This is a genomic window from Serratia sp. SA088 (genome assembly GCF_049065515.1).
GTDB lineage: Bacteria > Pseudomonadota > Gammaproteobacteria > Enterobacterales > Enterobacteriaceae > Serratia > Serratia nematodiphila.
This window is the reverse complement of sequence record NZ_JBAKGW010000004.1, coordinates 53,340-107,959: the sequence shown is the minus strand read 5'-3', so window position 1 is coordinate 107,959 and position 54,620 is coordinate 53,340. Positions and strand designations below refer to the sequence as shown.

Annotated in this window: 58 protein-coding genes, 6 tRNA genes, 3 other RNA genes and 3 pseudogenes (2 of these 70 cut by a window edge); 40 read left to right on the top strand and 30 right to left on the bottom strand. The window is 58.8% G+C overall.

Annotation, left to right across the window (positions count from 1 at the left end; translation table 11 throughout):
* On the top strand, positions 1-373 hold the end of the coding sequence (gene sucC / locus ACOWVD_RS12155) for an ADP-forming succinate--CoA ligase subunit beta (RefSeq protein ID WP_015376978.1). It extends 794 nt beyond the left edge of the window; the window shows 373 of its 1,167 coding nt (coding positions 795-1,167); its start codon lies off the left edge, out of view; it ends in the stop codon at positions 371-373.
* On the top strand, positions 373-1,245 hold the full coding sequence (gene sucD / locus ACOWVD_RS12150; protein ID WP_004939878.1) for a succinate--CoA ligase subunit alpha: 873 nt from the start codon (positions 373-375) through the stop codon (positions 1,243-1,245). The genes sucC and sucD overlap by 1 nt, the downstream gene beginning before the upstream one ends.
* 72 nt (positions 1,246-1,317) lie before the next feature.
* Here sucD and ACOWVD_RS12145 read toward each other — a convergent pair whose 3' ends face one another.
* A complete protein-coding gene (locus ACOWVD_RS12145) occupies positions 1,318-3,216 on the bottom strand; it encodes a bifunctional metallophosphatase/5'-nucleotidase (RefSeq protein WP_088381329.1) in 1,899 nt (632 codons plus the stop codon).
* Between the two features lie 683 nt (positions 3,217-3,899).
* On the opposite strand from ACOWVD_RS12145, the gene cydA reads away from it, so the two are divergent.
* The 22 genes from cydA to pnuC all read left to right on the top strand — a co-directional run bounded on the left by cydA (position 3,900) and on the right by pnuC (position 16,282).
* Entirely contained in the window at positions 3,900-5,468 is a 1,569-nt protein-coding gene (gene cydA, locus ACOWVD_RS12140; protein ID WP_004939873.1) for a cytochrome ubiquinol oxidase subunit I, read from the top strand.
* Between the two features lie 14 nt (positions 5,469-5,482).
* Complete coding sequence (gene cydB, locus ACOWVD_RS12135; RefSeq protein ID WP_015376980.1) at positions 5,483-6,622, top strand: cytochrome d ubiquinol oxidase subunit II; 1,140 nt, start codon at positions 5,483-5,485, stop codon at positions 6,620-6,622.
* Positions 6,623-6,639: 17 nt separating this feature from the next.
* Entirely contained in the window at positions 6,640-6,753 is a 114-nt protein-coding gene (gene cydX, locus ACOWVD_RS12130; protein ID WP_004939868.1) for a cytochrome bd-I oxidase subunit CydX, read from the top strand.
* Complete coding sequence (gene ybgE, locus ACOWVD_RS12125; RefSeq protein WP_004939866.1) at positions 6,753-7,049, top strand: cyd operon protein YbgE; 297 nt, start codon at positions 6,753-6,755, stop codon at positions 7,047-7,049. Before cydX ends, ybgE begins: the two co-directional genes overlap by 1 nt.
* Before the next feature lie 130 nt (positions 7,050-7,179).
* Entirely contained in the window at positions 7,180-7,584 is a 405-nt protein-coding gene (gene ybgC / locus ACOWVD_RS12120) for a tol-pal system-associated acyl-CoA thioesterase (protein ID WP_004939863.1), read from the top strand.
* The gene (gene tolQ, locus ACOWVD_RS12115) at positions 7,581-8,264 is read left to right on the top strand and encodes a Tol-Pal system protein TolQ (protein WP_004939862.1); all 684 of its coding nucleotides are present in this window, start codon (positions 7,581-7,583) and stop codon (positions 8,262-8,264) included. Before ybgC ends, tolQ begins: the two co-directional genes overlap by 4 nt.
* Before the next feature lie 12 nt (positions 8,265-8,276).
* Positions 8,277-8,705, top strand: a complete 429-nt coding sequence (tolR, locus tag ACOWVD_RS12110) for a colicin uptake protein TolR (RefSeq protein ID WP_004939859.1) — start codon at positions 8,277-8,279, stop codon at positions 8,703-8,705.
* Positions 8,706-8,786: 81 nt separating this feature from the next.
* On the top strand, positions 8,787-10,013 hold the full coding sequence (gene tolA / locus ACOWVD_RS12105) for a cell envelope integrity protein TolA (RefSeq protein ID WP_049240189.1): 1,227 nt from the start codon (positions 8,787-8,789) through the stop codon (positions 10,011-10,013).
* A 132-nt stretch (positions 10,014-10,145) separates the two neighbouring features.
* Positions 10,146-11,438 (top strand): Tol-Pal system beta propeller repeat protein TolB, encoded by a 1,293-nt coding sequence (gene tolB, locus ACOWVD_RS12100; RefSeq protein WP_004939856.1) that lies wholly within the window; start codon positions 10,146-10,148, stop codon positions 11,436-11,438.
* Between the two features lie 44 nt (positions 11,439-11,482).
* The gene (gene pal, locus ACOWVD_RS12095) at positions 11,483-11,998 is read left to right on the top strand and encodes a peptidoglycan-associated lipoprotein Pal (RefSeq protein WP_004939853.1); all 516 of its coding nucleotides are present in this window, start codon (positions 11,483-11,485) and stop codon (positions 11,996-11,998) included.
* A 9-nt stretch (positions 11,999-12,007) separates the two neighbouring features.
* Positions 12,008-12,802, top strand: coding sequence for a cell division protein CpoB (cpoB, locus tag ACOWVD_RS12090; RefSeq protein ID WP_004939852.1), 795 nt, complete (start codon positions 12,008-12,010; stop codon positions 12,800-12,802).
* Positions 12,803-12,980: 178 nt separating this feature from the next.
* A tRNA-Lys gene (locus ACOWVD_RS12085) sits at positions 12,981-13,056 on the top strand.
* Positions 13,057-13,085: 29 nt separating this feature from the next.
* Positions 13,086-13,161: transfer RNA gene (locus ACOWVD_RS12080), tRNA-Val, on the top strand.
* A gap of 7 nt (positions 13,162-13,168) precedes the next feature.
* A tRNA-Lys gene (locus ACOWVD_RS12075) sits at positions 13,169-13,244 on the top strand.
* Between the two features lie 15 nt (positions 13,245-13,259).
* A non-coding RNA gene (locus ACOWVD_RS12070) (RtT sRNA) lies at positions 13,260-13,384 on the top strand.
* A 153-nt stretch (positions 13,385-13,537) separates the two neighbouring features.
* Positions 13,538-13,613 (top strand) — tRNA-Lys (locus tag ACOWVD_RS12065).
* Positions 13,614-13,626: 13 nt separating this feature from the next.
* Positions 13,627-13,750, top strand: a non-coding RNA gene (locus ACOWVD_RS12060) — RtT sRNA.
* A gap of 45 nt (positions 13,751-13,795) precedes the next feature.
* Positions 13,796-13,871 (top strand) — tRNA-Val (locus ACOWVD_RS12055).
* A gap of 6 nt (positions 13,872-13,877) precedes the next feature.
* Positions 13,878-13,953, top strand: a tRNA-Lys gene (locus ACOWVD_RS12050).
* Between the two features lie 75 nt (positions 13,954-14,028).
* Positions 14,029-14,153, top strand: a non-coding RNA gene (locus ACOWVD_RS12045) — RtT sRNA.
* Positions 14,154-14,474: 321 nt separating this feature from the next.
* The gene (nadA, locus tag ACOWVD_RS12040; RefSeq protein ID WP_164095980.1) at positions 14,475-15,536 is read left to right on the top strand and encodes a quinolinate synthase NadA; all 1,062 of its coding nucleotides are present in this window, start codon (positions 14,475-14,477) and stop codon (positions 15,534-15,536) included.
* Positions 15,537-15,556: 20 nt separating this feature from the next.
* On the top strand, positions 15,557-16,282 hold the full coding sequence (gene pnuC, locus ACOWVD_RS12035; RefSeq protein ID WP_021504601.1) for a nicotinamide riboside transporter PnuC: 726 nt from the start codon (positions 15,557-15,559) through the stop codon (positions 16,280-16,282).
* A gap of 35 nt (positions 16,283-16,317) precedes the next feature.
* Here pnuC and zitB read toward each other — a convergent pair whose 3' ends face one another.
* From zitB to ACOWVD_RS12020, 3 genes are read right to left on the bottom strand one after another with little or no spacing between them, the layout of a single operon-like run.
* Positions 16,318-17,280, bottom strand: a complete 963-nt coding sequence (zitB, locus tag ACOWVD_RS12030) for a CDF family zinc transporter ZitB (RefSeq protein WP_004939843.1) — start codon at positions 17,278-17,280, stop codon at positions 16,318-16,320.
* Positions 17,280-20,480, bottom strand: coding sequence for an ATP-binding protein (locus ACOWVD_RS12025; protein WP_420286342.1), 3,201 nt, complete (start codon positions 20,478-20,480; stop codon positions 17,280-17,282). The genes zitB and ACOWVD_RS12025 overlap by 1 nt, the downstream gene beginning before the upstream one ends.
* The gene (locus tag ACOWVD_RS12020) at positions 20,477-21,082 is read right to left on the bottom strand and encodes a response regulator transcription factor (RefSeq protein WP_197798639.1); all 606 of its coding nucleotides are present in this window, start codon (positions 21,080-21,082) and stop codon (positions 20,477-20,479) included. Before ACOWVD_RS12020 ends, ACOWVD_RS12025 begins: the two co-directional genes overlap by 4 nt.
* A 212-nt stretch (positions 21,083-21,294) precedes the next feature.
* Here ACOWVD_RS12020 and aroG point away from each other — a divergent pair, with 212 nt between their 5' ends.
* From aroG to ACOWVD_RS12005, 3 genes are all read left to right on the top strand, one after another.
* Entirely contained in the window at positions 21,295-22,347 is a 1,053-nt protein-coding gene (gene aroG / locus ACOWVD_RS12015) for a 3-deoxy-7-phosphoheptulonate synthase AroG (RefSeq protein ID WP_004939837.1), read from the top strand.
* Between the two features lie 267 nt (positions 22,348-22,614).
* Entirely contained in the window at positions 22,615-23,805 is a 1,191-nt protein-coding gene (locus tag ACOWVD_RS12010) for a YjgN family protein (RefSeq protein ID WP_033633900.1), read from the top strand.
* Positions 23,806-23,812: 7 nt separating this feature from the next.
* Positions 23,813-24,850, top strand: coding sequence for a M48 family metallopeptidase (locus tag ACOWVD_RS12005; RefSeq protein ID WP_004939835.1), 1,038 nt, complete (start codon positions 23,813-23,815; stop codon positions 24,848-24,850).
* A 46-nt stretch (positions 24,851-24,896) separates the two neighbouring features.
* On the opposite strand, the gene gpmA is transcribed toward ACOWVD_RS12005, so the two are convergent.
* The 9 genes from gpmA to modE all read right to left on the bottom strand — a co-directional run bounded on the left by gpmA (position 24,897) and on the right by modE (position 33,956).
* Complete coding sequence (gpmA, locus tag ACOWVD_RS12000) at positions 24,897-25,649, bottom strand: 2,3-diphosphoglycerate-dependent phosphoglycerate mutase (protein ID WP_004939834.1); 753 nt, start codon at positions 25,647-25,649, stop codon at positions 24,897-24,899.
* 216 nt (positions 25,650-25,865) lie between these two features.
* Positions 25,866-26,213, bottom strand: coding sequence for a PsiF family protein (locus ACOWVD_RS11995; RefSeq protein WP_033633898.1), 348 nt, complete (start codon positions 26,211-26,213; stop codon positions 25,866-25,868).
* Between the two features lie 197 nt (positions 26,214-26,410).
* Complete coding sequence (gene galM, locus ACOWVD_RS11990) at positions 26,411-27,454, bottom strand: galactose-1-epimerase (protein ID WP_421105804.1); 1,044 nt, start codon at positions 27,452-27,454, stop codon at positions 26,411-26,413.
* Complete coding sequence (gene galK / locus ACOWVD_RS11985; RefSeq protein ID WP_021504595.1) at positions 27,448-28,599, bottom strand: galactokinase; 1,152 nt, start codon at positions 28,597-28,599, stop codon at positions 27,448-27,450. Before galK ends, galM begins: the two co-directional genes overlap by 7 nt.
* A complete protein-coding gene (gene galT, locus ACOWVD_RS11980; protein ID WP_197798636.1) occupies positions 28,596-29,648 on the bottom strand; it encodes a galactose-1-phosphate uridylyltransferase in 1,053 nt (350 codons plus the stop codon). Before galT ends, galK begins: the two co-directional genes overlap by 4 nt.
* A 286-nt stretch (positions 29,649-29,934) precedes the next feature.
* Positions 29,935-30,753, bottom strand: coding sequence for a CPBP family intramembrane glutamic endopeptidase (locus ACOWVD_RS11975; protein WP_049242100.1), 819 nt, complete (start codon positions 30,751-30,753; stop codon positions 29,935-29,937).
* 166 nt (positions 30,754-30,919) lie between these two features.
* Positions 30,920-31,492 carry a cysteine hydrolase family protein gene (locus ACOWVD_RS11970; protein WP_049242102.1) on the bottom strand — a complete coding sequence of 191 codons (573 nt, stop codon included), beginning with the start codon at positions 31,490-31,492 and terminating at the stop codon, positions 30,920-30,922.
* A gap of 94 nt (positions 31,493-31,586) precedes the next feature.
* On the bottom strand, positions 31,587-33,074 hold the full coding sequence (modF, locus tag ACOWVD_RS11965) for a molybdate ABC transporter ATP-binding protein ModF (RefSeq protein WP_049242134.1): 1,488 nt from the start codon (positions 33,072-33,074) through the stop codon (positions 31,587-31,589).
* A gap of 90 nt (positions 33,075-33,164) precedes the next feature.
* On the bottom strand, positions 33,165-33,956 hold the full coding sequence (gene modE, locus ACOWVD_RS11960; RefSeq protein WP_015376996.1) for a molybdenum-dependent transcriptional regulator: 792 nt from the start codon (positions 33,954-33,956) through the stop codon (positions 33,165-33,167).
* A gap of 188 nt (positions 33,957-34,144) precedes the next feature.
* Between modE and ACOWVD_RS11955 the strand changes: the two genes are divergently transcribed.
* The 9 genes from ACOWVD_RS11955 to modC all read left to right on the top strand — a co-directional run bounded on the left by ACOWVD_RS11955 (position 34,145) and on the right by modC (position 42,857).
* Entirely contained in the window at positions 34,145-36,307 is a 2,163-nt protein-coding gene (locus ACOWVD_RS11955; protein ID WP_421105805.1) for a TonB-dependent siderophore receptor, read from the top strand.
* 4 nt (positions 36,308-36,311) lie between these two features.
* Entirely contained in the window at positions 36,312-37,307 is a 996-nt protein-coding gene (locus tag ACOWVD_RS11950) for an ABC transporter substrate-binding protein (RefSeq protein WP_197800173.1), read from the top strand.
* A gap of 1 nt (position 37,308) precedes the next feature.
* A complete protein-coding gene (locus ACOWVD_RS11945; RefSeq protein WP_049242107.1) occupies positions 37,309-38,064 on the top strand; it encodes a class I SAM-dependent methyltransferase in 756 nt (251 codons plus the stop codon).
* A gap of 1 nt (position 38,065) precedes the next feature.
* Positions 38,066-39,091, top strand: a complete 1,026-nt coding sequence (locus tag ACOWVD_RS11940; protein WP_049242108.1) for a FecCD family ABC transporter permease — start codon at positions 38,066-38,068, stop codon at positions 39,089-39,091.
* Complete coding sequence (locus ACOWVD_RS11935) at positions 39,088-39,876, top strand: ABC transporter ATP-binding protein (protein ID WP_049242111.1); 789 nt, start codon at positions 39,088-39,090, stop codon at positions 39,874-39,876. The genes ACOWVD_RS11940 and ACOWVD_RS11935 overlap by 4 nt, the downstream gene beginning before the upstream one ends.
* A 145-nt stretch (positions 39,877-40,021) precedes the next feature.
* Positions 40,022-40,171, top strand: coding sequence for an AcrZ family multidrug efflux pump-associated protein (locus ACOWVD_RS11930; RefSeq protein ID WP_004939813.1), 150 nt, complete (start codon positions 40,022-40,024; stop codon positions 40,169-40,171).
* 158 nt (positions 40,172-40,329) lie between these two features.
* Positions 40,330-41,103: a molybdate ABC transporter substrate-binding protein gene (gene modA / locus ACOWVD_RS11925; RefSeq protein ID WP_049242112.1), complete on the top strand. Its 774-nt coding sequence runs from the start codon at positions 40,330-40,332 to the stop codon at positions 41,101-41,103.
* Positions 41,100-41,789 carry a molybdate ABC transporter permease subunit gene (gene modB, locus ACOWVD_RS11920; RefSeq protein ID WP_015377003.1) on the top strand — a complete coding sequence of 230 codons (690 nt, stop codon included), beginning with the start codon at positions 41,100-41,102 and terminating at the stop codon, positions 41,787-41,789. The genes modA and modB overlap by 4 nt, the downstream gene beginning before the upstream one ends.
* Positions 41,790-42,857, top strand: coding sequence for a molybdenum ABC transporter ATP-binding protein ModC (gene modC, locus ACOWVD_RS11915; protein WP_004939810.1), 1,068 nt, complete (start codon positions 41,790-41,792; stop codon positions 42,855-42,857). It begins immediately after the preceding gene.
* 31 nt (positions 42,858-42,888) lie between these two features.
* Here the strand turns inward: modC and ACOWVD_RS11910 are convergent, their stop codons facing one another.
* The 16 genes and pseudogenes from ACOWVD_RS11910 to ACOWVD_RS11835 all read right to left on the bottom strand — a co-directional run bounded on the left by ACOWVD_RS11910 (position 42,889) and on the right by ACOWVD_RS11835 (position 51,562).
* Positions 42,889-43,707: a pyridoxal phosphatase gene (locus tag ACOWVD_RS11910; protein ID WP_033633884.1), complete on the bottom strand. Its 819-nt coding sequence runs from the start codon at positions 43,705-43,707 to the stop codon at positions 42,889-42,891.
* Positions 43,708-43,835: 128 nt separating this feature from the next.
* The gene (locus ACOWVD_RS11905; protein ID WP_060420263.1) at positions 43,836-44,087 is read right to left on the bottom strand and encodes a pyocin activator PrtN family protein; all 252 of its coding nucleotides are present in this window, start codon (positions 44,085-44,087) and stop codon (positions 43,836-43,838) included.
* Positions 44,088-44,144: 57 nt separating this feature from the next.
* Complete coding sequence (locus tag ACOWVD_RS11900; RefSeq protein ID WP_120027006.1) at positions 44,145-44,483, bottom strand: hypothetical protein; 339 nt, start codon at positions 44,481-44,483, stop codon at positions 44,145-44,147.
* Positions 44,476-45,138 (bottom strand): annotated as a pseudogene (locus tag ACOWVD_RS11895) (DUF550 domain-containing protein); the annotation flags it as partial. The pseudogene ACOWVD_RS11895 and the gene ACOWVD_RS11900, both read right to left, overlap by 8 nt.
* Positions 45,139-45,452: 314 nt before the next feature.
* Positions 45,453-45,686: a hypothetical protein gene (locus ACOWVD_RS11890; protein WP_421105806.1), complete on the bottom strand. Its 234-nt coding sequence runs from the start codon at positions 45,684-45,686 to the stop codon at positions 45,453-45,455.
* Between the two features lie 4 nt (positions 45,687-45,690).
* Positions 45,691-46,386, bottom strand: coding sequence for a hypothetical protein (locus tag ACOWVD_RS11885; RefSeq protein WP_421114509.1), 696 nt, complete (start codon positions 46,384-46,386; stop codon positions 45,691-45,693).
* Complete coding sequence (locus ACOWVD_RS11880; protein ID WP_421105808.1) at positions 46,376-46,711, bottom strand: hypothetical protein; 336 nt, start codon at positions 46,709-46,711, stop codon at positions 46,376-46,378. The genes ACOWVD_RS11885 and ACOWVD_RS11880 overlap by 11 nt, the downstream gene beginning before the upstream one ends.
* A 420-nt stretch (positions 46,712-47,131) precedes the next feature.
* Positions 47,132-47,263, bottom strand: coding sequence for a hypothetical protein (locus tag ACOWVD_RS11875; RefSeq protein ID WP_421105809.1), 132 nt, complete (start codon positions 47,261-47,263; stop codon positions 47,132-47,134).
* Positions 47,256-47,435: a hypothetical protein gene (locus ACOWVD_RS11870; RefSeq protein ID WP_421105810.1), complete on the bottom strand. Its 180-nt coding sequence runs from the start codon at positions 47,433-47,435 to the stop codon at positions 47,256-47,258. The genes ACOWVD_RS11875 and ACOWVD_RS11870 overlap by 8 nt, the downstream gene beginning before the upstream one ends.
* A complete protein-coding gene (locus tag ACOWVD_RS11865) occupies positions 47,428-47,640 on the bottom strand; it encodes a Lar family restriction alleviation protein (RefSeq protein WP_421114508.1) in 213 nt (70 codons plus the stop codon). The genes ACOWVD_RS11870 and ACOWVD_RS11865 overlap by 8 nt, the downstream gene beginning before the upstream one ends.
* Positions 47,627-47,848, bottom strand: a complete 222-nt coding sequence (locus ACOWVD_RS11860; protein ID WP_421105812.1) for a DNA translocase FtsK — start codon at positions 47,846-47,848, stop codon at positions 47,627-47,629. Before ACOWVD_RS11860 ends, ACOWVD_RS11865 begins: the two co-directional genes overlap by 14 nt.
* Positions 47,845-48,087: pseudogene (locus ACOWVD_RS11855) on the bottom strand (hypothetical protein); the annotation flags it as partial. The gene ACOWVD_RS11860 and the pseudogene ACOWVD_RS11855, both read right to left, overlap by 4 nt.
* A 213-nt stretch (positions 48,088-48,300) precedes the next feature.
* Positions 48,301-48,579 (bottom strand): annotated as a pseudogene (locus ACOWVD_RS11850) (HNH endonuclease signature motif containing protein); the annotation flags it as partial.
* A 212-nt stretch (positions 48,580-48,791) separates the two neighbouring features.
* Positions 48,792-49,595: a hypothetical protein gene (locus ACOWVD_RS11845; RefSeq protein WP_421105813.1), complete on the bottom strand. Its 804-nt coding sequence runs from the start codon at positions 49,593-49,595 to the stop codon at positions 48,792-48,794.
* Positions 49,592-50,377: a ParB/RepB/Spo0J family partition protein gene (locus ACOWVD_RS11840; protein ID WP_421105814.1), complete on the bottom strand. Its 786-nt coding sequence runs from the start codon at positions 50,375-50,377 to the stop codon at positions 49,592-49,594. The genes ACOWVD_RS11845 and ACOWVD_RS11840 overlap by 4 nt, the downstream gene beginning before the upstream one ends.
* A 603-nt stretch (positions 50,378-50,980) precedes the next feature.
* Positions 50,981-51,562 carry a hypothetical protein gene (locus ACOWVD_RS11835; protein ID WP_421105815.1) on the bottom strand — a complete coding sequence of 194 codons (582 nt, stop codon included), beginning with the start codon at positions 51,560-51,562 and terminating at the stop codon, positions 50,981-50,983.
* Between the two features lie 207 nt (positions 51,563-51,769).
* On the opposite strand from ACOWVD_RS11835, the gene ACOWVD_RS11830 reads away from it, so the two are divergent.
* Positions 51,770-52,651 carry a BRCT domain-containing protein gene (locus tag ACOWVD_RS11830; protein WP_197817841.1) on the top strand — a complete coding sequence of 294 codons (882 nt, stop codon included), beginning with the start codon at positions 51,770-51,772 and terminating at the stop codon, positions 52,649-52,651.
* Here ACOWVD_RS11830 and ACOWVD_RS11825 read toward each other — a convergent pair.
* Positions 52,643-53,329 carry an XRE family transcriptional regulator gene (locus tag ACOWVD_RS11825; protein WP_421105816.1) on the bottom strand — a complete coding sequence of 229 codons (687 nt, stop codon included), beginning with the start codon at positions 53,327-53,329 and terminating at the stop codon, positions 52,643-52,645. The genes ACOWVD_RS11830 and ACOWVD_RS11825 overlap by 9 nt on opposite strands.
* 137 nt (positions 53,330-53,466) lie before the next feature.
* On the opposite strand from ACOWVD_RS11825, the gene ACOWVD_RS11820 reads away from it, so the two are divergent.
* From ACOWVD_RS11820 to ACOWVD_RS11810, 3 genes are all read left to right on the top strand, one after another.
* Positions 53,467-53,709 carry a transcriptional regulator gene (locus tag ACOWVD_RS11820; protein WP_421105817.1) on the top strand — a complete coding sequence of 81 codons (243 nt, stop codon included), beginning with the start codon at positions 53,467-53,469 and terminating at the stop codon, positions 53,707-53,709.
* 27 nt (positions 53,710-53,736) lie between these two features.
* Entirely contained in the window at positions 53,737-54,270 is a 534-nt protein-coding gene (locus tag ACOWVD_RS11815) for a YmfL family putative regulatory protein (protein ID WP_321154133.1), read from the top strand.
* A 198-nt stretch (positions 54,271-54,468) separates the two neighbouring features.
* Positions 54,469-54,620, top strand: the 5' end (the start) of a protein-coding gene (locus ACOWVD_RS11810; protein WP_421105818.1) for a helix-turn-helix domain-containing protein. It continues 763 nt past the right edge of the window; 152 of the gene's 915 nt are visible here — the first part of the coding sequence; it begins with the start codon at positions 54,469-54,471; its stop codon lies beyond the right edge, outside the window.

The window sequence follows — 54,620 nt, the reverse complement described above, 5'->3', positions numbered from 1 at the left end:
CGCCGGTCTGGCGATGGGCACCATGGACATCGTTAAACTGCACGGCGGCGAACCGGCCAACTTCCTGGACGTAGGCGGCGGCGCGACCAAAGAGCGCGTGACCGAAGCGTTCAAAATCATCCTGTCCGACGACAAGGTGAAAGCGGTTCTGGTTAACATCTTCGGTGGTATCGTACGTTGCGATCTGATCGCCGACGGCATCATTGGCGCAGTGGCTGAAGTGGGCGTTAACGTCCCGGTCGTGGTGCGCCTGGAAGGGAACAACGCCGAACTGGGCGCCAAGAAACTGGCGGACAGCGGCCTGAATATCATTGCTGCGACCAGCCTGACTGATGCGGCTCAGCAAGTTGTTGCAGCAGTGGAGGGTAAATAATGTCCATCTTAATCGATAAAAACACCAAAGTAATTTGCCAGGGCTTCACCGGTAGCCAGGGGACTTTCCACTCCGAACAAGCTATCGCTTACGGCACCAAAATGGTTGGCGGCGTCACCCCAGGCAAAGGCGGCACTCAGCACCTGGGTCTGCCGGTGTTCAACACCGTGCGCGAAGCGGTTGAAGCGACCGGCGCGACGGCCTCGGTCATCTACGTTCCAGCGCCGTTCTGCAAAGACTCCATTCTGGAAGCGATCGATGCCGGCATCAAATTGATCATCACCATCACCGAAGGCATCCCGACCCTGGACATGCTGACCGTGAAAGTGAAGCTGGACGAAGCCGGCGTGCGCATGATCGGGCCGAACTGCCCAGGCGTGATCACCCCGGGCGAGTGCAAAATCGGCATCATGCCTGGCCACATCCACCTGCCGGGCAAAGTGGGCATCGTTTCCCGCTCCGGCACCCTGACCTATGAAGCGGTGAAACAAACCACCGATGCCGGTCTGGGCCAGTCCACCTGTGTGGGCATCGGCGGCGACCCGATCCCGGGCTCCAACTTCATCGATATCCTGAAGATGTTCCAACAGGATCCGCAGACCGAAGCGATCGTGATGATCGGTGAGATCGGCGGCAGCGCTGAAGAAGAAGCGGCGGCTTACATCAAAGAACACGTCACCAAACCGGTTGTCGGCTACATCGCCGGCGTGACCGCGCCGAAAGGCAAGCGTATGGGCCACGCAGGCGCCATCATCGCCGGCGGCAAAGGCACGGCGGACGAGAAGTTTGCTGCGCTGGAAGCGGCGGGCGTGAAAACCGTCCGCAGCCTGGCGGACATCGGCGATGCGGTAAAAGCGGTGCTGAAGCGCTAAGAACCTAGTACGAAATAACAATATCTCGACATGTTTGGCCACCCATTGGGTGGCCTTTTTTATGGGCGAAACTCAGAAAACGTTGAGCGCCTTGATCAGCGCGATCCGATCCTGCAGGCGGCGCTGCTGCACCGGATCCGCGGCGGCTTGCCGCTGCTGCTCCAGCGAGGCGAGGGCGGCGCGGTAATCGTCGGCGTTGCGGAACAGCGCGTCTTTGACGTTGATCGAGGCGACGTTGGTGTAGCGGCCATCGTCGGTGGTCGGCACCTGAATAACGCCTTCATTCAGCAGCCGTTTAACGATCGCCCGCTGCGGTTCGTATCCCTCCATGCCGATCAGTTTCCAGCGCTGCGGCGGCACGCCCTGGTATTGGCCGTGTTTCACTTCCGTCAGGTAGCGCAGGGCCAGGTGGCGAATGGTGCCTTCTTCTTCACCGTACTGCGCTTTGCTGTCGAACAGCACCGGGAAGGATTGCCCTTCCAGCGCGCCGCCCTTTTGCGTCAGGTGGCCCATGCGGTAACTGTTCATGCCCAGACGGATCGGCATGTCGTCCGTGACCGGCGTGCCGTCCGCCAGATGCAGATCGACGATGCGTGAACCGGCGGGTTGGCGCAGATCAATGGTATAGGTGACGCCATCGAAGAAATCGTTGGTGGAATATTTGGACGAACGCCGCGCCGGGTTAAAGCTGTAGGTGACGTCGCCCGGCTGCAGCTGATTGAAGTAGCCGGCGGACCACTCCATGTAGCGTTTAAGCGCTTTACCGTTAAGCTGATAAACGGTGATCTCGCCACCGGCGTATTGGTAGTTAAAGGCGATATCCTTGGCCTTGATGTCGCCGACGTCCAGTTTGGCGCGATCGTTGTCGATCTGCAGGGCGATCACCTGCGCCAGCGGCGCATAGTGCCGGGCGGCCTGCTGGAACAGCGCGCTGATGCCGGTGTCCTGCACGTGCACCTGAGGAATGCCGCGGAACTCGTCGGCAGGCACCAGATCGCTGCCGCTCAGCTTCGCTACCACCCGGTTGGCGTTGGCGCGCAAAATGTCATGATACGGCTGGTAGAGAGCCTGCATGGCGCTGTCCGGCGTCAGCCCTTTGATCGGGTAGGTGTAGCTGTTTTTGTCGATCAGCGTGAATTTGCCGTCGCGGCGTTCAAATTGCAGATCGATGCGTGACAACGCGCGGCCGTATTTGTCCGGTTCGGTGATGATGACGCCGTTGACCACCGCCTTGTCGATCTTCACATGCATGTGGCCGGCGACGATTGCCGCCAGTTCCGGGTTGGCGTTGGCAATGTCGGCCACGCCGGTGCCCGGGCGCTGGTTCTCGTTGTCGATGCCCATATGCGCCACCAGTACGATGGCGTCGACCTGGCCGTCGATTTGTTTGATGACCTGTTTCACCGCCTGCACCGGATCGGTGAAGTTCAGCCCTTTGATGCGATCGGTGCCCTTGGCGAATTCAGCGGTCATCGGCGTGTCCATGCCGATAATGCCGATCTTCACGCCCTGGCGTTCGAGGATGGTGTAGGCCGGCAGATAAGGCTTGCCGTTGTCCCAGACGATGTTGCCCGCCAGCGCCGCGCCCTTGAACTGCTTGAGCGGGGTGGCCAGCACCGGCAGGCCGAAGTCGAACTCGTGATTGCCCATCACCCAGACGTCGTAATTGAGCGCATTGAGGCCCAGCATCATCGGGCTGATGGCCTCATGCTTGAAGGTTTCAACGAAGTTGCCCTGAATAGTGTCGCCGGCGTCCACCAGGATCAGGTTAGGCTGCTCGGCGCGCACCTTTTTGACCTGAGTGGCTATCTGGCTCAGGCTGCCCGCCAGGTTTTCCGTGTCGCTGGCGTAGTCCCAGGGCACGAAGGTGCCGTGCAGATCGGAGGTGCCCAGCAGGGTGATGTTTACCGTTTCGGCGGCCATGGCGTTTCCCGAGAGTCCCAAGACAGAGGCAAAGATGATTTTTTTCATAACTTATTGTCACTCAATGGAATTTTAACATAAGTGGTCATTTTGCTACAAAATCGCAACCTTTACGATCCCATCGCGAGAAATAGACTAATATTGGAGAGAGATTTGTTGTTTTGTGACTGCAATCACTGTCACGGCTTAATGGAAATAAAAGGTTAATTATGTCGCAGAATAAGCGCGTAATAATACAATGGCGGCTCTTTTAAATTACATTTATTTAACACAAAAATATCATTAAAAAACAATTAAACCATTGCGCAACATGCCCTCAAGAAAAATAGGCGAAATGTGCTGATGAATATGGAAATAATATGCGGATAGGCTTAAATTGTCTCAGATCAAATTAGCCCGAAGTACCTCTTTCGGCTAAGATTTGACCTGTAACCAAAAGTCCAACCCACGTCACGTAAAAACCTATTTATTGTGTGGGATTGGGCGAGTATCATCCATGTTGTGATTATGGATGGTTGATCTTGTTGCATTTGTTACCCGTTGTCGGTTTTCAGTGGCGTGCTTGTCGGCGGCCCGAGGGGCTATTGGCCGAGTGTGCGGTTGAAAGCGGAGAAGCTGGATCAAATTTGTTGTGTTTAAGGGCATTCACTGCGGGGCGTTACTGGCGGCTTTGAAAGAAGTATGCCGATAACCGCGTGTCGGAGTCTTCCTGCGAGGAGCAAGGAGTCAAGATGTTTGATATTGTCGAACTGTCGCGCTTACAGTTTGCTTTAACGGCGATGTACCATTTCTTATTTGTCCCATTAACGCTCGGTATGGCGTTCTTGCTGGCAATTATGGAAACGGTATATGTCCTGTCTGGCAAACAAATCTATAAAGACATGACCAAATTCTGGGGAAAGTTATTTGCGATTAACTTTGCTCTGGGTGTGGCCACCGGTTTGACCATGGAGTTCCAGTTCGGGACCAACTGGTCGTATTTCTCTCACTACGTCGGCGATATCTTCGGGGCCCCACTGGCCATCGAAGGTTTGATGGCGTTCTTCCTTGAATCGACGCTGGTCGGCCTGTTCTTCTTCGGCTGGGATCGTCTGAGCAAGGTGCAGCACATGGCGGTAACCTGGTTCGTGGCCCTCGGCTCAAACCTGTCCGCGCTGTGGATCCTGGTCGCCAACGGCTGGATGCAGAACCCGATCGCGTCGGATTTCAACTTCGAAACCATGCGCATGGAGATGGTCAGCTTCTCCGAGCTGGTGCTTAACCCGGTTGCGCAGGTGAAATTCGTTCACACCGTGGCTGCAGGCTACACCACCGGCGCCATGTTCGTGCTGGGCATCAGCGCTTATTACCTGCTGAAGGGCCGCGACATCGCTTTCGCCAAACGCTCCTTCGCCATCGCCGCCAGCTTCGGCATGGCTGCGGTGCTGTCGGTGATCGTGCTGGGTGACGAATCCGGTTACGAAATGGGCGACGTACAGAAAACCAAACTGGCCGCCATCGAAGCGGAGTGGGATACCCAGCCGGCGCCGGCGTCCTTCACCCTGTTCGGCATTCCCGATCAGGACAAGATGGAAAACTCCTTCTCTATTCAGATCCCGTATGCGCTTGGCCTGATCGCCACGCGTTCCACCGACACGCAGGTCACTGGCCTGAAAGATCTGCTGGCGCAACATGAAGTGCGCATCCGCAACGGCATGAAAGCCTACCAGCTGCTGGAAGAGCTGCGCGGCGGCAATACCGATCCTGCGGTGCGTGCGGAATTCAACAAAACCAAGCAAGACCTGGGCTACGGCATGCTGCTGAAGCGTTATACCCCGAACGTCAGCGACGCGACGGAAGCGCAGATCCAGCAGGCGACCAAGGACTCCATTCCACGCGTGGCGCCGCTGTACTTCGCCTTCCGCATCATGGTGGCCTGTGGCGTGCTGATGCTGCTGATTATCGGCCTGTCCTTCCTGAGCGTGGTGCGCGGCCGCATCGGCCAGAAAAAATGGCTGTTGCGTGCGGCGCTGTATGGCCTGCCGCTGCCGTGGATCGCGGTGGAAGCCGGCTGGTTCGTGGCGGAATACGGCCGTCAACCGTGGGCGATTGGTGAGGTGCTGCCGACCGCAGTCGCCAACTCTTCGCTGACCGCGGGCGACATTCTGTTCTCGATGGGGCTGATTTGCGGCTTGTACACCCTGTTCCTGGTGGCTGAAATGTACCTGATGTTCAAGTTTGCGCGTCTGGGTCCAAGCAGCCTGAAAACCGGCCGCTACCACTTTGAACAACCGACTGCCGCCGTGCAGGAAGCGCGCTAAACAGGAGTCCACGTATGTTTGACTATGAAGTACTGCGATTTATCTGGTGGGTGCTGGTTGGCGTACTGCTGATCGGCTTCGCCGTCACCGACGGTTTCGACATGGGCGTCGGCATCCTGGTGCGCATCATCGGTAAAACCGATACCGAGCGCCGGGTGATGATCAACTCCATCGCCCCGCACTGGGACGGTAACCAGGTGTGGCTGATCACCGCCGGCGGCGCGCTGTTCGCCGCCTGGCCGATGGTCTACGCAGCGGCCTTCTCGGGCTTCTACGTCGCCATGATCCTGGTGCTGGCGGCCTTGTTCTTCCGCCCGGTCGGTTTTGACTACCGTTCCAAGCTGGAGAGCAGCCGCTGGCGCAACATGTGGGACTGGGGCATCTTCATCGGTTCCTTCGTGCCTGCGTTGGTATTCGGCGTGGCGTTCGGCAACCTGCTGCAGGGCGTGCCGTTCCATGTGGACGAATACCTGCGTCTGTTCTACACCGGCAACTTCTTCCAACTGCTGAATCCGTTCGGTCTGTTGGCAGGCGTGGTCAGTCTGACCATGCTGGTCACTCAGGGCGCGACCTACCTGCAGATGCGCACCACCGGCGAGATCCACCTGCGGTCACGCGCCGCAGCGCAGATCGCGACGCTGATCATGGCGGTATGCTTCCTGCTGGCGGGTGTGTGGCTGGTGAAAGGCATCGACGGCTACGTGATCACTTCGGCGCTGGACACCATGGCGGAATCCAACCCGCTGCGTAAAGAAGTGGCGCATCAGGCCGGCGCATGGCTGATCAACTTCAACAAGTATCCGCTGCTGTGGGCCTTGCCTGCACTGGGCGTGGTGCTGCCGTTGTTCACCATCCTGTTCTCGCGTCTGGAGAAAGGCGCGCTGGCGTTCGTCACTTCGTCGCTGACCATCGCCTGCGTCATCCTCACCGCCGGGGTCACCATGTTCCCGTTCGTGATGCCGTCCAGCACCGTGCCTAACGTCAGCCTGACCATGTGGGACGCGACGTCGAGCCTGTTGACGCTGAAAGTGATGACCGTCGTGGCGGCGATCTTCGTGCCTATCGTTTTGGCGTACACCAGCTGGTCGTACTACAAAATGTTCGGTCGTCTCGACAAGAACTACATCGAAAACAACAAGCATTCGCTGTACTAAGGATAAGGAGCTAAACCATGTGGTATTTTGCCTGGATTCTCGGAACGCTTCTTGCCTGCGCCTTCGGCATCATCACGGCGCTGGCGCTTGAGCAGAGCGAAGCGACCAAAGCTCAGCAAGACGGTAAGTAATGAGCTCGTCCGTGATTGACAAGCTGTACGCTGTCACCGACAAGGGCCCGGTTCGGGCCCTTTCCCTGGTGCTGGCGTTGATTTTGGCGGGGTGCGTGTTCTGGGATCCGACGCGTTTCGCCGCCAAAACCAGCTCGCTGGAGATTTGGGAAGGGCTGTTGCTGATTTGGGCCGTATGTGCCGGAGTGATCCACGGTTTCGGATTCCGCCCGCAGCGCAGCGTCTGGCGCGCTTTTTTCGCGCCGCTTCCTGCAATTGTGATCTTGTGCGCAGGATTACTTTACGTTTCTTTATAATCTCCCCGATGTCCCCACGTTATGGGCCCTCACGGCCCATAATTATTTTCATTCCCATCTTGTAACCCATTCCCAACCCGATCCGTCTTGCGTATAGTAGCAGCGTTAAATTGCATTGCTGGGAAGTAGAGTGAGTAATACGTTGTTTCGATGGCCGGTTCGCGTTTACTACGAGGATACCGATGCCAGTGGTGTGGTCTATCACGCCCGCTACGTCGCCTTTTTTGAAAGAGCGCGCACAGAGATGCTGCGTCAGCACAACTTTCATCAACAGCAGCTGCTCAGTGAACAAGTCGCTTTTGTCGTCCGGCGCATGACGGTGGATTATCTGGCTCCGGCTCGTCTCGACGAGCAACTGGAGGTCCAGAGTGAAATCACCTCTCTGCGCGGGGCTTCTCTCACGTTTGCTCAACGCATTGTCAATTCTGACGGGGCCCTACTGAGCCAGGCAGATGTCCTGATTGCCTGTATTGATCCACACCAAATGAAGCCAAGAGCGCTTCCTAAGTCTATTGTCGCGGAGTTTAAGCAGTGACTGACATGAACATCCTAGATTTATTCTTGAAGGCGAGCCTGCTGGTTAAGCTTATCATGTTGATTTTGATATGCTTCTCGGTAGCCTCCTGGGCGATCATCATTCAGCGCACCCGTATCCTCAATGCGGCGACGCGTGACGCCGAAGCCTTTGAAGACAAATTCTGGTCCGGTATCGAGCTTTCCCGTCTGTACCAGGAAAGTCAGGCGCGTCGCGATAGCCTGACCGGTTCTGAGCAGATCTTCCATTCCGGGTTCAAAGAGTTCGCCCGCCTGCACCGCGCCAACAACCATGCGCCGGAGTCGGTGATCGAAGGGGCGTCGCGCGCGATGCGCATTTCGATGAACCGCGAACTGGAAACGCTGGAAACCCATATTCCGTTCCTCGGCACCGTCGGTTCGATCAGCCCGTACATCGGCCTGTTCGGCACCGTGTGGGGGATCATGCACGCCTTTATCGCGCTGGGCGCGGTGAAGCAAGCCACGCTGCAGATGGTGGCGCCGGGTATCGCCGAAGCGCTGATCGCCACCGCGATCGGTCTGTTCGCCGCCATCCCGGCGGTAATGGCCTACAACCGTCTCAACCAGCGCGTCAACAAGCTTGAGCAGAATTACGACAACTTTATGGAAGAGTTCACCGCTATTCTGCATCGTCAGGCCTTCTCCAGCGACAGCAAATAAGTAGGAGGTAGCATGGCGAGAGTACGTGGACGTAGTCGGCGTGAGCTGAAGTCCGAAATTAACATCGTTCCGCTGCTCGACGTGTTGCTGGTGCTGCTGCTGATCTTTATGGCAACCGCGCCAATCATCACGCAGAGCGTGGAGGTTGACCTGCCGGACGCCACCGATTCCAAGACGGTGTCCAGCGATGACAATCCGCCGGTGATCCTCGAGGTTTCCGGTGTAGGTCAATACACCCTGGTGGTGGATCACAACCGTATGGAGCTGCTGCCGCCTGAGCAAGTCGCGGCCGAAGCCAAGTCGCGTTTGGCGGCTAACCCGAAAACGGTCTTTTTGATCGGCGGTGCGAAGGAAGTCCCTTACGATGAGATTATCAAGGCATTGAATATTCTCCATCAGGCGGGCGTGGCTTCCGTGGGGCTGATGACCCAGCCGATCTGACCGTAAGGCCAACGGCAACCCGGTTCCTGCGCTGCGGCCCAGGAACCCCGTATAAGCAACACCAGTTTTTGGGAATCTATTTTGGTAAAGGCAACTGAGCAAAACGATAAGCTGAACCGCGCCGTTATTGTTTCGGTCGTTCTGCACTTCATATTGATTGCCCTGCTGATTTGGGGATCGCTGCAGGAAAAGGTCGACATGGGCGCCGGCGGCGGTGGCGATGGCACCGTGGTCGGTGCGGTGATGGTCGATCCCGGCGCGGTGGTTGAGCAGTACAACCGCCAGCAGCAGCAGAGCAACGATGCGCAGCGTGCCGAAAAGCAGCGCCAGAAAAAAGCGGAGCAACAGGCCGAAGAGCTTCAGCAGAAGCAGGCGGAGCAACAGCAGCGCCTGAAAGAGCTGGAGAAAGAGCGTTTGGCGGCGCAGGAGAAAGCCGCGCAGGACGCCAAAGCGCAGGCTGAGCAACAGCAGAAGGCGGCGGAGCAGCAGAAGCAGGCTGCCGAGCAGCAAAAAGCGGCGGAAGCCGCCGCAGCGAAAGCCAAAGAGCAACAGAAGGTCGCCGAAGCCGCCGCCGCCAAGGCGAAGGCTGAAGCGGACAAGGTCGCCAAGGCGCAGGCGGAAGCCCAGAAGAAAGCCGAAGCGGAAGCCAAGAAAGAAGCGGCCGCCGCAGCCGCCGCCAAGAAACAGGCGGAAGAGGCGAAGAAAGCCGCCGCCGCCGCGGCAGAGCAAAAAGCTGCAGAGGCTGCGGAGAAGAAAGCGGCCGCTGAAGCTGAGAAAAAAGCCGCAGCGGAAGCCGAGAAGAAGGCTGCCGCTGAAGCAGAGAAGAAAGCTGCGGCAGAGAAAGCGGCTGCCGCCAAAAAAGCCGCTGCGGACGCCAAGAAGAAGGCTGCCGCTGAGGCTGCGAAACAATCGGAGGAAGTTAGCGATCTGTTTGGCGGCCTGGCGGACGGCAAGAACGCGCCGAAGGGCGGCGGTGCCAAATCGAAGGGCGACGGTAAACCGGCCGGGCAGGGCAATGCCAAGACGGCTGGCGCCAGCGGGGCGGATATCAGCGGTTATATGGGGCAGATCCAAGGGGCGATTCAGAGCAAATTCTATGACGCCAGTTCGTTCGCCGGCAAAACCTGCGACCTGCGTATCAAGCTGGCGCCGGACGGCCTGCTGATAAGTGTACAAGCGGCGGGCGGCGATCCTGCTTTGTGTCAGGCCGCGGTCTCTGCCGCCAAGTTGGCGCATATACCGAAGCCGCCGAGCGATGCCGTTTATCAGCACTTTAAGAATTCTATCCTTGAATTCAAACCGCAATAACGGTTGATTGAGTGAGTAATATCACAGGGATGTACTAAGGTAACCAACAGGGATTATGTAGTTTTGCGTAAGTTGGTTTGTTAAAATTCTGCTAATTTATCGCAGGCATCCCGCCTGGATAAGGGAGATGAGATGAAGCAGGCATTTCGAGTAGCGCTAGGTTTTTTAATTCTGTGGGCGTCCGTGCTGCACGCGGAAGTTCGCATTGAAATCACCCAAGGGGTCGACTCCGCTCGCCCGATTGGTGTGGTGCCGTTTAAATGGGCGGGCCCAGGCACGCCGCCGGAAGATATCGGCAAGATTGTCGGCGCGGATCTGCGCAACAGCGGCAAATTCAACCCGATCGACGTGGCGCGCATGCCGCAGCAACCGACCTCCGCGTCTGAAGTGACGCCGGCGGCCTGGACTGCGCTGGGCATCGACGCCGTGGTGGTCGGCCAGGTTCAACCTGGCGCCGACGGCAGCTACCTGATTTCCTACCAACTGGTGGACACCTCGGGTTCGCCGGGCACTGTCTTGGCACAGAACCAGTATAAAGTGACCAAACAGTGGTTGCGTTATTCTGCCCATACCGCCAGCGACGAAGTGTTCGAGAAGCTGACCGGCATCAAGGGCGCGTTCCGCACCCGTATCGCCTACGTGGTGCAGACCAACGGCGGGAAATTCCCGTACGAGCTGCGCGTAGCGGATTACGACGGTTACAACCAGTTCACGGTGCACCGTTCGCCTGAGCCGCTGATGTCGCCGGCCTGGTCGCCGGACGGCAGCAAACTGGCTTACGTGACCTTCGAGAGCGGCCGCTCTGCGCTGGTGGTGCAGACCCTGGCTAACGGCGCTATCCGCCAGATCGCCTCGTTCCCGCGCCACAACGGTGCGCCGGCGTTCTCGCCGGACGGCAGCAAGCTGGCCTTCGCGCTATCCAAGAGCGGCAGCCTGAACCTGTACGTGATGAACCTCGGCTCCGGCCAGATCACGCAGCTGACCGATGGCCGCAACAACAACACCGAACCGACCTGGTTCCCGGATGGCCAGTCTCTGGCGTTTACCTCCGACCAGGGCGGGCGTCCGCAGATTTATAAAATCAGCGCCAGCGGCGGTGCCGCGCAGCGTCTGACGTGGGAAGGCTCTCAGAACCAGGATTCTGAAGTCAGCTCCGATGGTAAATTCCTGGTGATGGTGAGCACCAACAGTGGTGCACAACACATCGCCAAACAAGATCTTGGATCGGGCGCCGTTCAGGTTTTGACCGGCACCTTCCTGGATGAAACGCCTAGTATTGCGCCAAACGGCACCATGGTGATCTATAGCTCCACGCAAGGTATGGGCTCCGTGCTGCAGTTGGTGTCAACTGATGGGCGTTTCAAAGCGCGTCTTCCGGCAACTGATGGACAGGTCAAATTCCCTGCCTGGTCGCCGTATCTGTGATGCATGTGTAAATATGTATGGCAAACTATAAAAGGATCAAAGAAATGCAACTGAACAAAGTGCTGAAAGGGCTTCTGCTGGCACTGCCAGTTCTGGCTGTAGCAGCTTGTAGTTCTAACAAAAGCGCGAACAACGACCAATCTGGTATGGGCGCTGGCGCCGGCACTGGTATGGAAAACGGCAGCAGCAACCTGTCTTCCGAAGAACAAGCTCGTCTGCAGATGCAAGAACTGCAGAAGAACAACATCGTTTACTTCGGCCTGGACAAGTATGACGTAAGCTCCGAATTCGCTCAGATGCTGGACGCGCACGCTGCATTCCTGCGTAACAACCCGTCTTACAAAGTGACCGTTGAAGGCCACGCTGACGAACGCGGCACGCCGGAATACAACATCGCTCTGGGTGAGCGTCGTGCTAACGCCGTTAAAATGTACCTGCAGGGTAAAGGCGTTTCCGCTGACCAGATCTCTATCGTTTCTTACGGTAAAGAAAAACCAGCAGTACTGGGCCACGACGAAGCGGCTTATGCTAAAAACCGTCGTGCCGTTCTGGTTTACTAAGAGAATCGCATGAACAGTAACTTCAGACGTCACCTGTTGAGTCTGTCGTTACTGGTTGGCGTAGCGGCCCCTTGGGCCGCTACTGCCCAAGCGCCAATCAGTAATGTCGGCTCCGGCTCGGTCGAAGACCGTGTCACCTCGCTTGAGCGCATCAGCAATGCTCAAGGCCAGCTTTTAAACCAACTCCAGCAGCAACTCTCTGACAATCAACGCGACATTGATTCTCTCCGTGGGCAAATCCAGGAAAGCCAGTATCAGTTGAATCAGGTCGTTGAACGCCAGAAGCAAATCTATCAACAGATGGATAGCCTCAGCCAGGGCGGCGCTCAGAGCGCCTCTGCGGCAGCGGGCGCTGCCGGCGGGGCAGCCGCAGGCGCATCTTCCGATGCGGGCAGCAGCGCGCCTGCAGCCGCTTCTGCAACGCCGAGCGGCGGTGATGAGAACAGCGATTACAACGCCGCTGTTTCTCTGGCGCTGGAAAAAAAACAGTACGACCAGGCGATTTCCGCCTTTCAGTCCTTCGTAAAACAGTACCCGAAGTCTACTTACCAGCCCAACGCCAACTATTGGCTGGGCCAGTTGTTCTACAACAAGGGTAAAAAAGACGATGCGGCCTATTATTTTGCGGTGGTGGTGAAGAATTACGCTAAATCACCGAAGGCGCCGGACGCCATGTACAAGGTGGGTATCATCATGCAGGAAAAAGGGCAGGCTGATAAAGCCAAGGCCGTGTTCCAGCAGGTGATTAAACAATACCCAACCAGTGCGGCGGCCAAGCAGGCGAAAAGTCGCGTAGGCGGTTAACGGTTAGAAAAATGAGCCCAGAAGTTAGTCGATTTGACCGATTTCTGGGCTCATTCGCGTGAAGAACAAGCAGTTGAACGCATCGGTAAAAAATTTAGGTTGCGCTGCCAAGATAAATTAGTAATATATGCCGCCGTTGCCAAGACATCTTGCAAGATGTTAAAGCGGCAGGGAAATTGGGTCGTTAGCTCAGTTGGTAGAGCAGTTGACTTTTAATCAATTGGTCGCAGGTTCGAATCCTGCACGACCCACCAATTTCTGAAGTAGCAGTAACCACAACAGTGGGTGATTAGCTCAGTTGGTAGAGCATCTCCTTTACACGGAGGGGGTCGGCGGTTCGAGCCCGTCATCACCCACCACTGTTATGGGTCGTTAGCTCAGTTGGTAGAGCAGTTGACTTTTAATCAATTGGTCGCAGGTTCGAATCCTGCACGACCCACCATTCTTAGAGAATGGCTGCAATAGAGAATCGTAAAGGATGAGAACCGTAAAGGTTCGAGTCTCGCGAAGCGAGACAACATCACTCCGGTGATGGCCCGCAAGGGCGAGGCCAAAGGCCGAGTTATCCTGCACGATCCACCATTCTTAGAGAATGGCAGCTTCAGAATCGGTTTGATGTGGCAAAGTAAAGGTCCGAGTCGAGTACCCGTCGAGTTGTCCTGAACATCCCCATCCTTGTTTTCCGCGAGTCGGTTTTTTGTGACCTATTCGCCATCAGCAGTAAACCACATCAGTGGGTCGTTAGCTCAGTTGGTAGAGCAGTTGACTTTTAATCAATTGGTCGCAGGTTCGAATCCTGCACGACCCACCACTCTTTGATAGAGCAAGGTGTTAAATCGTCAGGATGAGAACCGTAGAGGTTCGAGTCTCGCAAAGCGAGACAACATCACCCCGGTGATGGCCCGTTAGGGCGAGGCCAAAGGCCGAGTTATCCTGCACGACCCACCACTCTTTGATAGAGCAAGGTGTGAAAAATAGCAGTACCACAGCAGTGGGTGATTAGCTCAGTTGGTAGAGCATCTCCTTTACACGGAGGGGGTCGGCGGTTCGAGCCCGTCATCACCCACCACACTGCGGGTCGTTAGCTCAGTTGGTAGAGCAGTTGACTTTTAATCAATTGGTCGCAGGTTCGAATCCTGCACGACCCACCAATTCAGAAAAAAGCGCCTTTTGGCGCTTTTTTCGCATCTGCGCCACCTGGCTCTGCCTTTATCCTCTTACTGACATGGCCCACTGAGTCGTGCGGGTGAGATCCTGCGTTCAGGTTCGAGCATCGCGTAGCGATACGACAACGCGCAGCGTTGCCCGCAGGGTGAGGCCAGAGGCCGAATCAATCCTGCACSACCCACCAATTCAGAAAAAAGCGCCTTTTGGCGCTTTTTTCGCCTCTGCAGCACCCCAACCTGAATCCCTGCTTTCTCGTTTCAACAACACACCGATCATCATCCCGCTCTTCTCTGAACGCCATACGCCCCCACCAGGACATTATCCGCCGGGATCTGCGTGGTCAATGTCTGTCTTTTTAATCTATTAAACACTGAGTGCGTAAATATGAAAATATCAGCGGACTTTTCGCGCGGTTTTAGGTATTTTGTTTAGTATATAAAACGAGGGGCGTTGCGGCAGGCGATATTCACGCGGCAGGCGCCCAGCCTAGCATGAGATTGCAGCGATGAGTGAAATGTTTGATGTCAACGCGGCGGTGTATCCCTTCCCGCCGAAACCGGTACCGCTGGACGTAGCGGAAAAAGCCTTTTATCGCGAGAAGATCAAAACGCTGCTCAAGCAGCGCAACGCGGTAATGGTCGCCCATTATTATACCGACCCGGAAATCCAGGCGCTGGCGGAAGAAACCGGCGGCTGCGTGGCGGATTCGCTGGAAATGGCGCGTTTTGGCAGCGCGCATCCGGCTTCGACGCTGTTGGTGGCCGGCGTGCGCTTCATGGGGGAGACCGCCAAGATCCTCAGCCCGGAAAAGCAGGTGCTGATGCCGACGCTGTTTGCCGAATGTTCGCTGGATCTGGGCTGCCCGGAAGAGGAGTTTCATGCGTTTTGCGACAGTCATCCCGATCGCACCGTGGTGGTCTATGCGAACACCTCGGCGGCGGTCAAAGCGCGCGCTGACTGGGTGGTGACCTCCAGCATCGCCGTCGAACTGATCGAGCATCTGGATAGCCTGGGCGAGAAAATTATCTGGGCGCCGGATCGTCATCTCGGCAGCTATGTGCAGAAGCAGACCGGTGCCGACGTGTTGTGTTGGCAAGGCGCCTGCATTGTCCATGACGAGTTTAAGACCCAGGCGCTGCGGCGCATGAAGGCGCTCTATCCGCAGGCGGCCATCCTGGTGCATCCCGAATCGCCTCAGGCGGTGGTCGAGCTGGCGGATGCGGTAGGATCGACCAGCCAACTGATTCAGGCGGCGAAAACATTGCCGCATCAACAGCTGATTGTCGCCACCGATCGCGGTATCTTTTACAAGATGCAGCAGGCTTGTCCGGACAAGGAACTGTTCGAGGCGCCGACCGCCGGAGACGGCGCGACCTGCCGCAGCTGCGCGCATTGCCCGTGGATGGCGATGAATGGCCTGAAGGCGATTGCCGAAGGGCTGGAGCAGGGGGGCGCGCAGCATGAGATCCATGTGGACGCCGCGCTGCGTGAAAAGGCGCTGGTGCCGCTGAACCGCATGCTGGATTTCGCCGCTCAGCTTAAGATGCAGGTTAAAGGCAACGCTTAACCGTTTAAAAGGATGACCTCATGAGCTTCTTCAGTACCAGCAATATTCTGGTGCATATTCCGCTTGGCGCGGGCGGTTACGATCTGTCGTGGATCGAAGCCATCGGCACACTGTTCGGGTTGCTGTGCATCTGGTACGCCAGCAAGGAAAAAATCATCAACTACCTGTTCGGCCTGATCAACGTCACGCTGTTCGCGGTGATTTTCTTCCAGATCCAGCTGTACGCCAGCCTGCTGCTGCAGCTGTTTTTCTTCGGCGCCAATATTTACGGTTGGTATGCCTGGAGCCGCCAAACCCAGGATAACCAGGCCGAGCTGCAGATCCGCTGGCTGCCGCTGCCGAAAGCGTTGGCCTGGGCGGCGGTTTGCGTCATCGGCATCGGCCTGATGACTTTCAACATTGACCGCGTGTTCGCCTGGCTGACGCAGATTGCGGTGGCGGTGATGCAAGGGCTGGGGCTGAACGTACAGATGCCGACGCTGCAGCCGGACGCCTTCCCATTCTGGGATTCGGCGATGATGGTGCTCTCCATCGTGGCGATGATCCTGATGACGCGCAAGTACGTGGAAAACTGGCTGCTGTGGGTGGTGATCGATGTCATCAGCGTGGCGATCTTTGCCTACCAGGGCGTGTACGCGATGGCGCTGGAGTATGTCATTCTGACGCTGATCGCCCTGAACGGCTCCTGGCTGTGGATCAAGAGCGCCGGGCGCAACCATTCCAATCCGTTATCTTCCGCTCCGTAACAACGCAGAGGGCGCCGTGATGGCGCCCTCTTGGCTTAGTGGCGATGCCCCAGGTGCGAATGCGCTTCGCCATGTGAGTGTTCACTCGGCTCCGGCGCCCGGTTGATGCCGCAGTCCGGCGTCTCGCAGTGCCGGTACTCCATCTGAATGGTCACGTGGCCGATCTTGTAGTGTTCCAACAGATAAGCCTGGATGCGTTGCAACAGCCCATCGTGGTCATGCGGCGGGATCACCTGCGCATGCAGCGTCATCAGCTTCTGTTCGCCGATCTGCCAGACGTGTACGTGGTGGATGTTGCGCACTTCCGGGATGTTCAGGCACAGGTCTTTTTGCAACTTGGCGATGTCGACCTCCTGCGGCGTGCCTTCCAGCAGCTCGTGGAAGCTCTCCTTCAGCAGCCGCCAGGCGCTGCGCAGCACCAGACAGGAGACCAGCACCGACAGGATCGGGTCAATCGGCGTCCAGCCGGTGGCGAGAATGACGATGGCGGCGACGATGGCGCCCACCGAGCCGAGCAGGTCGCCCAGCACATGCAGCGCGGCGGCGCGCACGTTGATATTTTTCTCTTCGTTGCCGCGATGCAGTAGCCAGAAGGCGAACAGGTTCGCCAGCAGCCCCGCTATGGCGATGATCAGCATCGGAGTGCCCATCACCGGCTGGGGTTCGAAGAAACGCCGTATCGCCTCCCATAGGATGAATACCACGATCACCAGCAGCGCCGCGGCGTTGAGGAAGGCCGCCAGGGTGGTCAGGCGCAGATAGCCAAAGGTGTGGCGCGCGTTGGGCTTGCGCTGGGAAAAGTGCACCGCCATCAGCGCCACCAGCAGCGCGGCGGCATCGGTCAGCATGTGCCCCGCGTCGGCCAACAGCGCCAGCGAGCCGGACAACAGGCCGCCGACCACCTCGGCCACCATAAAGACGGCGGTGACTAAAAAAGCGGTCAGTAGGCGTTTACTATTACTGTCTTTCGGCAGGTGTACGTGTGGAGTGTCCGACATTATTCATCCTTATGCATAGCGAAAGTGGGGGCGGCGGCGAGCAGAGCGTCCAGCTCCGGTTCTATCTGCGCCACTAACGCCTTTAATTTAGTATAAGCGGCGGCGGCAAACTCGCCCCGACGTGCGGTTTCCACCAGTTGCTGGCACAGCTGCGCGGCTTCCGGCAGCTGCAGCATCAGCAGGCTGCCCTTGATGCGGTGCGCCGCCTGTTCCAGGCGTGGCCAGTCGCTCGCGGCGACGGCATCCGCGAGCCGCTGCCGGTCTTGCCGCAGCGTGTCGCTGAGCGTCTGCGCCAGCCGCTGCATCATGGCGCGATCGCCGCCCGCCATTTCCGCCAGCGTTTGCCGCAGGTCAGTAAGGACTGACTTTTCTTCCTGAACCTGCGGTTGCTGAGCCAATACCTGGCCGATCGCCGCCAGTGAAATCGGCTTGGTCAGGAAGTGGTCGATCGCCACCAGCCCTGGCGGGATGCGGGTAAACTCCTGCACGTCTGCCGAGCAGAGCACGATGCGGCAAGGCGGGCGCCGTAGCCGCTGTTCGTCGCGGCGAATCAGCCTGGCCAGCGTCAGGCCGTCCGGGCGCGGCATGTTATAGTCGATAAACAGCAGATCGAAAGGCTGCCGGCGCTGGGCCTTCAGCAGCGCATAGCCTTGTTCAAAGCGGGCCGGCTGCAGCCCGAAGTGGCGCAGCTGGCGTTCCAGCAACAACAAATTGGTGGGATGGTCGTCGATCAGCGCGGTACGCAAGGCGGAAGACGGCAGAGCAAAGGTGTGCTCCTCCTGGGCGCCAGCCGTCGCGGCGCCGCTCAGCTCGACCGGTATCGCGACCTCGACGCGGGTGCCGACGCCCGGCTGCGAGTGCAACTCGATGCGGCCGCCCATCTGTTCGACGATTTCTTTGCAGATCGACAGGCCCAAACCGGTACCTTGCACCGAGATGCGTTGCGCGCCGCGCGCGCGGTAAAACGGTTGAAACAGCTTGCCTACCTCATCGGCGGCGATGCCGCAGCCGCTGTCGTTCACCGTTAGCTGCAACTCTCCCCGCCGTTCATCCTGTGCGCGCCAGCCGACGTCGACCTGAATGGCGCCGCGCGGCGTGAACTTTATCGCGTTGTTTATCAGGTTGTTAGCCACCTGAAGTAAACGCTCACCATCAATAATCACCGCCTCCGGCAGCGCCGGATCCGCCACCACGCTCAAGGTCAACGGCCGTTCGCCGATAAGCGGCCGGTAAAGGGCGTCGATGCGCGCGACCCAGGGGCGCAGCGCCACCGGTTTCGGCGCCAGCGTCAACGACCCGGTTTCCAGCCGCGCGTGATCCTGCAGGTCGTTGAGCAAGTTGAGCAGCGATGAGGCCGAGCTGTAAATCACCGGCAGGCCTTCCGGCGCAGGTTGGCGTTTGAGCTCCAGTTCCAGCAGGCCGAGGATGGCGTGCATCGGCGTGCGCAGTTCATGGCTGACGGTGGCGAGGAATTTGCTCTTCATGCGGTTTTCCGCTTCGGCGCGGCGGCGCGCCTGCTCGAGCTCTTCGCGTTCGCGTTTTTCACGGCGCTGCAGCATGAAACGGCGCAGCGTCAGCGCCAGCAGCAGCACGGTGGCGGCGGCCAACAGCGCCAGCAGCCAGGTGGTCTGCGGCGGCATGCGGTTGTCGTTCACCGCGTCGATCAGGTTGCTGCGGTCGACGATCCACTCGTCGCGCAGCGATTGCAGGGTATCCGCCGGGATCTGCATCAGGTTCTTATCGAGGATCGCCAGCAGCAGCGGTTGATCGCGGCGCACGCCGAAGGCCACCGGATAGGGGATGTTGTTGGCGGCGAAGGCCAGCTTGATGGCGCCGGAATAGCGCGACAGCGCCAAAAAGTTGGCGGAGATGACGTTATCCACCAGCGCATCCAGCTGGCCGTTGGCCAGCGCGTCGTACATCGACTTGCTGTCGGCGAAGCTGACGGTCTGTTCCTGCTCCGGCACCAGCCCCTGAGCCAAATCGCCCTGCAGCACGCCGATGCGCTTGCCGGCCAGATCGCCCCAGGTCGAGACGCCGTTGGCATACTGGCCGACGTAAACGCCCCACAGCGAACGGTGGATCGGCATGCTGGCGCCGTAGCGCGCCTTGACGCCGCGCGCCAGCGGCAGGGCGGCGCGGAAGCTGGCCTGGCCGGACTGCACCAGCTGATCGGCCTGCTCGGCATTGCGCGCCCACAGCGGCGCGAAACGCAACCCGGTGTTTTGCGCGATGATGTTGAGAATATCGATGGCGTAGCCGCGCGGCTGGCCGTCGGAACCGCGGTAGGCGAACGGGAAGTTGTTCTCGATGGCGGCGTAGTAAACCACGCGATGGCTTGCTACCCAATTCTTCTCCATCGTCGTCAGATCGGCATTGCCGGTATCGAGGTAGCTGGGGATCTTTTTGCTCCAGCGGCTCTGCAGGGCATTCATCAGTTCCATCGGCGCGTCGGCGATGGCGGTGTTCAGCGTGTCTATCAGCCGCGGATCGGCGGCGGCGAACACGAAGGAGAGGTTGCCCAGGTTCTCGTTGCTTTCAATCTGATAGAGCTGGCCAAGCTGCAGCTGGTCGATGATAAAGCTGGCGCTGGCCTCGTCGGCGATAAAGTAGTCGCTGCTGCCGTTCAGCAGCGAATAGACCGCCTGCAGATTGTTGTCGTAGCGCTGGATCTGCGACGCCACCGCCTGCAGGGCGCCGCCGGACTGCATGTCGGTCAGCGCGCCGATCGCGACGCGGGCGTTGGCGGAATTGAGCATCACCGGCCGATCGTTGCTGCGATCGCGCAATACGCGCAGGTTGCTGACGTAGTAAGGCTGGGAGATCTCCAGCCCGTGCAGCGCTTCGCTCTGCGGGATGCCGTACAACAGATCGACCTTGCCGTCGTGCAGCGCCTGCTCCAGCTGGGTCAGGTCGGCGAAGCCGTAAATGGCGAAGCGGATGCCGGTTACCTGCTGGATATAGCCGAGGTAGTCGGCGTTCAGCCCATACAGATCGTCATCCACAATGATGTTGTACGGGCTGGTGTTCTCACTGATGATGCCGACGCGCAGCGTGCGGTCGCGCCAGGGATTTTTCTCGCCGACGATCAGCATATTCTCGGGGGGATTCAGGTTGCTGACCAGCTGATAGCGCACCGGCTCCCCCGCCTGCGCCAGGCCGCACCACAGGATCAGCAGCAGCAGGGCGCGGCGCATCATGGCGCCAGCTCTTTAAACACCGCCACCAGCTCCAGCAAATTGCCGGCGCCGGTTTTGCGCTGGATGTTTTTCTTGTGCGTGCTGACGGTCTTGTTGCTGATGTGCAGCCGGTCGGCGATCTGCAGGTTGGACAGCCCCTGGCTTAGCAAACCCAGCACTTCGAGCTCCTTGGGCGTGAGCAGCCCGCCGTCCGCCGTCGGCGCTTCTTCGGCCAGCGCGGCAGTGGGGAAACTGGTTTCACCGCCCAGCACCTGCTCGATCGCCTGCACCAACTCCGCCAGCGAGCTGCCTTTGTTGACGAAACCGTCGGCGCCGGCGGCATGCGCCATGCGCGCATACACATCGGCTTCCTGCGCGGTATAGATCAGGATCTTTTGTTGCGGGTAGTGGCGGCGGATTTTTTTCAACAGCTGCAGCCCGTCGACCTGCGGCAGGCCGATATCCAGGATCACCAGGCTGAAAGCGGTCTCGGCCAGCAGAGCCAGCGCCTGGACGTCGTCCTGCGCCGCCTGCAGACGGTAGGGGCGGGATGATTTCATTAGCGCCGCTTCCAGTGCGACATGAACCACCGGGTGGTCATCAACTAATAACAGAGAAGGCATGTTCAACTCGGGTCGCTTTATATTCCGATCGCTAGCATAGCGAAAAAGGAGGCTCTGTGCTCCCCTGATGAAACAGCACAATCTGCTGTTAATTTGGCGGTTCCAGCGGAGGGGGGCAAAGGTGATTTACAGCGCCAGTCCCACAGGCTAGATTGTTGGGATCTACACCGTTACGCACTGCGAAATACCCCTCGATACCGAATGGAAAAGCTATGAATTACCAAAACGACGATTTACGCATTAATGATATTAAGGAACTCCTGCCGCCGGTGGCTCTGCTGGAGAAATTCCCGGCCACTGAACGCGCGGCAAAGACGGTGTCCCAGGCCCGCAGCGCAATTCACAATATCCTTCGTGGCAGCGACGATCGCCTGCTGGTGGTGATTGGCCCTTGCTCCATCCACGATACCCAAGCCGCCAAAGAGTACGCGGGGCGCCTGCTGGCGCTGCGTGAAGAACTGAGCGGCGAGCTGGAAGTGGTGATGCGCGTATACTTCGAAAAACCGCGCACCACCGTGGGCTGGAAAGGCCTGATCAACGATCCGCAGATGGACAACAGCTTCAACATCAACGACGGCCTGCGCCTGGCGCGCAAGCTGCTGGTGGAGATCAACGACAGCGGCCTGCCGGCCGCCGGCGAATTCCTCGACATGATCACGCCGCAGTACCTGGCGGATCTGATGAGCTGGGGCGCCATCGGCGCGCGCACCACGGAATCGCAGGTGCACCGCGAGCTGGCCTCCGGCCTCTCGTGCCCGGTCGGTTTCAAGAACGGTACCGACGGCACCATCAAGGTGGCGATCGACGCCATCAACGCCGCCGGCGCGCCGCACTGCTTCCTGTCGGTGACCAAGTGGGGCCACTCGGCGATCGTTAATACCAGCGGCAACGGCGACTGCCACATTATCCTGCGCGGCGGCAAAGAGCCGAACTACAGCGCGGCGCACGTGAAGGACGTCAAAGCCGGCCTGAGCAAAGCCGGGCTGCCGGCGCAGGTGATGATCGACTTCAGCCACGCCAACAGCAGCAAACAGTTCAAAAAGCAGCTGGACGTGAGTGCGGACGTGTGCGGGCAGATCAGCGGCGGTGAAAAAGCGATCATCGGCGTGATGATCGAAAGCCACCTGGTGGAAGGCAACCAGAACCTCGAAAGCGGCGAACCGCTGGTTTACGGCAAGAGCGTGACCGACGGCTGCATCGGCTGGCAGGACACCGAAACCGTGCTGCGCGATCTGGCGGCGGCGGTAAAAGCGCGCCGCGGATAACCGCAAACAATGAAAAGGGCCCGATAGCGGGCCCTTGTTTTATCTTTGCCATTGCACTTCTCTATATTCCACGACTTTAAGGCTTACAGTTAATGGGCCAATTAAGTCATTAAGCGACCCCCTTCGCATTATTCCTATTTAAGAAAAGAATAATTGTCACTGCTCGCGGCATTGTGCTTATATAAGACGCTTTTTTTATTCCATAAACCCCGCAGGCCTAATAAGCGGGGAGTGGTATGACCTTATTCCTTTCAGGATGAAAGAATTATGACAAACAATACCTCGCAGCCGCTGGGGCTGCACCGGATTAAATTCCATGGGAAAGGTGGTGAGTACTTCGCTATTTGGTTAGTCAATGCATTATTGACCGCCCTGACCCTGGGAATCTATTCCGCCTGGGCGACGGTGCGCCGTCGCCGCTATTTTTACGGCAACACGGAATTGGACGGCGATCGTTTCGACTACCATGCACAACCGCTGCAAATTCTGAAAGGGCGGCTGTTGGTGATCGGCGGCATCATCGTGTTTTATATCTTGCTGGCGATAACGCCACTGTTGGGGCTGCTGGCTTTGCTGGTGTTGCTTGCCCTGCTGCCGTGGATCGTTATCCGCAGCTGGCGCTACAATGCGATTATGTCGAGCTATCGCGGCGTGCGTTTTAATTATGTCTGCCGCACCGGGCGCGCCTATTGGGCTTTACTGTTCTGCCCGTTATTGCTGATTATCGGGCTGTATGTCGGTCTGATCATCTTGCTCGGCATTGGCAGCGGTCTTGGCAGCATCAACGCCATCGCTTTTATGCTGGTGCTGACGCTGATTTTGGCCGTGCCGGCATTTGCGGCGGTAAATGGTATTATTAGCGCACTGCAGCATGATTTGTACGTTAATAACCTGTTCTTCGGGCGCACTCCGTTTATTGCCGAACTGAAGAAATCGGCCTTTATCAAATTTGCCTTGATCGGCCTGCTCATATTCCTGCCATTCATGTTGGTCGCGTTGGTGTGCATCGGTTCGTTCTTCTTTACTCTCTATCAGATGGTGTTGATGGGGATGTTAACCAACGAAGCCATTGATGTGCTGGTGCTGGACAATATCAGCAGCCTTCTGCTGATGATGGTGGTGCTGTTAATCGGCGCGCTGGTGGCCAGCAGCTACCAGGTCGTTGCCCAGCGCAACTATCTGTTTAACCAGGCAAGGCTGAACGGCGACATCAAGCTGCATTCCTCAATGAAAACGCTGCCATACATGGGATTGTTGATCACCAATACCCTGATTACCCTGTTCTCGCTCGGTTTGGCGGCGCCGGTGGCGGAAGTGCGTCATGCCCGTTATCTGGCGGCCTGCACGGCGGTTGAAGGCGATCTGGCGCTGCTGGACATTACGGCGCATCAGGAAAGCGCCAACAGCGCGGTGGCCGAAGAAGCGCTGCAGGCGCTGGATCTGGGCGGCAACTTCTGAGGCGCCGATGATCCTTGAAGGCGCTTATCAGTTGCCGGGACGGGCCGCACGTGAGGCGGCTCGTCTGCTGGTGAACGAAAGCGGCGAAGGCGTGACGTTGCAGCGGCAGGATGAACAGCGTTACATCCCGCTGACGGACATTACCGTTTCTGCCGCGCTGGGTAATATTCCGCTGACGCTCACCTTCAAGGGCGGCGGGCGCTTTGTGCCTGATGACGACGCAGCCTTTCGCCGCTGGTTCTATCAGCGCCGTTCGCCAGGGTGGGTGCATCGCCTGGAACGCCATAAACGCGGCGTCGCTCTGGCGCTGCTGATGACGCTGCTGGCGGTAGTGGCTTACGTTTACGTGGTGCTGCCGTGGGCGAGCAGCGAGATCGCCATGCGCATCCCCACCTCGGTGGAACAGACGCTGGGCAAACATACGCAGACGTTTTTGGACCAGAGCGGCTTCGCGCCCTCTGCACTGCCGGCCGAGCGGCAACGGGCGTTGCAGCAGCTATTTCGGCAGGTGATGCCGGCCGAGATGCGCCAGGAGCGCACGCCGCTCTCGCTGAAGCTGATGGCGGCGCCCGGTGCGCCGAACGCCTTTATGTTGCCCGACGGCACGCTGGTGCTCAGCGATAGCCTGGTCACCTTGTCAAAAAACGACGATGGCCTGGCGGCGGTGATGCTGCATGAGATGGGGCATCACGCTCATCGTCACCCGATGCGCATGTTGGTGCGTTCGTCACTGGTGGCGTTGACGCTGATGTGGATGACGGGTGACGTCAGCGGCATCGGCGATACGCTGCTGCAGTCTGCGTCCTTCGTGAATGAGATGCAGTTTTCTCGCGGGATGGAGCGTGAGGCGGATGCGTTTGCGATAGCGGAAATGCAGCGCCAGGGGCGTTCGCTGGCGGAAATGGCGGCGATCTACCGCGCGTTGGCGCAGGCGCCTGAACGAGAAAAGACCGATGACTGGGCGCTGCCTGCCTGGCTCAGCACCCATCCGGCGATGCAGGAACGGCTGGACGCGGTGAATGAGGCGATGGCGCAGCAGCAATAAAAAAGCCCCCGGTGAAAACCGGGGGCTTTTTCGTGAACGGGCGAAATTACTTCGCTTTACCCTGGTTCGCTACGGCCGCCGCTTTTGCTGCGATCTCGTCGGCGTTACCCAGGTAGTAACGTTTGGTTGGCTTGAAGTTCTCGTCGAACTCATACACCAACGGCACGCCGGTTGGGATGTTCAACTCGAGGATTTCATCTTCGCTCAGGTTATCCAGGTATTTCACCAGCGCGCGCAGGGAGTTGCCGTGCGCCGCAACGATCACGCGCTCGCCGCTCTTGATGCGTGGCAGGATCTCTTCGTCCCAGTAAGGGATAACGCGATCGATGGTCAGCGCCAGGCTTTCGGTCAGCGGCAGCTCTTGCTCGGTCAGCGAAGCGTAGCGCGGATCGTGGCCAGGGTAACGTTCGTCTTCTTTGGTCAGCTCAGGTGGGGTCACCGCAAAGCCGCGACGCCATTGTTTCACCTGCTCGTCGCCGTATTTTTCCGCGGTTTCCGCTTTGTTCAGACCCTGCAGCGCGCCGTAGTGACGTTCGTTCAGCTTCCAGGATTTTTCGGTTGGCAACCAGGCCTGATCCAGCTCGTCGAGGATGTTCCACAGGGTGTGGATCGCGCGCTTCAGTACGGAGGTGTAAGCGAAGTCGAAAGTGAAACCTTCTTCTTTCAACAGCTTGCCTGCTGCTTTCGCTTCGGTGCGGCCCTTGTCGGACAGATCAACATCATACCAACCGGTGAAGCGGTTTTCTTGGTTCCACTGGCTTTCGCCGTGACGCACCAGAACCAGCTTAGTTACAGCCATAGCTTAACTCCTTAATAATCTGACATTTCAATGATAACGAAAATCATTATATTGCCGCGGGCCGGGGCTCGGCAATCGATAGTGTCTAACCATAGCCAATTTCTTGCCGCAAAGTAAGGGCTGGCGAAAGGAAAAAGCTGAATCGTTCAGGCTGATGCGGAAGGGGGAGAAACGGCACGTCGGAATCGCTCCGGACGCGCCGTGGCGTAGGGAAAATCAGGCCGATTTTTTCAGGCAGTTGCTCATGAAGGTTTTACGCGCGTCGCCCTTCAGATCCTTGGTCTTGGCGTCGGCGTTGCAGCTTTTCATTTTCTGCTGCTGCGGCGTCAGGGTTTTGCCGGACGCAGCGGTGCCTTCGGACTTCAGGCAGGTGCTCATAAAGGTGGAGCGATCGGCGCCTTTCAGCGACTTGGTGGATGCCTGCTGGTTGCAATCGGTCATGCGTTTCTGTTGGGCCGCCTGCGCCGGCGAAGGCGTTTTCGTCGCCGTCGTCGCGTCGGCCGCCATCAGATTGGTGCTCAGCATTAAGCCCGCCAGCAATGGAAGTGCAGTAATCAGACGCATAGGTGTTCCTTCAGCTATTGATTGGCCGCCATCGGCCGAAAATTGTGACGTTGCACAAGGCGTTGTGCTTATCACGGTAGCCTGAGTGTAGTGCGCGCTTTGGAATAAGGGAAGGTGGGCGCCGGTGGGGGGATGGCGCTAAAAGGTAAGCATTTATAACAAATTGCCCCCGGCCGCACGGCGAGGGGCGTAGCGGGTCAGATAGGATAAAACTGATAATGCGTGGCGCTGCGGTAGCGGCTCCCCGGTTGCAGCCAACAGTCCGGCTGCGGCCACTCGGGGTGGTGCGGGCTGTCCGGCAAAAACTCGCTCTCCAACGCCACGCCGGCATGGTTGGCGTAGCTGCCGCCATCGCGCGCCGGCGTGCCGGCCAGATAATTGCCGCTGTAGAGCTGCAGCGCAGGCGCGTCGGTGAACACGCTCATTTGCACTTGCCCGTCGGCGGACCACAAATGCGCCGCCGGGCTCTCCAGCGCCCCGCAGGTACGATGCAGCAGAAAGGCGTGATCGTAGCCTTTTACCCGCTGCTGGTCGCAATCGCGCAGGAAATCCTGCAGCAGCGTTTTCGGCTGGCGGAAATCCATGCCGCTGCCGTCCACCGGCGTCAGATCGGCGCAGGGAATGCCCTCGGCGTCAACGGGCAGATAGCGATCGGCGAACAGCTGCAGCCGTTGGGCGCGGGCGTCGGTGCCGGCGCCGTCCAGATTGAAATAGGCGTGGTTGGTCAGATTGACCGGGCAGGGGCGATCGACCTGCGCCAGATAGTTGATTTCCAGGCGATTATCCGAGGTCAGGCGGTAACAAACCTGCACGTCGAGATTGCCGGGGAAACCCTGATCGCCCTCCGCCGAATGCAGCGCATAGCAGACCTGCTGCGCATCATGCTGCACCCGGCGCCAGCGGCGGGCATGAAAACCGTCGGGGCCACCGTGCAGCTGATGGGCGCCCTGATTGGCGGCCAGCGTATGGGTTTTCCCGCCGATGGGCAGACTGGCGTTGGCGATGCGGTTGGCGTAACGGCCGACGGTGGCGCCCAGATAGGCGCCCTGACGTGGGTAGTCCGCCGGGCTGTGGCAACCCAGCAACAGCTCGCGCTTTTCACCGGATTTGAGCGGCAAGACGGCGGACAGCCAGGTGGCGCCCCAGTCCATCAGCGTCACCGTCATGCCGCCGGCGTTTTGCAGCAGTGTCAGCTGGTAAGGTTGCCCATCGGGCGCCGCTTCCGTGTTCACCGTCAGCATGGGCCGGCCCCCTGCGAAGCCTGGCAGACATAGAAGGTTTCCTGCAATCCGCCGGTTTGCCGCGGATACTCGTGCGCCACGGCGGCACGCACTGTCTCCACGAGATCCTGCGGCATCAGCGCGACGATGCAGCCGCCAAAGCCGCCGCCGGTCATACGCACGCCACCGCGCGGGCCGATCGTCGCTTTGACGATCTCGACCAACCGATCGATCGGCGGCACGGTGATTTCAAAGTCATCGCGCATCGAGGCGTGGGATTCCGCCATCAGCCGCCCCATGCGCTGCAGGTCGCCGGCCGCCAGCGCGTCGGCCGCCGCCAGCGTGCGGGCGTTCTCGCTGATGACGTGCCGCGCGCGTTTGGCCACCAACGGATCCAACTGATGTTGACGCGCTGCAAACTGTTCGGGGCTGACGTCGCGCAGCGCCTTGACGCCGAAGAATCGCGCCGCTTCTTCGCACTGTGTGCGGCGGGTGTTGTACTCGCTGTCCACCAGCCCGCGCTGCACATTGGAGTTGACGATCACCACCGCGACGTTGTCCGGCATCGGCACCGCACGGGTTTCCAGCGAGCGGCAGTCGATCAGCAGAGCGCTGTCGCGCCGGCCGAGCGCGGAGATCAACTGGTCCATGATGCCGCAGTTGCAGCCGACGAACTGGTTCTCCGCCTCCTGGCCGTTCAGCGCCAGCGCCACGCCGTCCAACGGCAGCTGATAGAGCGCCTGCAGCGCCTGGCCCACCGCCACCTCCAGCGCGGCGGAGGAGCTGAGCCCCGCCCCTTGCGGCACATTGCCGGCGATCACCAGATCCGCGCCGCCGAAGTCGGCGTTGCGGCGCTGAAGATGTTTCACCACGCCGCGCACATAGTCGGACCAGCGCTGATCGGGGTGGCTGACGATCGGCTCGTCGAGCGAGAATTGATCCTGCTGATTCTGATAATCGGCGGCCAGCACGCGGATCTGGCGGTCGTCGCGCTTGGCGCAGGCGATGACGGTTTGGTAATCGATGGCGCAGGGCAGCACGAAGCCGTCGTTGTAATCGGTATGCTCGCCGATCAGGTTCACCCGCCCCGGCGCCTGGATGGTCAACGCCGGCGCGTAGCCGAAGTGTTCGGTAAACAGGGAATGGGTAAGCGGTTTCAGGCTCATGCTTGGGCTCCGGCTTCACGGTAATGAATATCGCTGACGGCGCGCAGACGCTCTGCGGCCTGTTCAGCGGTCAGATCGCGCTGGGTTTCCGCCAGCATCTCGTAACCGACCATAAACTTGCGCACGCTGGCTGAACGCAGCAGCGGCGGATAGAAATGGGCGTGCAGCTGCCAGTGCCGGTTGTCGGCACTGTTGAACGGCGCGCCGTGCCATCCCATCGAATAGGGGAAGGAACACTGGAACAGGTTGTCGTAGCGGCTGGTCAGCTTCTTCAGCGCCAGCGCCAGATCTTGGCTTTGCGCCGCGCTGAGATCGGTGATGCGCTGCACCGCCGCTTTCGGCAGCAGCAGCGTTTCAAACGGCCAGGCGGCCCAGTAGGGCACTACCGCCAACCAGTGTTCGGTGTTGACCACGATGCGCTCGCCTGCGGCCAGCTCGCGCTGCGCATAATCCAGCAGCAGCGGGGAGGCGTGTTCCTGAAAATAGTCGTGCTGCAGGCGATCTTCGCGTTCGGCCTCGTTCGGCAGAAAGCTGTTGGCCCAGACTTGCCCGTGCGGGTGCGGGTTGGAGCAGCCCATCGCCGCGCCTTTGTTTTCAAACAGCTGTACCCAGGGATAGTGCTTGCCCAGCTCAGCGGTTTGCGCCTGCCAGGCGGCGACCACCTGTTCCAGCGCCGGCAGCGCCAGTTCGGGCAGGGTCTTGCTGTGATCGGGAGAGAAGCAGATCACCCGGCTGACGCCGCGCGCGCTCTGGCTGCGCATCAGCGGATCCTGGCTATCGGGCGCCGGTGGCGTATCGCTCATCAGCGCGGCGAAATCGTTGGCGAAAACATAGGTACCGCGATAATCCGGATTGCGATCGCCGGTGACGCGCGCATTGCCCGGGCACAGGAAACAGTCGGGATCGTGCGTCGGCAGCGTTTCCGTCGGGACGGCTTCTTGTTGGCCCTGCCAGGGGCGCTTGGCGCGGTGCGGTGAAACCAGCACCCACTGGCCGCTGAGCGGGTTGTAGCGGCGGTGCGGATGATCGATAGGGTTAAATTCCGTCATACGGTTCCTTTCTTGGCGCCGACGAAAGTGTAATCGCTTCCAATTACCGTCTTGAGACGCCCGTTGCTGAACAGGGAGAGGCTATTGCGCAGAAAGATAGCACGCCCGCGGGGGTAAAAAGGTGATCTAACGCGAAAAATGGAATCGTTTACACTTCATTGAAAAGCGCAGGAAGGGCGAAGAAAAGCGGGCGACAACGTGATTGAGGGCATTGCGGTGAGGTGCCGGTGATAGCGTTTTCACCCGACCAGCCGGCAGAGAGGGGGCTCTCTGCCGGCTTCAGCCGCTAAGAATGCTGGTACAGCGGATAGGTGAAGAACAGCAGATGGGTCAGGTTAAGCCCGAAATGGAACAGAATCGGCACCCACAGACGGCCGCTCCACATCCACGCCAGGCCGTAGATCACCCCGGCGAGGGTCGCGAAGATCACCATCAGCGTACCGCCCGCCAGATGCGCGGCGCCGAACACCAGGGAGGCGACGATCAGCGCCGGCCAGGCGCCCAGCCACTGGCTGAGACGCTGTTGCAGGTAGCCGCGAAACAGCGCTTCCTCGGCCATGCACACGAAGAACAGGTTTGCCATCACGAAAGGCAGGATCCAGGCGGGCGCATGCAACTCGATTTTTAAGCCGCCCAGCGCGACGGCCAGCAGCAACAGCGCCGGCACGGCCAGCAGCAGCGCAATCCAGCCCGTTTTGCCGGCGTTGCCGCCGCGTTCGGCGGAAAACAGCGTGGGCAAGCAGGCGAACAGCAGGAAGGGCACCATCGCCTTATCGAAGTTGTAATACATGGTGAACGGTGCGCTGAGCGGGCCGGCTTTTTCGCCGTCGATCATCAGCTGATTGTGGATGCCCGGCACCAGGTGCAAGAACAGCGCCACGCAGCCGGCGACCACCAGCCCTTCGAGCGCAATCGCCAGATTACGCTGCTCGCGAAAATGGTGGCGCAGCCCCGCCAGTGCCACGATGGCCAACAGGCAACCCAGGCTGAGCGGCGTCAGTACCCCATGATAAAGCCCCATGCCCGCCGAGGCGGCCAGGATCACCCAGGCTATCAGCCGATTGAACGGCAAGAAAAATAACGAAGCAGCCAGTACGCCCCACATAATATGTCCCTTTAAATATGTACACGGCGCTCAGCGCCTTTGCGGCGTGCGATGATGGCGAAATTGAGCGCTAGAGCGGATAGTAGCACACCAAGATGACGCTAAAGGTCGGGGCAGTGATGCATTTGTGCATGATGCCGGCCCACACGACCGGCGGCGATGAGGGTTAGCCTTTCATCCAGGCCTGCGAACGGGTGATTTCGGCCAGGTTTTGCAGGGTATCCAGGCTCTGCTGGTGGATCTCCTGCGTGGGGGCTGCGCACAGATCGTGCAGTACGGTCACCTGAAAGCCGGCGTCGTGCGCCTGCCGCGCGGTGCTCTCGATGGCGAGCGGCGTGCTGACGCCCGCCAGAAGCAGATGGTGGCACCGATGTTGCCGCAGCCAGGCTAACAAATTGTTACCGGAGAAAGCGCTGACTGCCGTTTTTTCAAACTGCAGATCGGTCTCTTCCTGATGCAGTTCGGGCATCCAGCGGCAGCCCGGGCCGTTTAACCGCAGCGCGCCGATCTGCTTGAGATGGTTGAACAGCGGCGAATGGGGCGGAATGTCATGATAATCGTCGGCGAATCCCACCCGCACCCAAATCACCGGGATTTTTCGCACCCGGGCATAGGCCGCGGCGGCATTGACGTTGGCGAGCAGGTGGGTCGCTGCCACCTGTTCGTGGCAGTGGTTGGCGCGCCCTTTGGGCCCGATCAGATCTTCGATCAGGTCGATGATAATCAACGCAGCGGACATGGCGTCTCCAGAAATGGCCTTCTTCCTTTCTATGATAAAAGGCCAAATGTGATGTGCTGCGGTGAAGTGTTGCCGGATATGTTTACGCCGCGTTTCAGGCGGAGGCTGTCTCCAGCCGTTGCTGTTGGTAACCATAGCCGCCTTCGCCGTCGGGCACGAAGCTGAGGCGGTGAGTGATGCACTGCGGCGCATCTTCGGCATGGTGCGAGACGAACAGCAACTGGGTAGCGCCCTGGCCGATCAGCACGTCGATGAAGCGGCGCACCAGCTGGCGATTGAGCGGATCCAGCCCCTGCAGCGGCTCGTCGAGGATCAGCAGCGCCGGGTGTTTCACCAGCGCGCGGGCGATCAGCGCCAGCCGCTGTTGGCCCCAGGAAAGGCTGTGGAACGGGGCGTCACCGCGCGCGCCGTTGAGCCCGAGCAGCGCCAGCCATTGCTCTGTCAGCTGCCGCTGACGATCCGAAACCGCCTGATAAATGCCGATCGAATCGAAAAACCCTGACATCACCACGTTGCGCACGCTGGTGTTGACGCGATAATCCAGATGCAGGCTGCTGCTGACGTAGCCGATATGGCGTTTGATTTCCCAGATGGTTTCCCCGCTGCCGCGGCGGCGGCCGAATAGCGTCAGGTCGTTGCTGTAGCCCTGTGGATGATCGCCGGTGATCAAGCTGAGCAATGTGGATTTGCCGGCGCCGTTCGGGCCGACGATCTGCCAGTGTTCGCCGGGATTTACCTGCCAGTCGAGGTGATTGAGGATCGGCCGATCGTTATAGCTGACCACGCCGTCACGCAGGACGATCAGTGGCCGATCCGCCGGCAGGGCTACTTTTTGCGTCGGATCCTCGGTTTCCGGCAGCGCCAGCCCGCTGAGATTTTCGCTGTGCGCCAGCTGCGCCACCAGCGCGTCCGCCATCACCTGGCTGCGCGGCCCGCGGCTGGTCAGGGTGCAGTCCGCCAGCACGCCCACCCGCCGGACAAAATCCGGGATTTCGTCGAACCGGTTGAGCACCAGCACCACGGTTTGGCCCTGGGCGGAAAGCTCGCTCAGCAACGCGGCGAGCTGCGTGCGTGAGTGCACGTCCAGCCCGTCGAAGGGTTCGTCGAGGATCAGCAGGTCGGGCTCGGGCATCAGCGCCCGGCACAGCAGGGTCTTGCGCGTTTCGCCGGTGGAGAGGTATTTGAAGCGGCGCGTCAGCAGGGCGGTGATGCCGAACTGTGCGGCCAGCCGCTCACAGCGCGCGGCGTCTTTCACCTCTTCCTGAATGATTTCCGCCGCGGTGCGGCCGGTGTCGTCTTCGTCCGCGCTGAGCAGATCGGTGTTGTTGCGTTGCCACTCGTCGCTGACCATTTTTTGCAGCTGTTCGAAGGAGATGCGCACCGCGTGCTGAAAGTCGCTGCGGCGCTCGCCGCCGAGCAGAACCAGTTCGTCGGCCAGCGCCCGCGCCAGGGCGGATTTGCCGCTGCCGTTGGCGCCGACGAAGGCCCAGCTGTCGCCGGCCTGGATTTCCAGCGCGTCCAGCGTCAGGGTGCGGGTATCGCTTAAGCGGAATGAACCTTGCGAAATGTGCAACGACGACATCACCTGTTCCTTTTTTTGCAATTATTTGCCTTAGAAATAGGCGCATTGCAGGGGGATGTCAATCAACAAAAATGCAACGTTACGTTGCGCTTAACACAACGTGGCGACAATCACGTGGTCGGCGTTGAACAGGGCGTGTACGGCGGCGCCGACGCTCAGTTGCAGACGCTGCAGCTCCGCCGTCGTCAGCGTGGCGCACAGGGTTTCGCCCCCCGCCAGCGTCACCAGCACCTCGCTGTGTTCGGCGCCTGGCTGAATGCCGGCCACCACGCCCGCCAGCGCGTTATCCGCGCCGGCATGTTCCGCCGTCTCGACGCTTAACCGCACCCAGGGCGCCTTGATCAGCGCCAGCACCTCTTTGCCCGGCGTCAGCTGCAGCCGGTCGGCGCTTTGCTGGGTAATGGCCGCCGTCAGGCGAGTGCTGCCGTCGTTCAATAAAATCGCCAGGTGCTGCTGCACCTGCTGATGATCGCGTTCGATGACGGTACCGAAGAATTGATTGCGCGCGCTGGTTTGCAGCGAGAAGCGCGAGATGGCCGCCAGCAGGCTGTCGAGCGGCAGATCGTCCTGCTGCAACACGTCGAAGGCCTTTTGCTGCACCTGACCCAGCAGGTCATACAGTTGGATCAGCCGCTGGCCATAGCGCGTCAGCTGTGCGCCGCCGCCGCCTTTCCCGCCGGTGGCGCGGTCCACCACCGTTTGTTCCGCCAGCTGGTTCATCTCATTGATGGCATCCCAGGCGCTTTTGTAGCTGATGCCCGCCAGTTTGGCGCCCTGGCTGATGGAGCCGGTGTGCTGCACCTGTTTCAGCAGCGCGATGCGGCGCGGATCGGCGAACAGCTTTTGCTGGAGTTTGAGAGTCAGAAGAATTTCGGCCTGCATAGCGCATCCTGTCGGCGGCAAAAATCTTATTGTCGCCGATTTGGCGGCAAAGCGCCAAACGCAGTGCGCTGGAGAGCGGGGTAATAAAGACTGGCATTGTTTTGTTGTTATAATATAACATAACAGAAAAACGATAAGGCTTTACGCCGGCTGCGGCCGGTTTTTATTTCACCACAGGGATGCTCCACATGAGTACGACACGCCGGCGTCTTGTCACGCCCAGAAAATCTTTATGCCTGGCCGTCGCCTGGGTCGGTGGCGCACTGACGGCGCCGCTGGCTTTCGCCGCCGACTGCGATAAAGCCCGCAGTGCCACGGGATGCGAAGAACATCTCACCGTGGAGGCGGCGGCTCCCGCCGGGCGCTACGATGCGTTGAACGCCGTGAGCCGCAGCGCGTCACAGCTCGGGCTGACCGCTCGGGAGACGCCGCGCAGCATCGATATCATCAGCGCGCGGGCGATCCAACAGCGGGGCGATCGCTCGCTGGCTGCCGCCGTCGAGCGCGCCACCGGTCTGTCCGGCGTCGCTTCGCCAACGTTGTCCAACAACTTTTCCGCGCGCGGTTTCCGGCCGATCGCCTGGCTGTATAACGGCGTAGAAATGCCCGGCAGCACGCTGCAGCTGGGCGATCCGGCGCATTACGACAGCATCGAGATACTGCGCGGGCCGGGATCTGCCTTGAACGGCCTGAGCGCCGCAGGCGGCAGCGTCAACCTGATCTCGCGGCGGCCGACCTTCAGCCGCCAGCCGGTTGAACTCGACTATGGCTTCGGCAGCTACCACAGCCAGCGTTTGCATCTGGGAGCCGGCGGCGCGCTGGTGGACGATGCGGTGGCGTACCGGCTGGACGTCAGCGGCAACGACAGCGGCAGCAACGTGCAGGACGAGCGCGATCGGCAGAAGCGGGTTTCCGGCTCGCTGCTGTTTAAGCTGACCGACGATGCGCTGTTGACGCTGAGCCTGGACCGCATGCTCAACCGCACCAACAACCCTTACTACGGCACGCCGCTGCTGGATGGGCGCATTGCCGGCGAGCTGCGCGACATCAATTACAACAACCTGACCGACAGCCGTATTCAGAGCAACGCCACCGCATTTCAGGCCGGTCTGGACTGGTTTATGACGCCCGAAGTGGAATGGCATAACCAATTCTATTACTACAGCGGCTTTCGCGAATGGCGCAACGTCGAGCGTTTCCGCGTCGCGGCGGCGGCCCGGCCCGGCGACGTCAACCGCGACTCTTTCGGCGCCCTGGCGCACGACGACGATCTGATCGGCAACCGCAGTTCGCTGGTGTTCGATCGCGCCATTGCCGGTTTCGATAACCGGTTGCTGGTCGGCTTCGATCTGAGCAAGCGGCATTTTCAGTACTACTCCAACGGTTTCCCCGGTTCCGAAGACGTGCCGCTCGGCGCGCCGTCCAGAGAGCCGTTCGCGCAGGGCACCGATCGCCAACGCGCGCCGGTGCGCCACGTCACCCAGAATCAGTACGCCGCCTTTCTTGAAGATCGCTTCAGCCTGACCGAGCGTTTAGCGTTGCTGGGCCAGTTGCGCTACAACCATATGGACATGGACTGGCGCTTCCAGGGGCCGCAGGAAGAGAGCCGCGCGCGCACCTACGTTTTCAGCACCTGGAGCCTGGGCCCCAGCTATGCATTGACCGATAACCTCACGCTCTACGCCAACTACACCACCGGCCAGGAGCCGGGCAACGATCTGTTCTTCCTCAGCCCGGCGCAGATCGATCTGCCGCTGACGCGAGCGCGCCAGTGGGAGGCCGGCGCCAAAGGGCAGTTTTGGGGTAACAAGGGCGAGGCGACGCTGGCGCTGTACGAACTGCGCAAGGACAACCTGTTTGTGCCCGACGCGCAGCGGCCGGATGCGTTGAACGCGGTAGGCAGGCAGACGTCGCGCGGCATCGAGCTTGGCGTGGTGCTGCGTCCCGACGAGCGCTGGGAGCTGGCCGGCAACGCCGCCTACACGCACGCCCGCTACGACGACTATCGCGGCGGTAGCCCGCTGCGCAGCTACAACGGCAATCGCCCGGCCTATATCCCGGACTGGACCGCCAACCTCAGCGTGCATTATCAGGCGACGGAACGTTTGGGGCTGGCTTCTTCGCTGCGCTACGTCGGCAGCAGTTACAACGACGATGCCAACCGGCGCAAGATGCGCGCGTACACCACGCTTGATCTGGCGGCGGACTATCAGCTGACGCCGATCGTCGATGTCGGTTTCCGCATTCGCAACGCCACCAACCAGCTGTACGCCTATCAGCGCACCTATCCGGATCAGGCGCTGATTGCGCCGCCGCGCAGCTATGAAACCTTCGTGTCGGTCAGGTTCTGACGGCGTGAAACATTCGTTTTACTCGCTGCTGTATGCCCTGGGCTTGATGTGGGGCGTCTCGCTGCCCGCCAATGCCGTCAGCCTGCACAATTGTGGGGCAATGCGCGATTACCCGCAGCCGCCGCAGCGGGTGCTGGTCTACGCCAATCCGGCGCTGGAAAACCTGCTGGCGCTGGGGCTGGCCGGCCGTGCGATCGGCGTGGTCGGGTATGACCGCGCGCGCGATCCCGCGCCGACGGCGCCGGCCGAGGCGCTGCGGGCGCCTGCCAGCCCGGCGCCGCCCACGGCGGAAGCGTTGCTGCTGATGCGGCCGGATTTTGTCTATTCGGCCAGTTATTACTGGCTGCACAGCCCGGAAACGCCAGATCGGGCGCGGCTGGCGGAATGGGGCATCGGCACTTATCTCTCTCCCGGCGCCTGCAGCGGCCAGCAAAGCGCGATCGCCGCCGCGCTGACGTTCGAAGACATTTTCACCGAGCTGCGGGAGCTGGCGCGTATCTTCAACGTCAGCCGCGCCGGTGAAGCGCTGATCGAACGGCTGCGCGGGCAGTTGAGGGCGCTTGAGCCGCAGCGCGCGCCATTGCCGCATCGGCGTCTGCTGTGGTGGTATGCCGGCGCGCAGACGCCCTATGTGGCCGGCTGCTGCGGCGCGCCAGGCTTGCTGAGCCGCAGCGTCGGCAGCGAGAACCTGTTCGGCGATCTGCCCGAACTGTGGCCGACGGTGTCCTGGGAGGTTATCGCCGCCCGCGATCCGGATGCGATCGTGCTTGGCGATCTGCCGCGCGGCGGCTTCGGCGACAGCGCGGCCGACAAGATCGCCTTTCTGGAGCATCACCCGCTGACCGCGACGCTGCGCGCCGTGCGTCAGCGGCGCTACGTGATCCTCCCCGGTTACGACATGGACCCTTCCGCCCGCACCGTGGCGGCGCTGGGCCGTTTGATTCGGGGCCTGGCGGCCTTGCCGCCGCAGGCTCCGACGCTTTCCAACAAGGAACCTTGATATGACTGCCGTTTCATTCTCTTCGCTGCTGGACTCCTGGGATCGCCAGCAGGCGGCCTACATCGCCGAACGCGAAGCGCGTTTTAACGCCCTGCTGGACGTGCTGGCGCTGGCCGTCGGCCAGGATTTTCACGTGCTGGATCTGGCCTGTGGCCCGGGATCGCTGAGCCTGCGTATTTTGCAGCGCTTTCCGCAGGCCAGAGTGACCGCCATCGATCTCGATCCGCTGCTGCTGGCGGTGGCGCGCGGCGCACTGGCGGAGTATGGCGATCGGATCCGCATTCTGCAGGCCGATCTGGCGGATCCGGCCTGTTTTTCCGTGCTGTCCGGCCCTACGCCGCAGGCGGCGGTGTCCAGCACGGCGCTGCACTGGCTGATGCCGGAGCAGCAGCTGGCATTGTACCGTAACGTCGCCGGGCTGCTGGCCGCCGGCGGCGTATTCCTCAATGCCGATCATCAGCGCTGTGATCACCGTCAGCCGAGGTTGAAAGCGTTGGCGGAGCGGCACGACGAGCAGACCCAACAGCGCGCCTGGGACAGCGGCGTTGAGGATTGGGATCGTTGGTTCGCCGGCGCGCTGCAATCGCCGGCCTTGGCCGCTTATCAGGCCGAGCGCGAAGCGCTGTTCGCCGGCCGCCCGGTACCGCCGCCGACGCCGGTGGATTTCCAGCTCGCGACCCTCAGACAAGCCGGTTTCAGCGAGGCGGGGACGGTATGGCAACTGTTGGACGACTATGTGATCGCAGGCTGGAAATAGCATGAGCCGGCGGTTACTGCCCGGCCGTGAGGCCGGCTGGTTGTTGCTGCTGGCGGCGGCGCTGCCGCTGGCCCTGCTGGGCGCCACCTTGTCGGGGCCCGCGCCGATCGCGTGGCGCGACGCCTGGCGCATTGTACTCGGCGTCAGCGGCGGCGCAGCGTCCGATGCCGAGGTGTATCAGCGCATCATCTGGTCGCTGCGGATGCCGCGCGCGCTGTTGGCGGCGCTGGCCGGCGCCGGGCTGGCGTTGGCGGGCACCGTGCTGCAGTCGCTGACCCGCAACCCGCTGGCCGATCCCTGGGTGCTGGGGATCTCCTCCGGCGCCGGCGTGGGGGCGGTGACGGTGTTGGTGTTGGGGCTGGGAGGCGGCCTGCTGTCGGTGTCCGGCGGGGCGTTTATCGGCGCGCTGGCGGCGTTTGCGTTGGTGATGCTGCTGGCCGGGCGTTCGCTGCAGGGGGAGTCCACGCTGTTTATTCTGGCCGGGGTGGCGGTGACGCAGCTGCTCTCCGCGCTGACTTCGCTGATCACCCTCTGGCAGGCGGACGCCAACGCCACGCGCGGCGTGATGTTCTGGCTGCTGGGATCGTTCAGCGACGCGCGCTGGCCGCAGGTCGGGCTGTGCGGGCTGGCGCTGGCGGCGGCGCTGCTGCTTTGCTGGCTGCGGGCGGGTGAGCTGGACGCGCTGGCGTTTGGCGGCGTGACCGCCGCTTCGCTGGGGGTGGCGGTGGCCCCGCTGAAGCTGCTGCTGTATGTGGCGACCACCGCGCTGACGGCGGCGATCGTCGCGTTCAGCGGCGCGGTGGGGTTTATCGGGCTGACGGTGCCGCACGTCGCCCGGCGGCTGGTCGGTTCGCGGCATCGGCTGCTGTTGCCGGCCAGCGCGCTGTGCGGCGCCCTGTTCGCCGTGGCGGCGGACACGCTGGCCAGAACGCTGTTTGCCCCGCGCGAGCTGCCGGTCGGGGTGCTGACCGCACTGCTGGGGGTGCCGATATTCCTGCTGTTGCTGTATCGGAAGGTCAATGCATGACGATTGAAAAAGCGCGCTCTGGCCTGTGTGCCGAAGCGGTGAGCTGGCGAGCGGGGGCGCGTACGGTGCTGGAAAATCTCAGCTTCTGCGCCTTGCCCGGTGAGGTCACCGGCGTGCTCGGCGTCAACGGCAGCGGTAAATCCACGCTGCTCAAGCTGCTGGCCGGGCTGCAGCCCGCCGCCGGGGGCCGCGTTTGGCTGGAAGGGCGCGAAATTACCGCGTTTTCCGGGCGGGAGCGCGCCAGGCGCATCGCCTTTCTCGAGCAATCCGCCCCCGGCGCCTTCGCGCTGCCGGTGAAGGAGGCGGTGCTGCTGGGGCGCCTGGCCCATACCGGCCGCTGGCGCGGTTTCGGCGCCGAGGATCGCCGCCTCGCCGGGCAGGCGATGGAGCAAGTGGGCATCAGCCACCTGGCCGATCGCGATTGGCAGCGGCTGTCCGGCGGCGAACGGCAGCGGGTGCATCTGGCGCGCGCGCTGGCGCAGCAAACGCCGTGGCTGCTGCTGGACGAGCCCGCCAATCATCTGGATATCGCCCATCAACAGCAGTTTATGGCCTTGCTGCGGCGGCTGAAACTCAGCGTGGTGGTGACGCTGCACGATCTTAATCTGGCGGCCTGTTATTGCGATCGGGTCGCGCTGCTGCAGCGGGGCGGGATCTGTGCGGCGGGCGCGCCGCGGCAGGCGCTGACGCCGGAGAACATTCACGCGGTATATGGTGTGGAGGCCAGGCTGGCGGCGCCCGCCGGCTATGCGCCGCTGTTGATCTATTACCCCGCGCCGGGATGAGGGCGGCTGAAAGGGCACGTTTGGCCGATCACAATTTCGCCTCGCTGGCTAAAATAACTCCGTTTTACCGATTTTTTTGGGTTAGAATAACCTGATATGCGGTGAAAGGCATTTGCCGCTCAATGGGCAGTTAAGCGAGGCTATCATGTTGGAATTATTGAAAAGTCTGTTGTTCGCCGTGGTGATGGTGCCGGTGGTCATGGCGCTCATTCTCGGCCTGATCTACGGTTTTGGCGAAGTGTTCAACGTCTTCTCCAAAGTGGGCCGTTCGAAAGAAAACCGCACCCAGCACTGACCGTTCCCCATCCCGATACCCGCCGGCATTCCCCGGCGGGCATTCCTCAAGTTATCTCACGCTTTGCCGATAAACCGCATGACAAGCTTTCGCGCAACGTTATATTATTTTTTATATAACGAAGAGTGATAATGCACGTTAACTTGCGGAGAAAAACAATGAAACAGCAATGGACTAAATGGGTTGGCGGGATCGTTCTGGCATCGGGTCTGGTGGCTCAGGCTGCGGCGGCGGAAAAGATCACCGTGTTCGCCGCCGCGTCGCTGACCAATGCGCTGCAAGACATCGCCACCCAGTATCAAAAAGGCAAGGACGTGCAGGTGGTTTCCTCCTTTGCGTCGTCCTCGACGCTGGCGCGCCAAATTGAGCAGGGCGCCCCGGCCGATTTGTTCATCTCCGCCGACCAACAGTGGATGGATTATGCCATCGACAAGCAACAGATGGTGAAAGACACCCGTTACACGCTGCTGGGCAACGAACTGGTGCTGATCGCCGCCAAGAGCGATAAGCAAGACAAGATCGCCATCGACAAGCAGACCGACTGGGCCAAGCTGCTCAACGGCGGCCGCCTGGCGGTGGGCGATCCGGATCATGTGCCGGCCGGCATCTACGCTAAGGAAGCGCTGGAACACCTGGGCGCCTGGAGCGCATTGGAGCCGAAACTGGCGCGCGCCAACAATGTGCGTAGCGCCATGGCGCTGGTGGAGCGCGGTGAAGCGCCGCTCGGCATCGTCTACGGCTCCGACGCGGTCGCCAGCGACAAGGTGAAAGTGGTGGGCGTGTTCCCGGAAGACAGCCACAAACCGGTTGAATATCCGATGGCGATGGTGAAAGATCGTCAAAATCCAACGGTCAGCGCTTTCTATACCTATCTGAAGAGCCCGGAAGCGGCCGCTATTTTCGAACATTATGGATTCACCCCGCGTAAATGATTCTGAGTGAGTACGAGTGGCAGGCGGTTGAGCTGAGCCTGAAAGTCTCCGGTTTGGCGGTGGTCTGCAGCCTGCCGTTCGGCATTCTGATGGCCTGGGTGCTGGTGCGTTGCCGCTTCCCCGGCAAGGCGCTGCTGGACGGCGTCATTCACCTGCCGCTGGTGCTGCCGCCGGTGGTGGTCGGCTATTTGCTGTTGATCGCCATGGGGCGGCGCGGCGTTATCGGCGAGTGGCTGTACGACTGGTTCGGTTTCAGCTTCAGTTTCAGCTGGCGCGGCGCCGCGCTGGCGTCGGCGGTGGTGGCGTTTCCGCTGATGGTGCGCGCCATTCGGCTGGCGCTGGAGGCGGTGGATACCCGGCTGGAGCAGGCGGCGCGCACGCTGGGCGCCAATCCGTGGCGGGTGTTTTTCACCATCACGCTGCCGCTGTCGCTGCCCGGCGTCATTGTCGGCGTGGTGCTGGCCTTCGCCCGTTCGCTGGGGGAGTTTGGCGCCACCATCACCTTCGTCTCCAACATTCCCGGTGAAACCCGCACCATTCCGCTGGCGATGTATACGCTGATTGAAACGCCGGGGGCGGAGGCCGCCGCCGCGCGTCTGTGCGTGATCGCCATCGTGCTGTCGCTGGCTTCGCTGATGGTGTCCGAATGGCTGGCCCGCTGGGGCCGCAAACGGATGGGGGTGTAAATGCTGGAGCTGGATTTCTCGCAGCAGCTGGGCGACCTCAATCTCAACGTCCGCGCCGATTTGCCGGCGCAGGGCATCACCGCGATTTTCGGCCTGTCCGGCGCGGGCAAAACCTCCCTGATCAACGCCATCGGCGGCCTGACCCGTTTGCAGCAGGGGCGTATCGCGCTCAATGGCCGTACGCTGGTGGATACCGCCTCCGGCCTCTGCCTGCCGCCGGAAAAGCGCCGTATCGGCTATGTGTTTCAGGATGCGCGGCTGTTCCCGCACTACCGGGTGCGCGGCAACCTGCAGTACGGCATGGCGGCCGGCATGCGCGCGCAGTTCAATACCATCGTCGAGCTGCTGGGCATCGGGCCGCTGTTGAACCGGCTGCCGCTGACGCTCTCCGGCGGTGAAAAACAGCGGGTGGCGATCGGCCGCGCGCTGCTGACCGCGCCGGAACTGCTGCTGATGGATGAACCGCTGGCTTCGCTCGATCTGCCGCGCAAACGCGAGCTGCTGCCGTATCTGGAGCGGTTGGCGCAGGACGTGAACATCCCCATCCTTTACGTCAGCCACAGCCTGGACGAGATCCTGCGCCTGGCCGAGCAGGTGATGGTGCTGGATCGCGGTGAAGTGCGCGCGTTCGGCGGGCTGGAAGAAGTCTGGGCCAGCAGCGCGCTGCGGCCGTGGCTGCAGCGTGAAGATCAGAGCAGCGTGCTGCGCGTCAGCGTGATTGAGCATCATCAACGTTATGCCATGACGGCGCTGGCGCTTGGCGATCAAAGGCTGTGGGTCAGCGGCATCGACGCTGAATTGGGCACCCAACTGCGCATCCGCATCAACGCCGCCGACGTCTCGCTGGTGCTGCAGCCGCCGGTCAACAGCAGTATTCGCAACGTCTTGCCGGCCAAGGTGAGCGAGTGTCTGGACGTGGACGGACAGGTGGAAGTGAAACTGGCGGTCGGCGAACACGTGCTGTGGGCGCGCATTACGCCATGGGCGCGCGATGAACTGGCGATCCGCCCCGGGCAGTGGCTGTATGCGCAGGTGAAGAGCGTGTCTATCAGCCGCGAGAGCCGCTAAGGCAGACCCTCCCGGCGGGAGGGCGAAAAGATTACAGCACGCGGGTGCGGATCACCTCGGCGATGCCCGGCTGCAGGTTATCGGCGATCACCAGATCGGCACGTTCCTTGATGGCGTCATCGGCATTGCCCATCGCCACGCCCAACCCGACCGCTTCCAGCATGCTGATGTCGTTGTAGTTGTCGCCGAACGCCACCACCTGATCCATGCTCAACCCCTGCGACTCTACCCATTGACGCAGGCGTTTGCCTTTGCTGTTGCCGCCTTTGGCGATATCCACCTGATCGTGCCAGGACCATTCGCACGCCAGCCCCAGCTCTTTTTCCACCGTGTCGGCAAACTCGCGCAGCGCCGGAATATCGGCGTGCGAGGTGGCGAATTTCCAGATCGCCTGCGCGTCGTCGGCCGCCTGCGTCAGGCTGCCGACCTGCAGCAGCGTCGGGCGCTGCGCCGCCGGCAAAGTTTCGGCCCAGGCCAGCGAGCGAATCACGTGGCCGCTCGGTTCCTGATACAGCATGGCGTCGTCAACGTACATCAGCCCGTGAATGTCGGTCTGTTTGAGCATCTGCAGCACCTGCTTGGCCTGATCTTTCGCCAGCGGATCGGCGGCCAGCACCTTTTTCTGCTGAAAATCATACAGGTAGGTGCCGTTGCAGCAGATGGCCGGGGTATCTATCTGCAGCGCCTGGTAAAACGGATGGATGGCGACGTGGTGGCGGCCGGTGACCACCACCACCTGGACGCCGGCGGCGCGCGCCTGCGCCAGCGCTTCCAGCGACTGCGGTAAGATGCGTTTTTGGTTGTCCAACAGGGTGCCGTCAAGATCGAGGGCGATGACGCGGTAGCTCATAGGGTTCTCGTTATCGTTAGCCATAAAATTAATCCGATGGTACATCTTGTATATGATTTATAAGAATCAACAAGTTATTTTTATCGGGGGTGCTATTGGGGTGCTGGTGGGGCAAGCCCCACACAGCATTACTTGCAGCGTTCCAACTCTTCTTTGGCTTCTTTTCTTCGTTGATCAATCAGTTCGGCCAAGTCAGCAACGTGTACCATTCGCGGTGATTTTTGGGTGTTCCCTACGCGAAATGTCGCTATAGGTAGCTTACCCTCTGCGGCCTTCTGTTCAGCAGTTGACGGACGCAGTCCGAGATAACGCTCAGCAATTTCCGATAGTGGAATACTGGACCTTTCGTATTCCGCCATCAACAAAAACATCGTATTCATATTTTATCTCCACACGTTTCACCCGCCGCATACGGGTATTAATTCAAGTGTGACATGTCACACTGTTAATTTCGTTTCGTGCCATCCCAGGGTAAGCCAGCATGCCGCATCACCTACGCATGGACATTCATTTACCGGCAGTTTATCGCCGCATTTTTTACAAGATCGCTGCTGCTGGTGGCTCAGTTTCTGCAGATATTCTGCGTGGCATCGCCGGATGAGCAAGCCCACAACTTCGTTGAATTCATAAGGTTCGCGGCCAGGACGCAGGCCTGTTAAAAGTTCCTGCGCCATCTGCTCTTCTTCTGGCTCCAGCTGCAGCTCACGAATAACGATCCCGCCTTTACGCTGGCGCGCTCGCTGGGCCGCTTTACGTTCTGCCGCTGTCTTAGCCATTCCCACCCTCCGGCGCTGCTGCCAGCATTGCGGCATACTGCCGTTTAGCGATAGCAATTTGCCTTTCATTCTCTTCTCTGGATTTAGGGCCGTTAAGAGGATAGCGCAGATGCTCTCGATACAGAGCGGGCCATTTAACAGCTAACGCCAAGCGCAGCTGTTCATCAGTCGGCTCAACCGGCACTAACTTGTAACCGCTACTTACAGGTTGAGCCAGCATTGCGGCGTGGCAGGCTTCCACAGCTTCGCATAGCTTTGTTCGATGGTGCTTAGCGGCGCTGCCGCTGTTCCAATCCGTACCCATTGCCATGCCACCGGCGTGTTTCAGCAAGGTGAGAAAACACTCCGGCACTGCTGGCGCTGGCGGGGCGGTGATGTGTAACCGTGGCTCGCCGTCTTTCGGTTCCGGCCATTGGCGCGCCATGTTCACCTTCAGCTTTTCGATCATTGCTTGGGTGATCTGTTCGTCAGTGATGCCAGCGCGGCGTTGCGCATCCCACAGCAGGAATTGCATATCAGCCCACTCGCTGAGGTCGTCAGGCTGGGCTGCGGCTTCCAGCGCTTCTTTGCTGAGGTGCTTCAACGGGCCAATGGGGCCGACTTTGCCGAATGTTGATCGTGACCATTCGGCGTGAGCTTCGCGAACTGCATCCCGGTCATTAGGTGAATCGGTCATGGCGTAAACCTCGCGAACCTCGCAACCCTCACGAACAGCCTGGTTCTTGCCGAGTTCATCAAGAATACCTAGCCAGTCTCCATTTACTGATTTGAATTGCCAGCCTGCCAGCTCAAGGCCTTGCACCGGCTGCGCCTCCCGGTTAGCCGCTGCGCTCAGTTCAGCGAGACGGTCACGGCAGCGCAACAGTTCGCTGGCCATCTCCTCAACAATCCACTTATTGAACAATCCGCGCATCGCAGCGCCTTTTCTGCAGTCGTCGATTACCTGCTCAATCTGCTCAGTCGTTAGTGTCATGCATCCCCCGATTTTTTATCTGCTCTGCGCACCGCGGTTCGAATCATAGTGCGGCGATGGATTGCTTTTGCCGTGTAACGCAGGTAGCCAAGGCCATAGGCCGCTTTCGCGCTGCGCCACATGTAACTAGATGCCATGCTGATGACGAACCCGGCAATGGCTAGGCCACCGGCCAGGCAGACGGTAGCGCCAACAATAGCGATGATGTGGCTGATGATTGATACGAGCATCCTACTAATCCCCCACGGTGAACCCAGCGGCGCGCAATTGCTGACGGAACATCAGCCCGCAGATAGACCGGCACGTATTGAACGCTTCGGTTTGTGAAACTCCATCCCAGTCATGGCTGTCATCGCGTCGCTCAGGCAAATTAATGACCAATGGCGTAGCCAGCTTGGCTTCTGCGGCTTCAAGTCTCGCAGCCATGGTTTCCCACAGTTCAGCGTTGCCACCGGCCAGCGCCACCACGCGCTTTTCCCGCTCTTTCAGCGCATCGATAGCCATCATGATCGACTCGTTGTCGGGGTTGCAGCCCAGCTCGTTGCCGATTTCTTTGAGCACCTGCGAGATGTCTGCTCGGATGGCTTCTAGCTCGGCGATGCGCTGACGCTGGTCGTTCCATAGCTCAGTAACACCTTTTAGCGCTTTTTGTGACGCTTTCAGCTCTGCCAGCAGTTCGAGAACGACATCCGGCACGCACAGTCTGAAAAACAGCTCATCTGCATCAGCATTATCACCGACGAATCCATACTCCATATCTTTGTGATCGGTACGCAGAACCAACGAACCATCGTAGCCAGTGCATTCATATTTGATGCTCCCAGAACCATCGATTCGGTCACCAATTCGACCAGGGGTTGCGGCCATTGCGGCCGCTTTCAGTTCGCTGAATTTATCCATGGTCATTTTTTGCCCTTGCTTATTGGTCACAAGAAATTACCCCGCTATGGCTAATGCTGTAGACCCGTTTTGGTAAACCAAGTGATTCGCGATTTCTGCTGGTAAACACCGACCACATTTTCAGCTCAAGCAAAAATCCGCACATCCCTTTGCCTGTTCTGCGCCCCCCAATCTTGTTGCTTTTCCCGATGCAGCGGCGAGCCTTACGAGTAGCCTTGCGGTTATACGCATTGCAGACTTCAAGCCAACGGTCATTTCCCCTTAATTTGTACGGAGAGAAGCAGCGATAGCGCCTAGCTTGCAGCTCTTTTAGGTACGACTGATGTAAATCTTCGATGTAGGTTTGCTTGCTCATAATGCTTTCTCCTGGGTCTCGGCCCGCTTGCGCATGCAAACTGCGCAGTTTTCAGGATGGTCGTGGTGCTCATCAAATAGGACGCCTGTGAATAACCATTTACCGCACAGGCTGGTTGGTCTGCCATCTGCGAAGTAGTGTGCTTTCTTCGCTAACTCGGGGAATCCCCACCCTTGGCCACCCTTGGTCATCACTTAGCCTCCCACACTTTCAACCGAGCACACGCAGGGCAATAAAGGCCGCCATTGTGCAATATCCAGCCTGCGCCAATTGAGTCCCTTTTCAGAAACGCCAGGGCTTCAGAAATGCTCTTAACGTTTTCAGTTGCCATAGTTTGCGAATCAGCATTTTGATCCGAGTGACACCCAGCGTTTTCCCCTCCACGCCCCTCGCAGCGAACTTCCATGAAAATAGCCATGCTCACACCTCCACATATCTAGCCCGGCCGTAGTACATGCCTGTGCGCCAGCGGTAGTGCTTGCTCGGCTTCCACATGTCGCATTCTGTGGTAATTTCTACCCCGCGCACCAGGCGCGGTCTGCGGTTAGCCATGCTGGGACTCCTCATCGCCATCTACAGGCAACCACTCGATGCCGTTAAAAAATTCAGTTGCCGCCATCGCTGTTGAGCTATACCAAGTAGAGCCAGGCTCTGAAACGACGTGCGCGCCGGTTTCTTCATCGAAATAGCGCAGGCTCCCTGGCTTGAAGTTTTGATTAACCACGCTCCACCTCCCTAGCTTTGTCACCGGCCCGGAGATTCCATGCCGCTATTGCCTTGTCCCGGTTTCCTGATAGTCGGCACTGAGCCTGGCAGCTGGGCTGAGGGCAGCAAACCATGAACCCACCAAGAGGGATGCAGTCAGGAGTCATCAGTTGCGGAGCCGTGTTGCCGCAGAACGGGCACGGCCTCAGTTCATTTGCTGGCATCACTACCTCCATGAATCACTGTGCGAATGCCATTCCATGCCGGGGCGGTTACGACGCCTTCTTCCTGCATGCGTTCGATTAGCCACGCTGCGCGGTTGAAGCCGATGCGGAAATGTCGCTGAATAGCCACGATGCCGATCGATGCGTGCAGGCGAGAAAATTCAACAGCCTCGCTGTAGAGGCGGTCGTCTATTTCGGATGGTTTCACTTTTCCACCTCCACGCGACGAAACTCGATAACCCACACCCAGGGATTGGCGCGCCAGCTTTCTGCGCCGTAGATTGATGCCCACAGACGCGCAAACACGTCAGCTACACAGTCGCCACTCTTCATGTCGGCGATACTGCATCCCTCGCGTATGGCGTCGCCATCGCTGATATCGTTCAGCCGCTCAACGCGCACGGCGGTGATTTCCAGCGTGATTCTGCTTGCCCAGCGCGGCATGTTAGGTGGGTTAGCTACTGGATTTTTATTCCATGTCTTAGCGTTCCGCACTGACCAGATGGTTGATTGTGATACCCCATACTTAACGGAGAGGGCTCTCTGGCTGAGTTGAGATTCACGGATATCATTTACGATTTCTGTCGTAAGCTTGGAGTTGTGATGATCTTCACCAAGGGATAGCCCATTAACGAGTCGGTCTGACCAGTTCTGCTCCTGTGTTCCATAATCCAAATTTTCAGGGGCATTGTTTCTCTGGAAGCCATCAAGGTGTCTAATTTGCATCCCTTTCGGCCGCTCCCCAAGAAAAGCCTCCGAAACCAAATCATGAACTGACCTGGTTTTGTACTTCCCATTGCTCGCCGGAGTTACTGTTAAATATCCTTTGCTGTTGGCGGAGCCAGAAAGTCGCCTCCATTCGCCACCTGAATTAGCCCGCGACCAAATATCCCCGAACACATCTGCGCAATATCTTCTGTCGAGTGATGGGATGTACATCGCTGGGATTAGCCGATCGCCTACCTGGCCGAATGGGCAAAGTGTTGGTGCCAGTCGGCATGAAATGCTCGATATCTCACCGTTACGGCCTCTGATCACCGGATTAACCATCCCGCGTTCATAGCTTAGTTTGATAACCCGCCGCGTCTGGGTCTTGCGGCCGTCGAGAATGGCGCGAACCATCTCGCCGTTGAAAATCACTGGGCGCTCTTTCATTTGGCCTCCCGCAGCCCATTGGCGTATGCGATTGCAGCTTCAGCTGCAAACATCAGCTTCTTTTCGATGTTTGATCCGGGTGCAGTTTTGGAATGCATTTCAGCGATACGCTCCGCCAGCTCATTAGCGCCTTCGATCTTTGCTTCGAGGCGCATAGCTGCAAGTGCTGCGGAGGTGGCTGGGGTTTCAGGCATCTGCATGATGAACTTCCGCACTGTCTGATATTCATCGTTGCGATAGCTTCCAAAGGCGTAAATGAACGGCTTATTGAGGTTGTGGCCATTTTTATTGATGTAGTCTTTGCAGCCTTGCTCGGTAAAGCATCCGGTCACAAACACATCAATCTCTTTCATGGCGTATCTATCCCAGCCATCCCTAACTTCATATTTGGCCTGATAGATGGCCTCCAAGCGCCGATGCTGTGTCTCTGTGGCTTCGACATAATCACCACTCTGGTTTTCAACCCAGCAAATACGGTCGCAGTCGTGGTCTTCAGAGGCGACGATTTCCCGCTTGGTCATGACTGCAAAAAATGGCTGGTCAGTTATGCGGTTATCTTGGGTGCGGATTAGCTCGCCGATAGCACTCAGTTCAGAGCGCTCGCGCTTCAGCGCCGCATTCTCCACAGCCAGCGCATCGGCCCGTTTCTGCTGCGCATCGCGCTCAGCCTCTACGGCGCTCACTACTTGCTGGTGGGCATCAAACCGAACAAGCTCGCCGTGCTCCGCTTCACGCGCGAAAGCCTCAAACCGAACTGCGTGCATTTTGTAGTCAGGGGTAAACCGCTTGATGGTTGTCATTCGTCGTCTCCCAGAACCCAGCGGAGCGCCTGAGCGTAATCACCGCTCGCACCTTCCAGGGCTTTAGTGATTTCTTTTCGGGACTTCATGCGATGTTTGGCATCGCCGATCACCTGGCGCTGGCGGCGTGCCTTTTCATGGCCTTTTGTGCCGGCGGTTGCCGCTTCAACCTCTTTCACCTTTTCGCGCTGTTCGTCGGGTGAGAGATTCGCCAGCATGCGCGCCTGGGTAACGGTAATGTCGCCAGACTCAACCGCATCTTTAACGGCCTGAGTGGCATCGAGTAGGGCGAGAGTGGCGCGGATCGTCTGCACCCCGACGCCAAACATCAGTGACAAATCGTCTTCATCGTGGCCCCGCGTAAGCGCATCAGCCATTTTCTTGGCGCGCCCCAATGGCGTATCCGCCTGAAAAATTTCATTGGCACTGATCATTACCTCTGCGACGCTAAACGGTGATCCGCGTCTGACGACTGCTGGCACCAAAAGAGGTTTTTTCCCTTCTTCCCGCAGACGTTTATTGGCTTCGAGGGTGTTTTTAACCCGCTGGCGACCTTCAACTACGCAGGAGCGGCCTGTCTCAGGGTCTTTCCAGATAATAATTGGCTCCAGCACACCCAACTTCATGATGCTAAGCACCGTCGCTTCATGGAGAGGAAGATGGATGCGTTCGTCGTAAAGCGGGTGCGCTTTATCGGATACCAGGTGCAGATTTTCCGGCTCGAACATCAGCACGTTGGTTTTACCGCTGGCGCCGTAGGCTTCCTTTGAGTTCTTGGCCATTTAATTACCCCACACTGATTTTCGGCAAAGCGAATCCCTGCCAGAAGCTGGCAATTTTCCGCAGATAGAAAATCGGTTTTTAAGAAGGGAGGCCAGACGCCCGCATAGCGCTGGCTCCCGGTTAATTACTCACACATCAGGTGGCGCACCGCGCCGGGTATTTATACTGTGTAGATATAAATTAGGGACCGACACAGTACGCCACCAGATATGTGAAAAAATAGCGGCTGACACCAACCCAGCGAACAGCCGCCAAAGGCTTCTCTAAACACACAGTATGGATACTTGCCGGATATCTGCGCTCGCTTTCGCTGCAGTGCCGCCGGCCCGGCGCATTTGGTGTGGTGGCTGGTAAACAACGCCCCGAAGTTTCCAGCCTTGAACCACATCGGGCTGACCACTCATGGTTAGGATCCGTCACCGCTTCCAGAATTAAGGAGTCGGGGAGTGATCAGCCCGATGTGCGCCGGTTACCCGGCGACAACTACTAACAGCCACGGCAACCACCAGAAAACAGCACAACCAACAACGCAATAAACCAAAGACCGCCATCCTCTTTTGCTCATGCTTGCCTCAGTGCGCCCCGTAGGGCGCGGTGGGTTCTTAGTTATCGAACCAAAAAACGATTCGGTGGTTCTCGCCATCTATGCCGTCGAATAAGGCGATAATCGTGTCCATGCTGTTGCCGATAATGAAGTCGGCTGGCGCGTCGATTTCGAACTCTTCGTAGTTATCGAGTCCCGCCCATTGGCAGTAAGGATAAAGCTGATTCCAATCAGGCTTGCCTGAGTCAATAGATGCACGCAGTGCTGTCAGTCGGTTGCGGTCCATCATGCCGCTGACCTTAATGGTCGCGACCTTCATTAACTCCCGCATATCTTTTAGCTCGTGCAGGTACAGATAACTGTGTGAATGGCCGTCGCCATTCCAGCGTTCACTATTGGCTTCAACCTCATTGCAGGCGTTGAACGGCAACCCACGTGGCTCGAAAGAGAAGGGATAATCAGCCCTGACGCCTTTGCTCAACAGGCCAAATAATTTGTAGTTCCGGTCGGTGAATCTGTTTTGCCACGGAACTTCGGAGTAAGTTCCTCCTTCGCCGTCATCATCTTCTTCCCAAACGTCAGCGGTCACCCACTGGCCGTCAACCTGCTTCTCTCTGTACAAATGGATATCGCATCCCATCGTGTAACCCTCTGCTGTAAGACTGGTTCAGCGAATCATCCCGATCTTCGTGTGCCTCGGGCGGCTACTTCGTGGGCGTCCTGCCTGTTCGCTCTCCATAACAACTTTAAGGTGTAATTTAGTTGTGAAATGATGAGTTGTCAACAACTTTATGTGGTTTGATTGTGGCGTGGTTGAGTGCAAGGATGATGAAAAAAAGGAGGGGATATGGAAGATAAGCTTTATGTTTTTAACTATACGCAGAATAGAGATAAGCTTTTTGCAAACCTAATCAGCATCATAGATGGGATTGTTGCGGACGGTGTGGTTAAAGATGAGGAGATACTTTATCTAGATACTTGGCTTCTTGAAGCGGAGCAAATAATAAGAAATGGTGTCATAAAAAGTTTGTCAGCACGCGTTTCATCAATTCTCTCTGATGGCACCATCACTTCGCAGGAGAGAGAAGATCTTAAACAGCATCTGCATGCAATTCAGCAAGATATTCTTGACATTCCAGAAGTGGATTTTTACTCAGCAGAATCAGATCTACATTTATTAAATGGGTTATGTAAAGGGTTAATTAGCGATCGAGATCTAAGTGACCACGAAATTAGATACTTAGACTGGTGGCTGACGCAGAATGGCGCTCTGAAGAAAAACTATCCGGGCAGCCACCTTTATGCACTTGTTAAGGAAATTCTTAGCGATGGGGTAATAACACCAGAAGAAAGTGAATCCTTGCATAAAGCCCTGGTAGATTTTACAGGGTGTGATCTTGATAGCGGGGTGGTAGATGGGTTAGCAACACGCCTGCCCATCGATTCCGACTTCTCACCGGAAGTTAAGGGCCGGGTTTTCTGCTTAACTGGTATGTTTATGGCAGGTAAAAGATCGATAGTTGAAGATAGGATTAAATTAGCCGGCGGTAATGTTATAGATAACATTACTAAAAAACTTGATTATCTCGTTATAGGTACATTGTCATCGCGTGACTGGAAGTTCTCCAGCCACGGAAGAAAAATTGAAAAAGCAATAAATTACCGCGATGAGGAGGGAGCAAAACTGAAAATCATTTCAGAAGAAAATTTGTTCGAGTTTTTACCATGAACGTGATGACCAAAAAACTCTTCCTATTACGTGAACTCTAGCCCTACGTTCGTTATAAGAGAGTACCTCATCTGGGTACTCTTCTTTATTGAAACTCCTCAATATGATTCCCCCGTCTGGAAGGCAAATTAAGGTCTTTACCCGCAATAAAACACCGTCACGAATAGCATATAGATCACCATCACGAATACTTTGGGTATGTTTCGTGTCAACAGCAACATAGTCACCATTAGTCAGCACAGGGAGTAGACTATTTCCCCATATCTTCACTATCCTTGCGTTACTGGCACTCACACCAGCTCTGCGGAGGTCGTCCCTTCGAAGAGGGAACGTATCGGAGCAAGATTCGATCAGCTCTGCCTCAGCCCCATTCCCGGCTGATAATTCAATATCGAGGATAGGCACGCTTACAAATAACTCTGGGTCAAGGACTGCTTCATCTGACTCTTTAACGATATAATTTGAAAGCTCAGCATTTTCCTCTATTCCAAGCTGCAACCATTGTTGTGAAACCCCAAGGTAAGTTGCTAATTCTTTGATTTTTCTTGGCTGCAATGTTATTCCATTCTCAATTTTAGCTATGGATTGCTGAGTAACCCCTACCTTCGCGGCCAGTTCTTCCTGGCTGAGACCAGAATTTTCCCGCGCAAATTTAAATCTTTCTGCAAGTGTTTTCACAACTTATCTCCTCCGCTGTGGCGAGGTTACAACTTTACGTTTTGGCTTTCCAACACCTAAAAGTTGTGATAAAAGTTGTTATGGTTGTATAATCGTCCATGAGCACAACTTACACTTACCCTTGCAGGAGGAAAACTATGACGCCTGAGCAGTCTGCCTTACTTGAGGCGATCGAGGTTGCTGGTGGTCAATCAGAATTGGCAAGGAAGTTAACAGTAACTTCCGCCAAACCAGTAAAACAACAACACGTCTGGAACTGGTTGCACAGAGAGAAAAAGCCGCCAGCAAAGCAATCTGCAGCAATTGAACGCCTTACTGGAATCCCTAAGGAAAGATTGAGACCTGATGTATTCCAAAAGTCTACCGCGCCAGCGGCTTAACCAAAACCACAGAAGCGGAGAAACCTTGTGGACAACAAAGATTTCCCAACACAGGACGACATCAGCGAAGCGATACACAAGCTGATCACGTTGTTCCCAGGTAAGTACAGCGCGATGGCTCAGCAGCTGGACCCGGTGGCCGGTACCGAAAACGCATTGCGAAATCGAGTTCGTCAGGTGTCTGGCCAGGTAGTACCGCTGGGTATGGCAGCTGAAATGGAGTCGATCTCTGGTCGTAGCGATATCACTGAAGCGATGTGCAAACGGGCTGGTGGAGTTTTCGTGAAGCTTCCAGAAGTCGAGCAGATGGGCAATGAAGAGCTGCTTTACAAATTTAACGATCTGCTGGCGTCTCTCGGCCAGTTCGCGCGCTTCCACAACGAGTCAACATCAGACGGCGTTCTGGACCGCGAAGAAAGCAAACGCATGAAGGCCAAGGGCTATCGGGTGCAGTGTCTGGTGGCTGAAATCATGGTCGTCACAGAGATGTTGTTTGGAGAGGGTGACGCCACAGATATGCGGTCTGTGGCGTCGGGCGCATTAACTAAACGTGTGGAGTAATTAACGCATGAACAGATTAGCAGATAGTCGGCTGCGTGGGCAATTTCGGTGTGTGGCTTCAAGCTGTTCAAAGCCGCTCATGCCGTTGCGTTATGTGATGAGAATACCGGGCGGCTGGATGCCTGTCACCCACAGCGCTTTGCAGGAAGTTGTGGATCGATTCAAGTATTTGGCACTCCCGGCGCCGGGAGCTGCTGCATGAGCATGAACCTGATGGCTCAAGCAATGAGCATAAAGGTTGGCAATCCCCTGCGTAAGCTGGTGCTGATTAAGATGGCTGATAACGCCAATGATGAAGGCGAATGCTGGCCGTCCTATCAACACATTGCTGACCATTGCGAGTGCAGCAA

Excerpts from the sequence above, each read along its gene's own strand:
- galT (WP_197798636.1), bottom strand. The coding sequence starts at position 29,648 with ATGACGGAATTTAACCCTATCGATCATCCGCACCGCCGCTACAACCCG.
- sucD (WP_004939878.1), top strand. The coding sequence starts at position 373 with ATGTCCATCTTAATCGATAAAAACACCAAAGTAATTTGCCAGGGCTTC.
- cydA (WP_004939873.1), top strand. The coding sequence starts at position 3,900 with ATGTTTGATATTGTCGAACTGTCGCGCTTACAGTTTGCTTTAACGGCG.
- modB (WP_015377003.1), top strand. The coding sequence starts at position 41,100 with ATGATTCTGAGTGAGTACGAGTGGCAGGCGGTTGAGCTGAGCCTGAAA.
- ACOWVD_RS11955 (WP_421105805.1), top strand. The coding sequence starts at position 34,145 with ATGAGTACGACACGCCGGCGTCTTGTCACGCCCAGAAAATCTTTATGC.
- ACOWVD_RS11840 (WP_421105814.1), bottom strand. The coding sequence starts at position 50,377 with ATGGCCAAGAACTCAAAGGAAGCCTACGGCGCCAGCGGTAAAACCAAC.
- galM (WP_421105804.1), bottom strand. The coding sequence starts at position 27,454 with ATGCTGACGGTGAACACGGAAGCGGCGCCCGATGGGCAACCTTACCAG.
- modA (WP_049242112.1), top strand. The coding sequence starts at position 40,330 with ATGAAACAGCAATGGACTAAATGGGTTGGCGGGATCGTTCTGGCATCG.
- ACOWVD_RS11900 (WP_120027006.1), bottom strand. The coding sequence starts at position 44,483 with ATGGCTAAGACAGCGGCAGAACGTAAAGCGGCCCAGCGAGCGCGCCAG.
- ACOWVD_RS11890 (WP_421105806.1), bottom strand. The coding sequence starts at position 45,686 with ATGCTCGTATCAATCATCAGCCACATCATCGCTATTGTTGGCGCTACC.
- nadA (WP_164095980.1), top strand. The coding sequence starts at position 14,475 with ATGAGTGAAATGTTTGATGTCAACGCGGCGGTGTATCCCTTCCCGCCG.
- modF (WP_049242134.1), bottom strand. The coding sequence starts at position 33,074 with ATGTCGTCGTTGCACATTTCGCAAGGTTCATTCCGCTTAAGCGATACC.
- ACOWVD_RS11820 (WP_421105817.1), top strand. The coding sequence starts at position 53,467 with ATGACGCCTGAGCAGTCTGCCTTACTTGAGGCGATCGAGGTTGCTGGT.
- ACOWVD_RS11835 (WP_421105815.1), bottom strand. The coding sequence starts at position 51,562 with ATGGGATGCGATATCCATTTGTACAGAGAGAAGCAGGTTGACGGCCAG.
- cydX (WP_004939868.1), top strand. The coding sequence starts at position 6,640 with ATGTGGTATTTTGCCTGGATTCTCGGAACGCTTCTTGCCTGCGCCTTC.
- ACOWVD_RS11910 (WP_033633884.1), bottom strand. The coding sequence starts at position 43,707 with ATGAGCTACCGCGTCATCGCCCTCGATCTTGACGGCACCCTGTTGGAC.
- ACOWVD_RS11940 (WP_049242108.1), top strand. The coding sequence starts at position 38,066 with ATGAGCCGGCGGTTACTGCCCGGCCGTGAGGCCGGCTGGTTGTTGCTG.
- ACOWVD_RS12145 (WP_088381329.1), bottom strand. The coding sequence starts at position 3,216 with ATGAAAAAAATCATCTTTGCCTCTGTCTTGGGACTCTCGGGAAACGCC.
- modE (WP_015376996.1), bottom strand. The coding sequence starts at position 33,956 with ATGCAGGCCGAAATTCTTCTGACTCTCAAACTCCAGCAAAAGCTGTTC.
- pal (WP_004939853.1), top strand. The coding sequence starts at position 11,483 with ATGCAACTGAACAAAGTGCTGAAAGGGCTTCTGCTGGCACTGCCAGTT.
- aroG (WP_004939837.1), top strand. The coding sequence starts at position 21,295 with ATGAATTACCAAAACGACGATTTACGCATTAATGATATTAAGGAACTC.
- ACOWVD_RS11935 (WP_049242111.1), top strand. The coding sequence starts at position 39,088 with ATGACGATTGAAAAAGCGCGCTCTGGCCTGTGTGCCGAAGCGGTGAGC.
- ACOWVD_RS12025 (WP_420286342.1), bottom strand. The coding sequence starts at position 20,480 with ATGATGCGCCGCGCCCTGCTGCTGCTGATCCTGTGGTGCGGCCTGGCG.
- tolB (WP_004939856.1), top strand. The coding sequence starts at position 10,146 with ATGAAGCAGGCATTTCGAGTAGCGCTAGGTTTTTTAATTCTGTGGGCG.
- cydB (WP_015376980.1), top strand. The coding sequence starts at position 5,483 with ATGTTTGACTATGAAGTACTGCGATTTATCTGGTGGGTGCTGGTTGGC.
- ACOWVD_RS11875 (WP_421105809.1), bottom strand. The coding sequence starts at position 47,263 with ATGGCTAACCGCAGACCGCGCCTGGTGCGCGGGGTAGAAATTACCACA.
- pnuC (WP_021504601.1), top strand. The coding sequence starts at position 15,557 with ATGAGCTTCTTCAGTACCAGCAATATTCTGGTGCATATTCCGCTTGGC.
- ACOWVD_RS11970 (WP_049242102.1), bottom strand. The coding sequence starts at position 31,492 with ATGTCCGCTGCGTTGATTATCATCGACCTGATCGAAGATCTGATCGGG.
- ybgE (WP_004939866.1), top strand. The coding sequence starts at position 6,753 with ATGAGCTCGTCCGTGATTGACAAGCTGTACGCTGTCACCGACAAGGGC.
- ACOWVD_RS11880 (WP_421105808.1), bottom strand. The coding sequence starts at position 46,711 with ATGAGCAAGCAAACCTACATCGAAGATTTACATCAGTCGTACCTAAAA.
- tolR (WP_004939859.1), top strand. The coding sequence starts at position 8,277 with ATGGCGAGAGTACGTGGACGTAGTCGGCGTGAGCTGAAGTCCGAAATT.
- cpoB (WP_004939852.1), top strand. The coding sequence starts at position 12,008 with ATGAACAGTAACTTCAGACGTCACCTGTTGAGTCTGTCGTTACTGGTT.
- modC (WP_004939810.1), top strand. The coding sequence starts at position 41,790 with ATGCTGGAGCTGGATTTCTCGCAGCAGCTGGGCGACCTCAATCTCAAC.
- ACOWVD_RS12020 (WP_197798639.1), bottom strand. The coding sequence starts at position 21,082 with ATGCCTTCTCTGTTATTAGTTGATGACCACCCGGTGGTTCATGTCGCA.
- gpmA (WP_004939834.1), bottom strand. The coding sequence starts at position 25,649 with ATGGCTGTAACTAAGCTGGTTCTGGTGCGTCACGGCGAAAGCCAGTGG.
- ACOWVD_RS11995 (WP_033633898.1), bottom strand. The coding sequence starts at position 26,213 with ATGCGTCTGATTACTGCACTTCCATTGCTGGCGGGCTTAATGCTGAGC.
- ACOWVD_RS11975 (WP_049242100.1), bottom strand. The coding sequence starts at position 30,753 with ATGTGGGGCGTACTGGCTGCTTCGTTATTTTTCTTGCCGTTCAATCGG.
- galK (WP_021504595.1), bottom strand. The coding sequence starts at position 28,599 with ATGAGCCTGAAACCGCTTACCCATTCCCTGTTTACCGAACACTTCGGC.
- zitB (WP_004939843.1), bottom strand. The coding sequence starts at position 17,280 with ATGTCGGACACTCCACACGTACACCTGCCGAAAGACAGTAATAGTAAA.
- ACOWVD_RS12010 (WP_033633900.1), top strand. The coding sequence starts at position 22,615 with ATGACAAACAATACCTCGCAGCCGCTGGGGCTGCACCGGATTAAATTC.
- ACOWVD_RS11945 (WP_049242107.1), top strand. The coding sequence starts at position 37,309 with ATGACTGCCGTTTCATTCTCTTCGCTGCTGGACTCCTGGGATCGCCAG.
- ACOWVD_RS11845 (WP_421105813.1), bottom strand. The coding sequence starts at position 49,595 with ATGACAACCATCAAGCGGTTTACCCCTGACTACAAAATGCACGCAGTT.
- ACOWVD_RS11830 (WP_197817841.1), top strand. The coding sequence starts at position 51,770 with ATGGAAGATAAGCTTTATGTTTTTAACTATACGCAGAATAGAGATAAG.
- ACOWVD_RS12005 (WP_004939835.1), top strand. The coding sequence starts at position 23,813 with ATGATCCTTGAAGGCGCTTATCAGTTGCCGGGACGGGCCGCACGTGAG.
- ACOWVD_RS11865 (WP_421114508.1), bottom strand. The coding sequence starts at position 47,640 with ATGCCAGCAAATGAACTGAGGCCGTGCCCGTTCTGCGGCAACACGGCT.
- ACOWVD_RS11905 (WP_060420263.1), bottom strand. The coding sequence starts at position 44,087 with ATGAATACGATGTTTTTGTTGATGGCGGAATACGAAAGGTCCAGTATT.
- ACOWVD_RS11930 (WP_004939813.1), top strand. The coding sequence starts at position 40,022 with ATGTTGGAATTATTGAAAAGTCTGTTGTTCGCCGTGGTGATGGTGCCG.